The 57671-nt window shown below is 40.1% G+C and carries 42 protein-coding genes and 1 pseudogene (1 of these 43 running past the window's edge); 23 read left to right on the top strand and 20 right to left on the bottom strand.

Annotation, left to right across the window (positions count from 1 at the left end; genetic code table 11):
* Nucleotides 1-1496, bottom strand: the 5' portion of a protein-coding gene (locus tag HWQ58_RS21345) for a calcium-binding protein (protein ID WP_292866888.1). The gene continues 319 nt to the left of window position 1, outside the view; 1496 of the gene's 1815 nt are visible here — the first part of the coding sequence; its start codon is at nt 1494-1496; its stop codon lies off the left edge, out of view.
* Between the two features lie 776 nt (nt 1497-2272).
* Here HWQ58_RS21345 and HWQ58_RS21340 point away from each other — a divergent pair.
* From HWQ58_RS21340 to HWQ58_RS21325, 4 genes are all read left to right on the top strand, one after another.
* Nucleotides 2273-2641 (top strand): TrkA C-terminal domain-containing protein, encoded by a 369-nt coding sequence (locus HWQ58_RS21340; RefSeq protein WP_292866886.1) that lies wholly within the window; start codon nt 2273-2275, stop codon nt 2639-2641.
* 317 nt (nt 2642-2958) lie between these two features.
* A complete protein-coding gene (locus tag HWQ58_RS21335; protein ID WP_292866884.1) occupies nt 2959-3354 on the top strand; it encodes a hypothetical protein in 396 nt (131 codons plus the stop codon).
* Between the two features lie 38 nt (nt 3355-3392).
* A complete protein-coding gene (locus tag HWQ58_RS21330) occupies nt 3393-4349 on the top strand; it encodes a hypothetical protein (RefSeq protein WP_292866882.1) in 957 nt (318 codons plus the stop codon).
* 31 nt (nt 4350-4380) lie between these two features.
* Nucleotides 4381-4836, top strand: coding sequence for a hypothetical protein (locus HWQ58_RS21325; protein WP_292866880.1), 456 nt, complete (start codon nt 4381-4383; stop codon nt 4834-4836).
* A 44-nt stretch (nt 4837-4880) separates the two neighbouring features.
* Here the strand turns inward: HWQ58_RS21325 and HWQ58_RS21320 are convergent.
* The 3 genes and pseudogenes from HWQ58_RS21320 to HWQ58_RS21310 all read right to left on the bottom strand — a co-directional run.
* Nucleotides 4881-5043 (bottom strand): annotated as a pseudogene (locus HWQ58_RS21320) (IS4 family transposase); the annotation flags it as partial.
* A gap of 27 nt (nt 5044-5070) precedes the next feature.
* Nucleotides 5071-5442 carry a helix-turn-helix domain-containing protein gene (locus tag HWQ58_RS21315; RefSeq protein WP_292866878.1) on the bottom strand — a complete coding sequence of 124 codons (372 nt, stop codon included), beginning with the start codon at nt 5440-5442 and terminating at the stop codon, nt 5071-5073.
* Nucleotides 5394-5864, bottom strand: a complete 471-nt coding sequence (locus tag HWQ58_RS21310; protein ID WP_292866876.1) for an ATP-binding protein — start codon at nt 5862-5864, stop codon at nt 5394-5396. Before HWQ58_RS21310 ends, HWQ58_RS21315 begins: the two co-directional genes overlap by 49 nt.
* A 127-nt stretch (nt 5865-5991) precedes the next feature.
* On the opposite strand from HWQ58_RS21310, the gene HWQ58_RS21305 reads away from it, so the two are divergent.
* From HWQ58_RS21305 to HWQ58_RS21290, 4 genes are all read left to right on the top strand, one after another.
* The gene (locus HWQ58_RS21305) at nt 5992-6519 is read left to right on the top strand and encodes an isochorismatase family cysteine hydrolase (RefSeq protein WP_292866874.1); all 528 of its coding nucleotides are present in this window, start codon (nt 5992-5994) and stop codon (nt 6517-6519) included.
* 395 nt (nt 6520-6914) lie between these two features.
* Nucleotides 6915-10253 (top strand): PAS domain S-box protein, encoded by a 3339-nt coding sequence (locus HWQ58_RS21300; protein WP_292866872.1) that lies wholly within the window; start codon nt 6915-6917, stop codon nt 10251-10253.
* 215 nt (nt 10254-10468) lie between these two features.
* Nucleotides 10469-10654 (top strand): hypothetical protein, encoded by a 186-nt coding sequence (locus HWQ58_RS21295; RefSeq protein ID WP_292866870.1) that lies wholly within the window; start codon nt 10469-10471, stop codon nt 10652-10654.
* A gap of 370 nt (nt 10655-11024) precedes the next feature.
* Nucleotides 11025-12116 carry a hybrid sensor histidine kinase/response regulator gene (locus tag HWQ58_RS21290; RefSeq protein WP_292866868.1) on the top strand — a complete coding sequence of 364 codons (1092 nt, stop codon included), beginning with the start codon at nt 11025-11027 and terminating at the stop codon, nt 12114-12116.
* A 124-nt stretch (nt 12117-12240) separates the two neighbouring features.
* Here HWQ58_RS21290 and HWQ58_RS21285 read toward each other — a convergent pair whose 3' ends face one another.
* The 4 genes from HWQ58_RS21285 to HWQ58_RS21270 form a co-directional block, all read right to left on the bottom strand.
* Nucleotides 12241-13545 carry a dihydroorotase gene (locus HWQ58_RS21285; RefSeq protein WP_292866866.1) on the bottom strand — a complete coding sequence of 435 codons (1305 nt, stop codon included), beginning with the start codon at nt 13543-13545 and terminating at the stop codon, nt 12241-12243.
* A gap of 273 nt (nt 13546-13818) precedes the next feature.
* On the bottom strand, nt 13819-15171 hold the full coding sequence (locus HWQ58_RS21280) for a histidine phosphatase family protein (RefSeq protein WP_292866864.1): 1353 nt from the start codon (nt 15169-15171) through the stop codon (nt 13819-13821).
* A 412-nt stretch (nt 15172-15583) separates the two neighbouring features.
* Complete coding sequence (locus tag HWQ58_RS21275) at nt 15584-15937, bottom strand: hypothetical protein (protein WP_292866863.1); 354 nt, start codon at nt 15935-15937, stop codon at nt 15584-15586.
* A gap of 143 nt (nt 15938-16080) precedes the next feature.
* Nucleotides 16081-16242, bottom strand: coding sequence for a hypothetical protein (locus HWQ58_RS21270; protein ID WP_292866862.1), 162 nt, complete (start codon nt 16240-16242; stop codon nt 16081-16083).
* Nucleotides 16243-16549: 307 nt separating this feature from the next.
* Here HWQ58_RS21270 and HWQ58_RS21265 point away from each other — a divergent pair, with 307 nt between their 5' ends.
* The 8 genes from HWQ58_RS21265 to HWQ58_RS21230 all read left to right on the top strand — a co-directional run bounded on the left by HWQ58_RS21265 (nt 16550) and on the right by HWQ58_RS21230 (nt 27117).
* On the top strand, nt 16550-16945 hold the full coding sequence (locus HWQ58_RS21265; protein WP_292866861.1) for a hypothetical protein: 396 nt from the start codon (nt 16550-16552) through the stop codon (nt 16943-16945).
* A 675-nt stretch (nt 16946-17620) separates the two neighbouring features.
* The gene (locus tag HWQ58_RS21260) at nt 17621-17962 is read left to right on the top strand and encodes an NINE protein (protein ID WP_292866859.1); all 342 of its coding nucleotides are present in this window, start codon (nt 17621-17623) and stop codon (nt 17960-17962) included.
* Between the two features lie 24 nt (nt 17963-17986).
* A complete protein-coding gene (locus HWQ58_RS21255; RefSeq protein WP_292866857.1) occupies nt 17987-18688 on the top strand; it encodes a helix-hairpin-helix domain-containing protein in 702 nt (233 codons plus the stop codon).
* A gap of 89 nt (nt 18689-18777) precedes the next feature.
* The gene (locus tag HWQ58_RS21250) at nt 18778-20034 is read left to right on the top strand and encodes a hypothetical protein (RefSeq protein WP_292866855.1); all 1257 of its coding nucleotides are present in this window, start codon (nt 18778-18780) and stop codon (nt 20032-20034) included.
* Nucleotides 20035-20260: 226 nt separating this feature from the next.
* Nucleotides 20261-24058, top strand: coding sequence for an FG-GAP-like repeat-containing protein (locus tag HWQ58_RS21245; protein WP_292866853.1), 3798 nt, complete (start codon nt 20261-20263; stop codon nt 24056-24058).
* Nucleotides 24059-24582: 524 nt separating this feature from the next.
* A complete protein-coding gene (locus HWQ58_RS21240; protein ID WP_366838363.1) occupies nt 24583-25791 on the top strand; it encodes an acyl-CoA dehydrogenase family protein in 1209 nt (402 codons plus the stop codon).
* Nucleotides 25781-26530 (top strand): PIG-L family deacetylase, encoded by a 750-nt coding sequence (locus HWQ58_RS21235; protein WP_292866852.1) that lies wholly within the window; start codon nt 25781-25783, stop codon nt 26528-26530. The genes HWQ58_RS21240 and HWQ58_RS21235 overlap by 11 nt, the downstream gene beginning before the upstream one ends.
* Nucleotides 26527-27117, top strand: a complete 591-nt coding sequence (locus HWQ58_RS21230) for an SAM-dependent methyltransferase (RefSeq protein WP_292866850.1) — start codon at nt 26527-26529, stop codon at nt 27115-27117. Before HWQ58_RS21235 ends, HWQ58_RS21230 begins: the two co-directional genes overlap by 4 nt.
* 236 nt (nt 27118-27353) lie before the next feature.
* On the opposite strand, the gene HWQ58_RS21225 is transcribed toward HWQ58_RS21230, so the two are convergent.
* Together HWQ58_RS21225 and HWQ58_RS21220 are read right to left on the bottom strand one after the other, a co-directional pair.
* Complete coding sequence (locus HWQ58_RS21225; RefSeq protein ID WP_292866848.1) at nt 27354-28562, bottom strand: glycosyltransferase family A protein; 1209 nt, start codon at nt 28560-28562, stop codon at nt 27354-27356.
* Nucleotides 28563-28945: 383 nt separating this feature from the next.
* Nucleotides 28946-31612 (bottom strand): sensor histidine kinase, encoded by a 2667-nt coding sequence (locus tag HWQ58_RS21220; RefSeq protein ID WP_292866846.1) that lies wholly within the window; start codon nt 31610-31612, stop codon nt 28946-28948.
* Between the two features lie 516 nt (nt 31613-32128).
* Between HWQ58_RS21220 and HWQ58_RS21215 the strand changes: the two genes are divergently transcribed.
* Entirely contained in the window at nt 32129-34378 is a 2250-nt protein-coding gene (locus HWQ58_RS21215; RefSeq protein WP_292866832.1) for a glycoside hydrolase family 65 protein, read from the top strand.
* A 270-nt stretch (nt 34379-34648) separates the two neighbouring features.
* Here the strand turns inward: HWQ58_RS21215 and HWQ58_RS21210 are convergent, their stop codons facing one another.
* Together HWQ58_RS21210 and HWQ58_RS21205 are read right to left on the bottom strand one after the other, a co-directional pair.
* Nucleotides 34649-37366: a COR domain-containing protein gene (locus tag HWQ58_RS21210; protein ID WP_292866830.1), complete on the bottom strand. Its 2718-nt coding sequence runs from the start codon at nt 37364-37366 to the stop codon at nt 34649-34651.
* A 139-nt stretch (nt 37367-37505) separates the two neighbouring features.
* The gene (locus HWQ58_RS21205) at nt 37506-37706 is read right to left on the bottom strand and encodes a hypothetical protein (protein ID WP_292866828.1); all 201 of its coding nucleotides are present in this window, start codon (nt 37704-37706) and stop codon (nt 37506-37508) included.
* Nucleotides 37707-37945: 239 nt separating this feature from the next.
* Between HWQ58_RS21205 and HWQ58_RS21200 the strand changes: the two genes are divergently transcribed.
* Together HWQ58_RS21200 and HWQ58_RS21195 are read left to right on the top strand one after the other, a co-directional pair.
* A complete protein-coding gene (locus HWQ58_RS21200; RefSeq protein ID WP_292866826.1) occupies nt 37946-39532 on the top strand; it encodes an FAD-dependent monooxygenase in 1587 nt (528 codons plus the stop codon).
* 473 nt (nt 39533-40005) lie between these two features.
* The gene (locus tag HWQ58_RS21195) at nt 40006-42816 is read left to right on the top strand and encodes an ATP-binding protein (RefSeq protein WP_292866824.1); all 2811 of its coding nucleotides are present in this window, start codon (nt 40006-40008) and stop codon (nt 42814-42816) included.
* A 267-nt stretch (nt 42817-43083) separates the two neighbouring features.
* Here HWQ58_RS21195 and HWQ58_RS21190 read toward each other — a convergent pair whose 3' ends face one another.
* Nucleotides 43084-43473 (bottom strand): hypothetical protein, encoded by a 390-nt coding sequence (locus tag HWQ58_RS21190; protein WP_292866822.1) that lies wholly within the window; start codon nt 43471-43473, stop codon nt 43084-43086.
* Nucleotides 43474-43852: 379 nt separating this feature from the next.
* Between HWQ58_RS21190 and HWQ58_RS21185 the strand changes: the two genes are divergently transcribed.
* From HWQ58_RS21185 to HWQ58_RS21175, 3 genes are all read left to right on the top strand, one after another.
* On the top strand, nt 43853-45943 hold the full coding sequence (locus HWQ58_RS21185; RefSeq protein ID WP_292866820.1) for a hydantoinase/oxoprolinase family protein: 2091 nt from the start codon (nt 43853-43855) through the stop codon (nt 45941-45943).
* Nucleotides 45944-45953: 10 nt separating this feature from the next.
* Nucleotides 45954-46781, top strand: coding sequence for a GNAT family N-acetyltransferase (locus HWQ58_RS21180; protein ID WP_292866818.1), 828 nt, complete (start codon nt 45954-45956; stop codon nt 46779-46781).
* An 81-nt stretch (nt 46782-46862) separates the two neighbouring features.
* Nucleotides 46863-48446 (top strand): hydantoinase B/oxoprolinase family protein, encoded by a 1584-nt coding sequence (locus HWQ58_RS21175; protein WP_292866816.1) that lies wholly within the window; start codon nt 46863-46865, stop codon nt 48444-48446.
* A 109-nt stretch (nt 48447-48555) separates the two neighbouring features.
* On the opposite strand, the gene HWQ58_RS21170 is transcribed toward HWQ58_RS21175, so the two are convergent.
* Both HWQ58_RS21170 and HWQ58_RS21165 read right to left on the bottom strand, forming a co-directional pair.
* Nucleotides 48556-49371 (bottom strand): alpha/beta hydrolase, encoded by an 816-nt coding sequence (locus HWQ58_RS21170; RefSeq protein ID WP_292866814.1) that lies wholly within the window; start codon nt 49369-49371, stop codon nt 48556-48558.
* Nucleotides 49372-49425: 54 nt separating this feature from the next.
* Nucleotides 49426-49818: a carboxymuconolactone decarboxylase family protein gene (locus HWQ58_RS21165; RefSeq protein WP_292866812.1), complete on the bottom strand. Its 393-nt coding sequence runs from the start codon at nt 49816-49818 to the stop codon at nt 49426-49428.
* Between the two features lie 222 nt (nt 49819-50040).
* Here HWQ58_RS21165 and HWQ58_RS21160 point away from each other — a divergent pair, with 222 nt between their 5' ends.
* Nucleotides 50041-50457, top strand: coding sequence for a (2Fe-2S) ferredoxin domain-containing protein (locus HWQ58_RS21160; protein ID WP_292866810.1), 417 nt, complete (start codon nt 50041-50043; stop codon nt 50455-50457).
* Nucleotides 50458-50956: 499 nt separating this feature from the next.
* On the opposite strand, the gene HWQ58_RS21155 is transcribed toward HWQ58_RS21160, so the two are convergent.
* The 5 genes from HWQ58_RS21155 to HWQ58_RS21135 form a co-directional block, all read right to left on the bottom strand.
* A complete protein-coding gene (locus HWQ58_RS21155; protein WP_292866808.1) occupies nt 50957-52102 on the bottom strand; it encodes an ISH3 family transposase in 1146 nt (381 codons plus the stop codon).
* Between the two features lie 89 nt (nt 52103-52191).
* Complete coding sequence (locus tag HWQ58_RS21150) at nt 52192-52878, bottom strand: nuclear transport factor 2 family protein (protein WP_292866806.1); 687 nt, start codon at nt 52876-52878, stop codon at nt 52192-52194.
* Nucleotides 52879-53334: 456 nt separating this feature from the next.
* Nucleotides 53335-53856 carry a calcium-binding protein gene (locus HWQ58_RS21145; RefSeq protein ID WP_292866804.1) on the bottom strand — a complete coding sequence of 174 codons (522 nt, stop codon included), beginning with the start codon at nt 53854-53856 and terminating at the stop codon, nt 53335-53337.
* Nucleotides 53857-54620: 764 nt separating this feature from the next.
* Nucleotides 54621-56351, bottom strand: coding sequence for an ATP-binding protein (locus HWQ58_RS21140; protein ID WP_292866802.1), 1731 nt, complete (start codon nt 56349-56351; stop codon nt 54621-54623).
* Between the two features lie 12 nt (nt 56352-56363).
* Nucleotides 56364-57623 carry a hypothetical protein gene (locus HWQ58_RS21135; RefSeq protein WP_292866800.1) on the bottom strand — a complete coding sequence of 420 codons (1260 nt, stop codon included), beginning with the start codon at nt 57621-57623 and terminating at the stop codon, nt 56364-56366.
* Nucleotides 57624-57671: the final 48 nt, after the last annotated feature.

Here is a 57671-nt window from a genome sequence, read left to right as displayed (position 1 = left end):
CCTCCGTGCAGCCTATCATCGCCTTTTCCTCCAATCAGGAGATCGTTGCCATCGTTCCCATTGAGATAATCCTCGCCATTACTGCCCACAATAGTGTCAGCGTTGGCTGTACCGTTTATCTTTAATTGTTCAATATTCTTGTAGCTAACTCGATATGTCCCACCCGTGATTAAGCCTTGGTTGGTGGTTGCATTGAAAGTCGAGGTGATTCCCTCGATATTATAATTACCGAAATTGACAGATAAAGAATCGTCATCCGCACCTCCATCTACTGTTTGAGTCACTAAGGAAGAGGAGGCAGTAGAGAGGGCAGAAAAATTGAAGGAGTCATTGTCATCCCCTCCATTGAGGGTATTGTTGCCAGTGGTTTGGTCAAAACTAAATAAATCGTCCTCAGAGCCGCCGTCTACAAAATTATTCCCAGAAGAATAATCAAGGCGGAAATTATCGCGCCCAGTTCCTCCCCTGAAGATGTTGTTACCAGTGCTGTACTCAGCATTAAATGAATCGTTCTCAGAGCCACCGTCTAAGAGGTTTTTCCCGGAAGAATAGTTAATATTTAAATTATCATTCCCAGTTCCTCCCTTGAGGATATTGTTACCAGTGGTATTTTGAGCATCAAGTTGATCATCTCCAGTGCCACCGTCTAAGAGGTTTTTCCCAGAAGATCCAAAAACTTGTAAACGAGCATCGTCACTTTTTCGGCTAGCAGAAACATCTAACCGATCGCTCCCACTTCCTCCCTTGAGAATATTGTCGCCAATAGTACTTTGAGCAAAAAGTAGATCGTTTCCGATGCCGCCGTCTAAAAAGTTTTTCCCGGTAGATTGAGAAACATCTAACTCATCGTTCCCACTCCCTCCCAGAAGGGTATTATTCCCGGTGCTACCAATAGCATAGAGTTTATCGTTTTCAAAGCCACCGTCTAAGAGGTTTTTTCCAGAACCCTCAATTTGGAGGTAATCGTTACCCATATCGCCATATAGGCTGTTATTTCCGTCCCCGTCGGCGAGGGTGTCATTATCCTCACCACCATACAATTTGTCATTTCCAACTTCCCCAATGAGAATATCGTCTCCTTTAAGACCGTAGAGGGTATCATTACCATCTCCCCCAAGGAGAGTATTGTTGGCGATATTGCCTTTAATCAGATTATTTAGTCCATTCCCATAGCCAAAAATAGGTGTCGTCCCAGTTAGGATCAGGTTTTCGATATAGCTACCCAAGGTGTAACTAACAGAAGACTTAACTGTATCAATACCACCCGCATCGCCACCGGAGCCGTTATCTTCACTCACAACATTGTCAATGCTATCAACGATGTAAGTATCGTTACCCGCTCCACCTTTCAATGTATCGTTACCAATGCCACCATCTAGTGTGTCGTTACCTGCTCCACCACTGAGAAAGTCATCACCCTCGTAGCCATAAATGATATCACCGCTTGTACCGCCGTTGAGGACATCATTAGCGTTAGTACCCTTGAAAATTGCCATAAGTTCTACCTACCTAAATTAATTGTTTTGGAAAATTGAGATATTAACCCGTCAGTATTGCTGCTTTCAGGCACAAAAAATTAGCCGAGATTTTCAAATTTAAGTATAATTTATTACGTATTTTAAAATCTGTATTTTCAATATAATCAAGCCTTTAAAGGCTTTACAAGCAGTAATTCGGAATCTGCTTACAGACAAACTGAGTTAATTTAATTACTATAATCTTTATGAACTTAAGTGTCACTACTTGAACTATATTTTTTTTAACTTTGCCTTACTTGTATATTTATGTATTTTTAGATATTAGTACTGAGTGCTATTGAGTTAGATACGATATTGTTTTTACTGAGATAAGCGATCGCTATCCTCAAGGCAATGCTTGGTATAACTACACCTATGGACGGCTGATATCCTTGCTATACAAGCTTTTAACACCAGGTATATGTATGGAGCGATCGCCTTTTTGAAACCTGAGTCATACTTGTTGTAAAGCATCAGATCAAAAGTCACTGATATGATAAATTACAAATCATCTAAGTCAGTGGGTGTCAGGCGCAGACTAAAATTTTATCGTTAGCAGTTAAAGCTTTTGATCGAATGATTAATTAGGGCTATATATCAAAAATATATCTCTAAATATATGCCGTTTTAACTAGTCAATAAATATATCTTTTCTTGATCTCTATATAATTCATATATTTTCAAAATATATCCGAGAAAAATCAAATTTCTCTAAAGTATTGGACAATGTTATTAGAGTTAAATAAAAATATTTTGTGTTAAAAAGTAAAAAAGCTTTAGAACCAAGCCTATTTGGTGTTGTCATCGAAGATAATAGCGTTTACTGCGGCATTCATTTAACTGATACACAGTTACCGAATCAATGCGTTTCTCTCGGAATTTTAAGAGAAACTCAAGTCATTTCTGCAACAGATAATCCTAGTATTTTCGCCGGAGATTACATTTTAGCAATAGCAACCCATCCCATCATGATTCCCGCTCTCAAAGTTACTCTTAAAAAAATCCATTCTGTTTATTATTCCCTCAACAGTTGCTTATTGGAAGCTCGACCAACAGACACTCAATCTGTTAATTCAAATGACTCAGAACTATCAAGTACTTTCAATTACACAACATATTCTTAGAAAGATGAACATTGACTAAAGAAAGGCAGAGGGAAGTTCGAGCTTCTGACAAGAGAAAGAAAATATGCCTCCTGCCCCTGCCCCCTCACAGGTGTAGGTATTTAAAAAATGTGGCTGAAATAGGGTTTTTACGTTGGTTGAGAACTCAAATTTTAATTTCTGATTTCCCACCCAAGAACGAAATTTCGTTATTTGAACCACGTTTAGAACTCTGTTTGAGAGTGCCCACTCATGCCCAAATAAAAAACCTACACCTGTCAGCCCCCTGCCCCCTTAACTGTATTTAATCTGAGTTCGACTAACTAAAGGTTTTTAATATGCATACATCGGAGCTTTTCCGACTTTATGTATCCGCCCAAAAAAGTGTTCATCAGTCTACCCTGATTGAAGCTAACCTGTCTAAGGCAACACATATTGACACAAAACCACATAACGGAGACATCCCCTTCGTAGCAGTGTTTTTGGCTCACATTTCCTTCATGATTGTTTGGGCAATTGTCGTTTTTCTCGTTTCATCTGTCTGCAAGGCACTAGAAGATCCCCCAGAAAATGCGGCACAAGATAAAGACGAAATAGTAAGCATCAAACATTTAAAGCAACATAACTGTGAAAAATGCCAATTTTTCAACAATAACTATTTTTTAAAGTGTGCAGTACATCCTACCACTGCTCTAACGAAAGAAGCGCTCAATTGCTCTGACTACAGCGTTTAAAGGTTGGAAACTTAATTTGAAAAACCCAAACAAATTTTATGAAACAAAAAGAAACAGTATTTGTTATTCCGACTCATCGACTGAGAGATGTAGCACAAACTATCGAAAAGTATGATGAGAATTTCTGGGTAAATGGTCATGCTTTAAAAATTATCGTTTTTGACGATTCTAGTATTGCCAACCACGAGAAATATTATCCACTTTTAGAGCAGACTAAGACAGTCAATGACGTGTTTTATGTCGGCCCCCAGCAGAAAGAGCAATTTATTACATTTTTAAACGAAAGACTGCGCGATCGCAAGCTAGAATTACTAGTCAAAAACTTATTCCGACCTAGCTATGGAGGAAATCGCAACTTCACGCTGATGTATACCCTTGGACATTTAATGGTTAGTGCAGATGACGATATGCGCCCAGATGCATTAATTGAAACTAGCCCAGAATCTTTATCTGGTGATGAAATATGTCGAGGAAAATTAATCAAGTCCAACCAAAAAGGCGGCTACGTCCATAAATCTTTTGACTTACTCACGGCTTTTGGTGATGTTTTAGGTCAAAAAGCCAGCCATGTACCAGAAAACTTTGAGGCTGGAGAATTGGTTCTTGATACAGCAATGGATTTAGAAACCAATACAACTAAAGGTTACTTTCGAGAAAACAGCCTTTTATTACAACAGGGGAGAGTCTTGAATAATGCGATCGTTAAGATTGCCCAAACTTTTCGCACGGGAACTAATGATATAGATACACTTGATTTTATTCACATGTATCTCAATGATGAGAACCAAATTAGTCCAAATGACCTAAATGATTTTTATATTCTTACTAATTTTCGACCCGTTATTACTAACAAAAACTGGAGAATGGATTGTGGAGTTGCTGGATATGATAATCAGCTAGGTTTACCACCCTTTTTTCCCACTCGGCTCAGATTTGAGGATTATATCTACAGGATTTGGATACAGCAAGAAGGGATTGCAGCTGCACACAGTTGATGCTGTTCAAAACCATATTAGAAATAACTATATGCGTAATCCTCTAGCTAGCGAACTATTTAATGAAGAAATATGTAGCTTGCTGAAAAAGAAAATTAAAAACAGTGTTTATCATCTCGATGATTTGGGAATCAAGTTTGATTACTCTGGCGAAGTCACTTTACAAGATTCTGAGGAAATCCTGGAAAAAATCTCTGCTATCCACAGGCAGGTAGTCAAAGCTTCAATTTCTACCCAGAATGAAGAACGCAAGCAGTCACTTCAATTATTTGCTGAGAATTTATCGAGAGTCTTTTATGGATTTGAACCAGACTTTTTTCAGCAAAATGTTTCCAGAATTATCGATGATGTTATTAGCCAATTTCACGGTTCTCTAGAAATATGGCCAAGTCTAGTAGAAATATGTTACTTTTACAAAGATAAAAATAATTTACCACAAATTAGGGTTAAAAACAAGAAAGTAAAGTCTAGAAATGGGACAAAATAGAGCGAAATTCTTGTATAAATGTGCTGACGAGGCGACAAAAAAGGCTAGGATGCAGATAAAATAAGCTCCATAGCCCTGAGACCCCGTTGATAATACTTGCGTTTATTGCGACTTAATTTCATTAAATCCATGACTAAATCTTGACATACATGGTTCTACAAAATTCACCCAAGTTTGACCATATAAGCCAATATAAAAACTGCTATGTACTTGTGGAATTTTTTTTTAAATGTCTCAATTGCTTTTGGGTGTTGGTTTACACTGCATGGTCGAGGTACTTTCAATTTGCAGGCGAGTTTGTAGCGCACGCCTGTAATGCACCATTCGGTAACTAACATCTACACCATGATTGTTACTAAGCCAACTCACAATCTCCCCGTAACTACCAAAACCTTCAGACGAGTTTAATTTTGCTTTGAGCAATTCAAGTACTTCTCCTTTTATTGTTGGATCTTGTCCAGGTGGTTTCTTGATTTCGAGTAACCCAGCCATTCCCTGCTTGCGATACTTCTGGAACCACCGCGTTATCGTTGACGGATCGCCTGCTAATATGCGCGCTAGTTCACTGTGCGATCGCACTTGTCCTGTTTTGAACCACCACAGCATTTGCAGCCAATATTATGACTTGCACTCTGAGCCTGTTTCAGTGTTTTTTCTAGATATTCTGCACTTTCGGTGATTTCTATTTCTAGCTGACGTGCGATTTTGCTGCTGTCCGACTTACCTTGACTCTCTATTATATGCAAGCTCAATGTAAATTGATATAACTCCAGACTTACTCCCAAACCAAAATCAGCCACTTGCACTTTGACACTACCTGCTGCTAAATACTCTCCCCGTAAGGTGACTTGAGACTTGGACGGGGAGAACTTAATGGCATTGGAGAGCAAGTTATCCAACACTCGACGAAAGATAACTGCATCTACTGCAACAATGCCACCAGGTACGGGTAGTTCACGTATCAGGATCAAGTTCTTTTGAGTTGCGATCGCCTCAATATCTGCCAATGCTGACATCCCCAACATCATAAGGATTTGGCGCTTTTGTTCGTTCCATGAGCCATTGTGCTACATCGCCTACAACTCTAGCAGATGGAGTTTATAATATTATTTTGTTAAACGTCGTAACTCTTAATCTAAATAAATTCTGGCACAAATGAGCGAAATACTTCTTGTAGTAGATATGCAAAACGGTTTTATCTCTGAGAAATGCAGACATATTATTCCTACTGTCATTAAACTAATTGAGCAATTTTTAGCGGCTGGAAAACTCGTTAAATTCACAAGATTTATCAATACTGCTGACAGTAATTATGTCAATTTAATTCATTGGTCAAGATTGATGCAAGAATCAGAAACGAGCATTATTGATGAACTTCAGCCATATATAAATAATAATATTTTTGATAAACCTTATTACTCTGCATTTACGGAAAATTTTTCAATTTTTATTTTACTTAATCAAATCAGCAAAATATATTTTTGTGGTGTTGCAACTGATAGCTGCATTTTGAAAACAGCAATTGACTCTTTTGAGCGTGGTATTGAACCAGTGATTATCGAGGATGCTTGCTCTAGTCACGGTGGTCAGCAAGCACATGATGCAGGTATTTTTTTGCTGAAGCGTAATATAGGGAAAAACCAAATTAAGATGACTGATGAGGTTCTTGAGGAGATGTCATAAGCCTTGCATCATCGTTAATATCCTGAACCTGGTGCGCTCGCAACGGTTGATATTATGAATATAATCCGATGTTTTAAAGCTTAGTCATTTGCTCAAATCTGAATTTTTACTTAGTTCCAATTGCTTGGATTACGGTTAACCTGAATCTACCTTGAAAACCGTAGCTTGTTGAAATCAGGGAAAAACTCAGAACTCAAGCCATGAGATAATAATATACTTTACTTAAAAACTCCATATTTAAAAATGTATGGGGTTTATTACAAATAATATAAAATTTAAATAAAAAATTAGAAGAAAATAATTATAGAAAATACTGATGTTTTTTGATTCATTATAAGCAAAAATATTACTTGCATATTTTTTAGAGATAATTTTATTCCAGGCATCTATAGATAATGTTCATTAACTCTCTCATTTCTGAGAATTTACAACAGACTATCATTCGTCATCTGCTTGTTGTTAGCTCTGAGATTATGCTTCCAGATGTGATTGCACTAATCAATGAATCATCAGGTAATCATCATAGCTTGCCAATCAAAGATAGCAATTGTTTGACTAACTCAGGTAAAGATATAGCTAGCAACACATCTCAAACCACCAGCTGTGTTTTAGTTATAGAAAATTCACAGTTGGTGGGGATAATTACGCAAAGAGATTTAATTAAGCTGACAGCACAAGGTAACAATATAGAGGGCACCAGTGTTGCCCAAGTGATGACCAGAGAGTTAATAACATTGAAATTAAAGGATTTTAAAGATGTTTTTACGGCGTTACATTTGCTGAGGCAAAATCGGATTTGCCATCTGCCTATTGTTGGGGATCAAGGAGAATTAATTGGATTAGTTACTCCTACCAGTCTGCTGGCAGTTTCTATTCTACAAGCCGAACTTTACAATCATACACGAGTTAAACTTGTAGAACGCCAGAAAATCGAGGCAGAACTGCGATTGGAGCGTAATTTTGTGTCTGCTGTTTTGAATCTAGCAGATGCTTTAGTTATTGTATTAGATTTTCAGGGAAAAATCGTTCGCTTTAACCATACTTGCGAACAAGCTACGGGTTACACATTTGATGAAGTTAAAGGAAGATTTATTTGGGATGTGCTGCTATTACCTGAAACAACAAAACGTATCAAAGATATTTTTCAAAATTTAGCCGATAGAGAATTACCTCAACGTTACGAAACTTCTTTAGTTACTAAAGATAGCGATCGCCGCTTAATTTCTTGGTCAAACAAAGTCTTACTTAACCCTGATAATCAAGTTGATTATATCGTCTGTACAGGCATTGACATTACTGAAAGCCGAAAAGCACAAGAGGAACTCCAACAGACTCGCAACTTTTTACAGTCGATGATTAATAATCTGCCTGTAGCCGTCTTTGTTAAAGATGCCAAACCAGAAAGTTTTGGGACAGTCAAGCTCTGGAATCATACCTGCGAAAATATTTTTGGTATTACAGCAGAGCAGGCTATTGGCAAAACAGATTACGAATTCTTCCCGAAAGAACAAGCAGACTTTTTCTGCCAAAAAGACCTAGAAAGTTTTGCTAGCGGTTTAACTCAAGATATTTCTGAAGAACCTATTGACAGCCCTAGTTTTGGCAGAAGAATTTTACACACGACTAAAATTCCTTTGTATGACAAAGACCGACAACCCGAATACCTGTTGTGTATTTCCGAGGATATTACAGAATACAAACGAGCAGAAAAAAATTTGCAACAAGCAAAAGAGCAATTACAAACGGTTTTAGATGCAGTACCTGGGTTTGTTTCTTGGGTAAATTCTGATGGATATTATTTAGGGGTTAATCACCATTTAGCTGAAAGTTTTAACTTGACTACCGATGCTTTTGTTGGTCAAGAATTGGGCTTTATGGAAAATAGCCCGCAATTTACAGAATTTATGCGTGAATTTTTAGCTAGGCAAGATGTAGCAGATTCTAAGGTTATTGATACCCAAATTAATGGTAAAATATGCAATTATTTGCTTGTAGCTCAAAAATATCAACAAAACACAGCCGCCGTTGCAATCGGAATCGATATTACAAAACGCAAACAAGCTGAAATAGCCTTACAAAGTTTGATAGAAAGTACAGCTTCTACGACTGGACGTGACTTTTTCCCAGCATTAGTTGAACATATTTCTTCTACTTTAGATGTTCGTAACACCTTAGTAAGTGAGTTAATTGATGGGCAAGCTCACACTTTAGGATTTTGGTCTGATGGGCAGTTACAACCGAATATTTGCTATGACCCAAAATCAACTCTATGTGAAATTTTGCTTAAGCAAGGATTTTACCACTGTAGTTCGAGAATTCAGCAGTTCTTTCCTAATGCTAAAAGATTAGCTGCTATGGAAGCTGAAAGTTCTATGGGAGTTATTTTAAGTGACGATTTTGGTCAACCAATTGGCTCACTATGCATAGTAGATGACAAACCCATACCCGATCAACATAAATTTGAAGGAATTCTCAAAGTATTTGCAGCCAGAGCATCTGCTGAACTGCAAAGGCAACGAGCACAAGAAGCTCTACAAAAACTCAATCAAGATTTAGAAGTCAGGGTTAAGCAACGCACTTTAGACTTACAACAAAGTGAGGCAGAACTTAGAGCTATTTTTAATCAAGCAGCTGTGGGAATTAAACTAGAAACTTTAGATGGTCATTTTCTTAAAGCTAATCAAAAGTTGTGTGAAATTTTAGGCTATAGCCAAGAAGAAATCCTAAAGAAAAACTTTAGAGAGATCACACATCCAGAGGATATACAAATCCATCTAAATCATCTGCAAAAATTAATAGCAGGAAAGGTAGAAACATTCTCTATTGAGAAGCGCTATTTACATAAAAATGCTGATGTAATTTGGATAAATCTAACGGTTTCGCTAATTCAAGATCCAATTGGTAAACCCATTTATGCAATCGGTGTAGTTAAAGATATACGCGAGCGCAAACAAGCTGAAGAAAATATTTGTAAAGCTTTAGTAAAAGAAAAAGAACTCAGTGAGTTGAAATCTCGTTTCATTTCTATGACCTCCCACGAGTTCCGAACTCCTTTAGCTGTGATTGCTTCCTCTGCTGGAATCTTAAAAAGTTTTAGCCATAAACTAGATGAACAACAAAAACATAAACATCTCCAGTGCATTCAGACTTATGTTCAACACACTACTCAACTATTAGATGATATTTTGCTAATTAATAAGGCTGAAGCTGGAAAATTGGCATTTGAACCAACTTATATTAATTTAATTAATTTCTGTCGTTCTTTGGTAGAGGAAATTCAACTCAGTTCTCCCAAACATACCCTAGCCTTTTCTCCCCAGTACTTGGGTAATTCATCAACAGATGATCGCTTTATGGCTTGTATAGACAAGAAGCTTTTGCGACAAATACTGAGCAATTTGCTTTCAAACGCTGTTAAATACTCACCAGATGGTAGCAATATTCAAATTGATTTATTAGTTCAAGATGAAAGCGCAGTTTTTATGATTCAAGATGAGGGTATTGGTATTTCACCACAGGATCAACAGAACTTATTTGAACCATTCTACCGAGCTAGTAATGTTGGTAATACGCCAGGAACTGGATTAGGTTTGGCAATAGTTAACAATTGTATAGACCTTCATAGAGGAAGAATTACCTTCGCTAGCCAGGTCAGAGTCGGTACAACATTTCGGGTAGAACTGCCACTAATTATAAGTGATTTCCTCAATGAAAAATATCTAATGTGTTATTAGTAAATAATTTTAGGGAACAATAAATTGCGGGATATTGTTTGGAATCTAATGTAAATTCCCAAGTTTTTAAGCTGAATAATCAGTTCTAGCAGATGTATTTACTGCGTCTATAGATATCACAAAAACTGCAAGATAGCCAATACCTAGCATAAATATGCAACAAGGTTTTACAAAAACTTTTACAAGACTTAGGCAATCCGCTTTCAAATATCAATATGGCAATCTATATGCTGAAAAAAGCTCAATCAGATGTTGAGTGCGATCGCTACTTGAGTATCCGACAACAAGAGTATGCTAGAAAAATCATGTTTTTGAATGAAATGAAGAACTTACAAACACTACTAACCCCAGAAAATGCCAAAGTTTTGCAAAATTTTAATTTGCTTAACCATAGCAAATAGTATAGTTTTACAACAAACATATTTAAATATTTCAGCGTTTATACTTAGGGCATGAATAGGATTATACGGTATTATTGACAATTAATTTTTATTGTTTAGCAAGATAAGCTTTATATGGATATAGCGTTTCCTAAGCAACTGAAGTATATCCAAATCTTGTTTACCAAGGTTAGTACCTTTGAAAACGTATCTCACTAGTACCGCAAGGCGGAAGTCAAAAGTCAAAAGTCACGCATAATTGTATTCCAAGCTCTTGCGCCATTTGAAATAGTATGTTTATTTACGCCATGCTGTACTAGATGAAAATTGCTATAGCATATCATGCTAAATCAATAAAATAAAACTGATATTTTATCTTTACTAATCATAGATGAACACAATTTTAATTATAGAAGACGAACCCCAAGTAAGAGGAAACATTCAAGAAATTTTACAACTTTCTGATTTTGAAACTTTGATAGCTGCAAATGGTAAGATTGGATTAGAAATTGCTCAATCAAAATTACCAGATTTAATTATCTGTGACATTATGATGCCTGAATTAGACGGCTATAGCGTGCTGTCTGCTTTACGCCAAAATGAAGCAACTATCAATATTCCTTTAATATTTGTTACTGCAAAATCAGAGCGTTCAGATTTTCGTCAGGGAATGGATTTTGGGGCTGATGATTATTTGACTAAACCATTTACTCCTGAAGAACTACTCAATGCGATCGCTTCTCGTCTTCATAAACACGCTTTGGTTGAGCGCCAAGCTCAAGCCAAACTAGACGAACTCAGAATGAATATTGCTCACTCATTACCTCACGAACTGAATACACCTCTAAATGGTATTCTTGGTATGTCACAGTTGTTAATAGAAAGTTGTGGCATCATGCCTGACTCTGAAGAAGTCGAAATTGCCGAATTAATTTACAGATCCGCCAATCGCTTGAATGCACTCGTTCAAAGGTTTTTATTATATAGTAATCTGGAATTAATAACTAAAAGTCCCGAAAAAAGTCGTCAAATAAAAGAAAAAAAAGATAGATGTTTTACTGAAAAAATTATTAGTGAAGTCGCTTTCAAAAAAGCTACAGAAAACTGTAGAGAAAAAGATTTAAAGCTAGATATCCAAGAATCTCCAGTACAATTACCACAAGAAAATTTGAGTATTCTTATTGAAGAATTACTGGAGAATTCTTTTAAATTTTCTTTACCGAACAGCGAAATTAAAGTTATGAGTAAGAGAGAAGGTAATAAATTTAATTTATATGTAATTGATAATGGCAAAGGGATGGTAATTGAAGAGATTAATAAAATTGGAGCTTTTGTACAATTTAATCGAAAGTTATGGGAACAACAAGGCTCTGGCTTAGGACTGGCTATTGTTCAGCATATAGTTAAATTATATGGTGGTGAATTGACAATTGCTAGCATTCCTGAAAAAGGAACTACTGTAAGTGTTAGTTTGCCTTGCTAGGGGATGCTTACAAATATAACTACAGTAAAATAGAAATTTACAAAATAGTAATTCAGAGAGTAAGGGGAATCTATCTTAATCTTTTAGGGGATTAGTTATATTCCGTAGTTTTAAGTATGCTTTTTCAACACCAAGTTTGTACAACATGACCCTTTAACTGCTGTCCTAACCAAGGTGTATTTTGTGAAAGTGTATAAAGACTTTTACGTTCGACTTTCCAGGTTTGCTGGGGGTCGAATAAAGTAAGTTCCGCTGGTTGATGAGGTACGATCGCACTTACTTTTTGCCCCAAACACTCTGCTGGATTGGTACTCAATGCCCGCCATAATTCTAAAGCTGTAAATTCCTCAGTTTCAACAAGATATTGCCACAGCAAAGGTAATGCTAGCTCTAAACCAATTGCCCCAGCAGGTGCTTCGGCAAAGGCTTGGACTTTTTCTTCGTAGCTGTAGGGTGTGTGATCGATAGCGATCGCATCGATTACACCCGCACGTACCCCTGCACGCAACGCCGCCATATCACTGGGATTACCTAAAGGCGGATCTAAATGCAAGCTGGTGTGATAACTCTTAACTGCTTTGGTATCAAGTAAAAGGTGCATCCAGGTGGTGCTGGCGGTGATGGGTAAACCAGCCGCTTTCGCTGAAGCGATTAATTCCACGCTGCGATTTGTAGAGACACGCATGATATGGACTGGTGTGCCGATGGCTGCAACCAATTCAAGCATTGCTGCGATCGCAGTAGTTTCAGCGCTGGCGGGTATTGGGGGTAAACCAAAACGGAGAGCATTTGTCCCTTCTCTCATGACACCATTGGCTGTTAACTGGCGATCGCTAGGCCAAAATGCTACTGGTTTACCCAATGGCTGGAGATACTCTAACACTCTCTGCACCAGTGCCAAATTTTCTAAGGGCTTACCATCAGTAAAACCAACAACTCCAGCAGACGCTAAATCTGCCAATTCCGTCATCTGCTTCCCAGCAATATCTACGGTGATAGCACCCCAAAGATGAAGCAGGGGAGCAGGGGAGCAGGGGAGCAGGAAAGACAAACTCTTCTCTGCTCCTTTGCTTTTGTGCCCTTTTGGCCTTTTCTGCTGCAACTGTGCCACAAGCGCAGGGTTATCAATAGCTGGGGATGTATCAGGTAAAATGCTAACTCTAGTAAAGCCGCCAGCAGCAGCAGCTTGCAAGAAAGACAAAAGGGTTTCCCGTTCTTCAAAGCCAGGTTCACCAGAGTGGCTGTACAAATCCACTAATCCAGGGCCGAGAACTAATCCCTGACAATCTTTGATTTGAGTATCGGAACTGATATCAGAAATGTGCGAAGCCACTTCTCGGATATAACCATCAGCAATCAGTACATCAAAGAGTTTGTCGATTTCAGAAACAGGATCAATCACTCGTACTTTTTGCAGCAGTTCAGTCATAAAAGTTTTTAGTTATGAGTTAGGAGTTAGGAGTTAGGAGTTTAAGTAGGTAGGCATAATTAAACATAAAGTAAAATCCTAGTTCGTAGCGAGCGATTCATCGCTCAAAGCAAGGATTATTAAGACTAAAGTCCTTACTAAAAACTTTAATTTATTTACGTCTAGCTACTTATGAGTTATTTGTTCTTCAGTCATCGCTTCTAACTTTATTCCTCACTCAGCACTCCTCACTCCTCACTCCTAACTCCTCACTCCTCACTCAGCACTCAGCACTCACAACGCTCCCGCTGCTGTTTTATCTAGTACGCCTCCACCAAAGTGATAGGTGATGTTCATCGCTTGCAGTACTGGTAAACCATCGATTCCAGCAGGGTAGTCGATAACACTGACTGCACCATTACCCTGGCGAAAACTCCAGAAGTTTTCCAGCGATAAACCCAGAATGTGACAAAGCAAGGTTTTGTTAGTAGCGTCATGAGCTACTACTAATACAGTTTTGAATTGATTATTTGATGCGGCTTGCAGAATTGATTGCCAAGCTGCAACGCTGCGCTCCCACACCTGTTGCAAATTCTCCCCTTCAGGCATTTGCACTTGCGTTGGTATCAGCCGCCATCGCTGCAATTCTCCCGGAAACTCTTGCTCTATCTCTGTTTCTAATTTTCCTTCCCAGAGACCATGACTGATTTCTCTTAAACCATCTTGCAATTCTAAATTTACATTCGGATGTTGTTTTAAGATAATTTCTGCTGTTTCTTTAGGGCGCAGCATTGTACTACTTACAGCAAAGTCAATTGCTACTTCTTGGAGAAATTTGCTTGCTTTTTGTGACTGTTGTCTACCGTTCTCGTTGAGAGGGACATCAATTTGTCCTTGAAACCTGGTTTGGCGATTCCAGTCGGTTTCACCGTGACGCACTAGTAACAATCGTACTCCTTGATGATCCGGTCGCAATGAAGGTAGAGTCTCTCCAGTGTGTTGCGTCTGATTTAAGGATTCTAGCTGGACTGGTTCGCCCAATCCTCCAGCAAAATTTAATACGGTGATGCCACAGTTAGATTGCTGTATTGAGTGGTAACGACTGGGAGGGATTCCTAACGCTGTGCTAATCAAGGCGCGATTAATTCCGTTATGTCCCACAATGAGAATAGTTTCGCCTTGATGTTGGGACAAAATTTCTTGCCAAAACTGCCGTGCTTGTTCGTATAAAGCAAGAACGGGAAAATGTTCTCTTGTCCCCTGTGCATCATTAAGCAGCATCCGCAGTTCGTCGGGGTGTTGATGCCAAGTGCGGTAATCTTCAGCAAATTTTTGCTTGACTTCAGCAGTCAGCAGTCCTTCCCATAAAGGTAGGTCGATTTCTAGCAGCAAATCAGAAACTTGGAGTACAGCAGATTGTTTAGCCTGAGTAGCTAACTCACTATGGATAATATCTGCTGTGTGTTTCGCTCGTTGCAAGGGACTGCTGTAAATTGCATTAAATAAGATATTGCTGAGGGCTTTGCCTACTTTAATGGCATCTTTACGACCTTTTTCGGTTAATGTTGACGCATCAGTGCGTCCTTGGATACGCCGCTCGGTGTTATAACCGCTTTGACCGTGGCGCACAATGATGACACGAGTCATCTCAAAGCCCTCCTCTTATCTTGACGATTAATTTTACTGCAAAACGATTGCATAATTATCGACTCAGGAAGGCGGATTGAGTCAGGTGTAAAACTTTATTCTGGTAGAGGAGGCAGTACGATCGGCTAAAACTGCCGTTGTCTGAACGATGTTTTCTAATAAAACTGTTTTGATTTAAGTAAAAATAGGAAGAGTGAAAATGATGTAGGCGCAATTTCAAAATTGTGCTTAGTATAATGTCTAACCTAGTAATGAAAAGTTCGTAGTAAGCACTTTAGTGCTTAAAAAATTAAGGACTTTAGTCCTTACTACGAACTTGTTGACCTTACTAATTTAAACTTAACAGACTATTAGCAAGGATTTTAGGCAACGCATAATTAATTAAAATTACAGCGTCAGCCTTTATAGCTGATTATTCTCTCCTTATATCTAACTGTACTTGCAGTCCATCATTGTCATTGCCTGACTGAGCCGGTGTTAAGAAAACCGAAGTGTCGGGCTGTGATAATGATTCGCTAAAGCGGATTTGGGCTGGAGCTTTATTGTCTCTTCTATTATTATTGGAAATACTTGCTGGATTCGTTTGCTCAAAAAAACTTCTAAAGTCATCTTGGGCTGTTTTCCGATCGATTCCAACTAGAGAATCACCAGTTAATCTGTATTGTCTGGGATTTGAGTTTGATGCTGGTGATTGAGCGTAGACTTGACTTCCTAAGCTTGCAAAGGTTGCTGTAATCCCCAAGAAAGCAATAATTTTGGCGTTCATTTGTTTTATCCAAATTATTTTTAATATTGCTTGTCTCTTATTCTCTGGGAAAAATACTTTGATTAACTCTATCGTTAGGTTTAACTATAATAATTTTATTGCGTATATACTTAGCGTGTCAATAATTTTTGCTGTTTTAGGCATTACCAAGCTATAACGAATAGCATCTCTTTGGAAGTTGGATTATCTGGTTCAGTTTCTTTGCGATCGCAGTTAAGTTCGTTGAGATATGCCAGCATTAAATTAAGGATATTTAACCCGGATTTCTCACAAGACTTTAAAAAATAGGGGTCAAAAACTGCCAAAATGTATATTGCAAAAGGATTCTAGCATGACCACCACTACAATTTTCGTTACATTATTACAAATTTGTTACTAAAATAACGAGTTTAGTTACCATCACGACGATTTTTGTTATAAACATCATAATTTTCGTTACAATGTTACGAATTTAGTTAGTATCACTACGATTTTCGTTACAAACAGCATAATTTTAGTTGATATTACTGAGTATATTGTTAGAATAAACACTAAAATTCGTGGGTTTTACCCAACCAAAATTAGGCTTTAGTAAGGCAAGCTAGCTCTAGAACACCATAAAAAAACATAATTATGCCTCGTCAAAAGCGTACATATCGCGTTCTAGAAAAAGCTGAATTGAGAATCGCTGGACTCAAAGCAATCGATCCCAGCATGGATTTTGGGGATGCTCGCAACTTGCAAAATGTCGCACAAGTAATTCAGCAGTACCGTAGTAAAATAGATGCTTATAATACCACTCTGGCTGTAATTGACTCTTACAAAAGTGAGATGAAAGAGTTGGAAAAAACTTTGAGCGATCTGAGTGAAAAAATGCTCCTGGGAGTTGCCTTTAAGTACGGTAAAGACAGCCATGAATATCAGATGGCGGGTGGTGTTCGCAAAAGCGATCGCATCCGTAAAAGCAGAGCAACACGCTTGAAAGCGACTTTAGAGGAAGCAACTACTAAGGATGCTATAACTGCATAAAAGCGCCTCAGACTTAAGTCTGCACTATTGAAACAAAGCCTGTTTTTAGCAGGTTTTTAGGCACGAACAGGAGTTATGCCAAGTAGAACAATAGCTGCTAATCGCTGTTGTGCTTGAATTTTACATTGTTCTGTTGTCTAAAACAGTAAAGAAGGCAAAACTTAAGTAATTTTTTATGCTGTGCATTTTACTTTAGTCATCAGAAACTTTATGTAACTCTATTGATGTAACTATAAGTAAAGTCGGTAAAATTCGTGAGGTTTAACAGATATAAATTAACTAAGATTAGCTTTAAATGACAGTCAATATCTGTTAAACCAAACAATTTTGTAATAATCAATCGATTGTTTATCAGCAATTATTGCTCAACATAACTTTATCTACTGATGAGCAACTTGAATAACCAAAGAATAAAAATTAAAATTCATCAATTACGTTTAGTTCCATATCTAGCAATTGGTTCTCTGATTTTTTATTTCAATTCCAATCTAGATTTAAACTACATAGTTAAAGGATATTTAGTCTTAATGCAATCTCAACTATGTATAATCGTTATTTATTTTTTGACAGCAAGGTTTGCTAATAAACCACATAAATAATCAAAAAATGTCAAAAAAATTGTTTTTATTATATGCCAATAAATATTTATTAAAGTTAATTAAGTAAGGAAATACCATGAAGACTAAATCTACAGCAATTCTGCTTTGCTTTTTTGGCGGAGGGCTGGGAATTCATAAATTTTATTTAGGAGAAAATGTAGCAGGTATTTTGTACTTATTGTTTTGCTGGACTTGTATTCCAGCTTTAATAGCCTTTGTTGAGTTCTTCGGGCTAATTATAATGTCAGACCGCGATTTCAATATAAAGTATAATCAAGGTCTAGCAAGCGCAAGTGGGCCAGTATCTGCTAAAGATGCAACCAGTGCCTTAGCTGATTTAAAAAATCTTTTTGATTCTGGGATAATTACCGCAGAAGAGTATGAAGAAAAGCGGCAAAAACTTCTGAAATCTTTGTAAATAAAAATCATCAGTCGATTTACTGTGTCACAATCTAAATCTTGGTTCCAACAAACTCCTGCTTGGGTGTGGTTATCATTAATTCCGACATTTGGGGGATTTGCTATTGCCTATGCAGGTTATAAATCCAAGACTAATACTTGGATTGTACTAGGGATTAGCACCTCTGCTTTAGCTTTAGCTTTATCGGCAAATAGTTTAGCAGTTGCAATCTGGATAGCTCAAATTGGTGTTGCTTTCTACCTAAAAAAATCTTATTTAGTTAAAATTTATCCAAAAAACTTACCAATTCCTGAAGAACAAGAGCTAGCAAAGTTAGTTGCCAGTACTCGTGATAAGGTAGATATTAATGAATGCTCTAAAAATGAACTAGTTAACTATTTAGGGCTACCTATAGTTTATGCAAATAACATCGAATCATTGATGAATGAGGGATATGTTTTCACTCATGTAGAAGAGTTAATCGAAATAGCCGGAATTCCCGAAAAGCAGGTAACTCGAATTACACCACTGATTACTTTTAGCTACAACTACAAAAAAGAAGCTGATTTTTCTTGGAAACGATTAAACACATATTCAACTCAAGAATTGATTACCTGTGGAATAGATGGAGCGATCGCAGAACAAATTGTAGCAGAAAGAAAACAACGAGGTGAGTATAAATCCTTGATTGATGTGAAGCAGCGCACTGGATTACCATTTACTACTTATCGTCACATAGCTTAGTAGAGTCCGTCATAAAAAAGGGTCGAAAATAGGAGAAGATAATTCTTTGTAGGAAAACACAGAGAATAAATCTGTTAGAGATAATTAATATGAGTAGATTGCAGAAATTTGGCTATTGGACTTATGTCTTCTTAACTATTGCTATAAGTTTACTTGTACTCCGAGTTAATTTTTGCCTGTTAACAGTGTCAGCCAAAGATTATGCACCTGGACAACTTAGTCCTGATGCACTAATGCAATTAAAGAACATCAAACGACGGTTAAATGTAGGTGAAGGAAAAACGATGCAGGCGTTTTTCCCAGAAGGATGGTTTTTTAGCCATATAGTCTATGGTTACAGTTGGGTGAATGTTGCTTTGTCTTCAAAGTCCGAACCTCTTCGCCAACAAGCAATTAAAGAGGTGCGTTGGGTTTTATCTCAAGTAGATACACCCGAAGGACGCGCACCTTTTACAGCAGATACCCAAGTTGCCAATGGTGTATTTTATTTAGGTTGGAGTAATCGGTTGTTGGGTGGACTATTAAAAATTCAGTCACCAAAAGAGCGATCGCTCCAAGATATTACTCGATTTCGCGCCCAATCTCAAGAGTTAGCCCAGGCGTTTACAAAAAGTCCCACTGTAACCATTGATGCTTATCCCGGACAAGCTTGGCCTTGTGATCAAACCGTAGCTTTAGCATCTTTAGCTTTGCACGATGAATTGTTTGATAGTAATTATCAACCAGTAATTCAGCGTTGGGTTAGCTATACTCGCCAGCATCTTGATCCACAAACAAATTTAATTCCTCACAAAATTGACGCTGTAACTGGTGAAATTGAGATTGGCGCACGAGGTACCAGTCAAGTCTATCTTTTGCCGTTTCTACTAGAATTAGATTCCAAGTTTGCAAAACAGCAGTATGCTCAGTTTCGCAAACAGTTTGTTTCCTCAGTCTTAGGCTTTTTCCCCGTGAGAGAGTATCCCGTCAGTGCTGATGGCTACGCAGATGTTGACTCTGGGCCAATTATCTTTGGCATTGGCCCAACCAGTACAATTGTTAGCATTGCTCCAGCACATGCTTATCAAGATACTCAGTTGTTTGAAAGTACGCTCGCTATCACTGAAATTTTGGGATTACCGCTAGTATGGGGTGAAGAAAAGTCCTATGCTTTGGGATTATTCATAGTAATTGATGATTTTTTGGTTTGGGGCAAAACTTTAGTACCCTGGACGCAGGTTAATAATTCCGTCTACACCGAACAAAAACTTGTAAACAACATTCAGTTTTTGATTTTAGGTTTTGGAGTTGTGTTGCTTGTGCTTTGGAGTCCAATTGCCAAACAGTTTTTAAACAAACGTGCTTGAAATTGTTGACTAAATATAACCTGATAACTGCGGCTTGATTTTTGTCCCTTTTTAATGACGAGCTGTACTTAGTTCGTAGCTAAAATAGATAGACTAGCTGATATCGAAAAACCGCTATTATTTAACTGGTTTTGCAATTATAGGCAGCGAGACGGTAAGTGTGGGGATCTCAATTGAACTACACCACTTATTAGTTTCTCAGTCACAACAAAAACAAGATAAAATTATGGCTAATTCATCATTTAATCTCTCTGACCTCAATGCTAGCAATGGCTTCATTATTAACGGTATTGCTGCTTATGACGAGTTAGGTGCTTCCGTCAGCTATGCGGGGGACATTAACAACGATGGCATCGACGACCTGATTATTGGGGCACCAAATGTCTACTCCAACGGCATAATTTTTGCTGGGCAAAGCTGTGTGCTGTTTGGAGGGACGAATGTAGCCAATAGCGGCACTTTTGACCCCTCCTCTCTGAATGGTACTAATGGTTTTGCAATTAACGGTATTGGTGAGGCTGAACGTTCAGGCAGTTCTGTCAGCAATGCGGGGGATATTAATAACGATGGCATCGACGACCTGATTATTGGGGCACCGACTGCCTTCATGAATGACAACAATAATTATTTTACTGGGCAAAGCTATGTGGTGTTTGGAGGGACAAATGTGGGTAGTAGCGGCACTCTCAACCTCTCTTCTCTGAATGGCACTAATGGCTTTTTAATTACCAACTTTGGCGTCGGGAGCGATGCAGGGGACATTAACGGTGATGGCATTGCCGACCTGATTCTTGGAGCGTATGACACGAATCAAAGTTATGTACTTTTTGGGCGAAAAAATTTAGGCAGTAGCGGCACTCTCAACCTCTCGTCCCCTAATAGCAATAGCACTGATGGCTTTTTAATTAACGCCTCATTCAGCAAGAAAGTCGGGGATATTAACAACGATGGCATTGACGACCTGATTTTTGCAAAATTTATTCCCTACCCCAACACAGGACAAGGTGCGGTGCAAGCTTATGTAGTATTTGGAGGGAGAAATGTCGGAAGTAGTGTTAACTTTAACCTCTCGTCCTTGAATGGCACTAATGGGTTCACTATTAATGGCATTAATGCTGCTGCTGAAGGAGGCTTTTCAGTCAGCAGTGCAGGAGACATTAACGGTGATGGCATTGACGACCTGATTCTTGGGGCACCAGGTGTCACCCTCAATGGTGATGCTGGCGATCCTTTCGACTGGAGTACTTGGGTTGGGCAAAGCTATGTGGTGTTTGGAGGGACAAACGTCGGGAATAGTGGTAACTTTAACGTCTCGTCCCTTAATGGCAGCAATGGTTTTACTATTAAAGGCATTACTGGGGGTGGACGCTCTGGCCTCTCGGTTAGCAATGTGGGAGACCTCAACAATGATGGCTTTGACGACCTGATTATTGGCGCACCGAATTCTTCTCCTAACCGCATAACTGATTCTGGGCGAAGCTATGTAGTGTTTGGGGGAACAAATGTAGGCAGTGGCGGCATTCTCAATCTTTCTGACCTGAATGGCACTAACGGCTTCGCTATTAACGGTATTGCTGCTGGTGACGAAATAGGCTGGTCGGTCAGCGATGCGGGAGACATCAACAACGATGGCATTGACGACGCGATTATTGGCGCATATTTTGCCTCCCCTAACGGTAACATTCGAGCTGGGCAAAGCTATGTCTTATTTGGGGGAACAAATGTAGGCAATAGCGTCACAGGTATGCTTAATTTTACGGGAACTCCTGGTGCAGATACTCTTGTAGGCACTGTTAGCAATAACATCATCGATGGATTAGCTGGTAGCGATACCTTGACGGGCAACGGCGGTCAAGATCAGTTTATCTTTTACTCTGAAGATGGCAATGACATCATCACTGATTTTGGTGGTGTAGGCACTGGGTCAAATCCATCGCCAGAAGTGATTGCCAATGTTGATACACTAAAATTTACAGGTAATGGCTTGACTGCCCGAAACTTGCAACTGACTCCTCAAGGCAACAACTTAGAAATCACCTTTGAAAATCTGGCTAACCCCAAAGTTACTCTGCAAAACTTCAAATTAGAAAATCTGGATAATCTGCCAGCAACTTCTTCACGACCTGGACTTGGCAATATCCTATTTGATGGGCAAACCAGCATCGCCGACAGCTTTGATGTAATTGATTCTAATTCCACTCAAACTAGCATTTTCAACAAAAATACTGTCACTTTCCTCAATGACTTAAATAATAACATTGCGGGTTTTAACAACTCCAATGATGTGATTAATGGTCAAGGTGGGAATGATCGCATCGACGCCTTGAGTGGCAACGACTTGCTCCGCGGTGGTACTGGTGATGATTCTCTGATTGGTGGTGCTGGTGATGATTCTCTGATTGGTGGTACTGGCAATGATTCTCTGATTGGTGGTACTGGCAATGATTCTCTGATTGGTGATACTGGCAATGATTCTCTGATTGGTGGTACTGGCAATGATTCTCTGATTGGTGGTACTGGTGATGATTCTTTGATTGGTGATACTGGCAATGATTCTCTGATTGGTGGTACTGGTAATGATTCTCTGATTGGTGGTACTGGTAATGATAGGTTGATTGTTGATAATTCACCAGGCAATAATCTGCTCTGTGGTGGCAATGACAATGATTCTTTGGTTCTTTCTTCTGCCGATGGCAATAATACCCTTAACGGTGGCGCTGGTGACGATTTGTTCGATGATAATTCTTCACTAGGCGATAATCTGCTCTCTGGTGGCGATGGCAATGATTCTTTCACCGTCTCTATCAACTTCGACGCTCGCTCATATGGCAATAACACCCTTAACGGTGGCGCTGGTGACGATAATTTCAATGCTCAGTTTTTATTAGGGAATAATTTATTTTATGGGGGCGATGGTGATGACTCGTTCTTGTTCAGTGCCCGATATACTTCCTCCTTAGTGACTACAACTGTAGATGGAGGGACAGGTGACGATACATTGCGGTTTATCTATGATGACACCAGTCTTACTGAGGGAATCACTTCAGCTTTTAATGCTACTACTAACATTAGCTCGATTACAGTAAACACAAATCGGCTTAACTACAAGAATATTGAACGATTAGACATCATAGGTACACGTTACAACGATAACATTGTAGGCAGCAATGGCAACGATACACTCGTTGGCAATGATGGCAATGACACCCTCAATGGTGGTACTGGTGATGATAATTTGAGTGCTAACAGTTCAAAGGGTAATGACCTGGTGGATGGTGGTGATGGCAATGATTCTCTTAGTGCCTTTGGCTACTACGACGACTACCGCGGCCAGTTCAGTCTTTCTGCTATCTCTGGGAATAACACCCTCAATGGTGGGGCTGGTGATGATAACTTAGTTACTAACTATTCATCAGGTAATAACCTACTCTCTGGGGGCAATGGGAATGATTCTCTTAATGCCTCCGGGTCAGCCTCCTTATACTCTTTCTACGGAGTTTATACTGTCTCTGGCAATAATACGCTCAACGGTGGTGCTGGTGATGATCAGTTAATTGTTGATTATTCATCAGGTGCTAATCTTCTCTTGGGGGGGGATGGGAATGATTCTCTTAGTGCCTCTAACGCCTCTGGTAATAATACCCTTTATGGTGGTAATGGCAATGATATCCTCACAGGTGGCAATGGCAATGATAGCTTAACTGGAGGATTTGGTACTGATACCTTTGTTTTCAATAGTTACAATGAAGGTGTAGATAGACTTTATGACTTCAACGCCAGCAATGAATTGATTCAGATATCAGCTACTGGTTTTGGTGGCGGGTTATCAAAAGGTTCACTTTTTGCAAATCAGTTTACCCTGGGAACATCTGCAACGACAAGCAATCAACGATTTATTTATGACAATATTACAGGTGGACTCTACTTTGACCAAGATGGTAGTGCGGCTGGGTTTACTCAGGTAAAATTTGCACAATTATCTACTGGATTGTCACTAACCGAAAATAATTTTGTGGTTGTTTAATCGGAATTAGCACTCTGGCATCATCAAGCGCTACGGTTTGCGAGTTGGTATTTAAAGCATTTCGTATTCCATGACATCGCTTTGAGTCTTGGAAACTAAACCAAACGAGAAATGCTGATTTTGTCATTGGTTCTTAACCTTGGTTGTGATCAAGAGTAATTTAGATGCGTTTGCCCTGGGGAGCTAACCTATATTTGATACTTCTCAGACATTTTCTAAGCTGCGTTAATATCAGTCTCTTACTTTGGTAGAATTGCGAGTAGCGGGTAAAGATGACTAATGTTGATAAGTTTATTACCTTGTCTTGTATTCGGTTGATAAATATACCCACGTTCAACTAGCGTCCTAGCGTCAGGACGCGGTTGAGGGTAGTTGTATCAGTTGTGAATAAGTGAAAAGCTCGTTATTTAAATTTTTCTCCTTTTTATTGAGTATATAATCACACAAAAGATAGAGGTATTAACTGACTTAATTTCATTATTATCAAGAATGCATAAAAAAAAGATTATACAAAGGAGTCGGTTATTAGCATCCAACTACCACAGAATGTCGTCATTCCAAAATGGCATGATTCCAACATTACTCTGGATCTCAAACATGCCACAGAAATTGCTGATTATTCTGCCAAGAATGCCAGTGTAATAGATTACAATGGTGCTTTTCCCAAGCAGGAGTTTGAGTTAATTGCTAAGGCTGGGTTGTTGGCTGCACCATTGGCGAAAGAATTAGGCGGATGGGGTGCAGGAATAGATGCTAATGTTACCTACGAGCTTCTAATACTATTAAAGCAGATAGGGCATGGCAATCTAGCAATTGGCCGAATTTATGAAGGACATATCAACGCCCTGCAACTGATTCAGACCTTTGGTACTGGAGAACAAATCACAAAATATGCTCGTGACGCCCGCGAGGATCATAAAATATTTGGCGTTTGGAATGCCGAAGCCTCAGATGGTGTGAAGGTAATTCCTTGTGAAAATGGGCGTTATCGGTTGGAAGGTTCTAAAACCTTTTGTACTGGCGCAGGCTATGTGGAACGTCCTTTTGTGAATGGAGTATTGCCAGACGGCGGTTGGCAAATATGCATTGTGCCAATGGACGAAGTGACAACAGTTAGCGATCCAGCTTGGTGGCAACCTTCTGGGATGCGAGCTACTGCTAGTTATAAAGTGGATTTTAGCGGTGTAGAGTTGGATCAAAGCGCTTTAATTGGACAGCCAGGAGATTACTATCGACAGCCTTGGTTATCGGTTGGGGTGATTCGGTTTGCTGCTGTGCAATTAGGTGGGGCAGAAGCACTGTTTAACCTGACTCGCCAGTATCTCCAGGACTTGGAATATACGAACGATCCATATCAAAAAGAACGGCTGGGCAGAATGGCGATCGCTATTGAAAGTGGTAATCTCTGGCTGCGGGGGGCTGCGAATAAGGTGGCAGCGTATGCACCTATATTTGGTGGCTATCCCACAGCTCCCCACCCGCAAGCAAACCAACTGGTTGCCTATGCAAACATGGTGAGGACAGCAATTGAACAAATTTGCATTGATGTAATGCAGTTGTGCGAACGTTCTGTTGGGACTCGTGGCTTAATGCCACCAAATCCGATGGAACGCATCATCCGAGATTTGACTTTGTATCTGCGTCAACCTGCTTTTGATGCATCCTTGGCAAATGTAGGGCAGTATGTCTTGGGTGAAAGTAATCCTGCTAATTTGCTTTGGAATGATGAATAAATCTAGCTTGATTGGACTACCACTAAACAATCCTAGTATTTTGCCTTGGCGTTCAGTTAAAGAGATCGCTTGTAGTTCCGCACTAATTGTTGCACCCCATCCTGATGATGAGACGTTAGGTTGTGGAGGTGCGATCGCGCTGCTACGCTCTTTAAATTGTCATGTACAAGTATTGGTTATCAGTGATGGTACACTTTCACACCCTCGTTCCCAGAAATATCCCGCAGATAAACTCCGGGAATTGCGGGAAGCGGAAACGCTATCAGCAATGAAATTGTTAGGTGTAGAGGGAAATGCTGTCAGCTTCTGGAGAATACAAGATGGGTCAATTACAACACAGTATCAAAGTGCAGTAGCTAGTTGTCGTGCATATATCACAGAAGTCGCCCCAAAAATTATCTTTTTACCGTGGCGATATGACCCTCACGCAGACCATCAAGCAACGTGGAAGTTAATTAAAGCAGCGCTGGATAATTTGCGCTTATCCCCCCGATTGATTGAATATCCTATTTGGGATTGGGACTGGGAGCAACGGGGGAGTTTGCCAGCATCTCTTGAGGTGACAACCTGGCGATTGGATATTAGCACGGTAGTTGAGTTGAAACAACAAGCGATCGCTGCTTATCGTTCCCAAATTACAGACTTAATTGACGATGACCCAGAAGGCTTTCGCCTAACTCCGGAAATGTTAGCGAACTTCACTCGTCCTTGGGAAGTTTATATAGAGGAAAACCTATGAACCCGTCACAATCCGGCTCCTTACCACCCAGCTACTTCGATAAACTCTACAGCGAAAACCCCGACCCGTGGAAGTTTGAGACGAGTGAATACGAAGCTAACAAATATGCTGCCACAATCGCAGCTTTACCCAAGGAGCGCTATCAGTCTGCCTTTGAAATCGGCGGTTCTATTGGTGTTTTAACTGAGAAACTGCAACAGCGTTGTGAGTCACTCCTCTCGATTGATGTATCAAAATTAGCTCAAAATAGAGCAAAAGAGCGCTGTCAACATCTCTCCAATGTCAAGTTCCAGATTATGCGTGTCCCAGAGCAATATCCTGATGAAATCTTTGATTTGACCTTGATTTCGGAAGTTGGCTATTACTGGAGTTGGGAAGACCTGAAAAAAGCACAGCAGTGCATCCTGGAACACTTGGAACCTGGAGGACATCTACTTTTAGTTCATTGGACACTCTATGCTCGTGATTATCCGTTGAGTGGAGATGAAGTTCATGACTCGTTTTTAGAGTTAACCCCGAATAAACTGCGGCATTTAAAAGGTCAACGCGAGGAAGAATATCGACTTGATTTATTCGAGCGAGTCTGAGAAATAAGACAAGCCTTATTTTTTGCTGTTTAGTTTTACCTTTTGGAAGAAACGGCTTTGGATCTCCCTAAGTGTTACTGTAGGCGAACTCCAAAAAATAAATTATCGAATTTATCGAATCAAAAGGACTTTTCCTCCCCCTGCTCTCTGCTGCCTATTCCCCTGCCTAAGAAGCAATGGGATATTTTTTATTTGAAAGCGTTGCCCTACTTTCGGGTAACGCTTCCCCTTAGCAATTACTGACGCAAACTCTCAAGACGCAAGCGCAAATCCCCAATTGCTTGTTTAATATCCACGTATTTCCAGCGCGAAGCCCAAGTTTGTTCTTCTTGCTGGCGTTCTTCGACTAGTTCAAACAACTGACCAAAGGAATAAGGTTGCGTTAATTTCTGGACAAGCCATTGGGCTGAAACTCCCAGCATCTCTGCCAAGGACGCGACACTGGGATAACATGGCTGATAGCCATTGAGAGCGCACCACCACATCAGTCGTAATTGGCGACGTGCAACAAAACGAGTTTCGATAGCCGCTGCTGGCTCGACTACAAATGCTTGCTGTTGCCGTCCCATTTCTATCCATTCATTCAGTTGATTTGCTAAACCGACATTAGTACGTCCGATTTGTCTTGCCGAAGTTACTACCCGCACTAGCAAACTGTGGCGGAAACGGGCATTTATCCGTACCAAGGCACGGTAAAAAGCCACATCTTCAGGAGTCCGCACTGGCGGTAAGCCTCCTGCCAGTGCATACATTTCTGCTGTTACTGCTAAACTTGCTCCATAGTGTTGATAGTGGCGGGGAAAGCTGTCATAGGGGTCGGGATCGAGATAATTTTCTAATTCGGTAATTAAATAGCGGTAGCCCACTTCACGCAGAAAGCAAGCTCTGGCGTAAGGGTCTAAAGCCGCACGACTAGCACCCTCAGTGATAATTCGCCCACCGACAGCATCAGCACCACAGTTAATTTCGTACAGGTTGGCAGCAATCCAAGTTGGGCTTACTTGCGAGTCTCCATCAGTTGAAGCAATTACCCCCCTTGTACGTCCTAAACTAGACAAACGGCGGTATGCTTCATCCATCAAAATCTGGCGCACTCGACCAATATAGGCTTGTGCAGGTGGCAGAGTTTTTTCAACTACATGCAGTGCTATATCTGGATGTTGCTTTGCAAAACTCCGGGCTATAGCTGCTGAATCATCGCTACAATTATTTGCCAACAAAATTATTTCGTAGCGTTTGGGATCTAAAAGCTGTCCTTCTAGATCAACTTGATGTATCAAGGCAGTAAGGGTTGCTACCAATGTCTCAGCTTCATTGCAAACTGGAACAATTACACAAACTTCACAATGCGGTGAAGGCGGTACTTGGACTAAAGTTTGAGAAGAGTCTTTATCAAGTTGTACAGATGGAAAGTCAGCAACGAGGAGTGAGCGCTTACTTTCCATAAAAACCATTTTTCCATCTCCAGGAACAGCGACACAGGATATTCATCTACAATCGGAAATTATTAGTATTTGTAATACTATTTTGAATGTTCTTTGATTTACTTGAAATCTACCTACAGTAAGTAGACGAAAACTTTTGGAGTTTGACGAAATTATAAAGGTTTGGGCCAATGCTTTTGGGCTGACAAAAGCGTTCGTATGCGATCGCAGAATAGTCCATTTACAACAGAGTTACTCGAAAAGTAGATTCTAAGTACATTTGAATTAATATTAATTCTCAAGTACCTGCAAAAATTAAATTACTCAATTCCTCCATCCAAGACGACTATTCAGATATTTTCTTGACATGCTCAAGAACAGCTTAACAACAGCTCACTTTGCGATTAATTATTTTTTATTGGGAAGTCCCTAACCCCCCATTCTCCAACCTTTTTCCAAGGAAGTTTGACTGTAAATCGACTACCTTTACCTAACTGACTTTCGGCATGGACAGTTCCACCATGCAACTCGACAATTTTTTGCACCATTACTAATCCTAAACCAGTGCCTGGAGAACGAGAGTTAGAAGCAGTTTCAACCTGTACAAAAGGTTGAAATAATTTGAAAAGGTCATCAGAAAGCATTCCAATACCCGTATCTACCACGCTGATAAAGATATATTCATTGGTGGAACTTGGCTGAACTTCAATCCAGACTTCGCCTCCTTCTTTAGTAAACTTGATCGCGTTAGTCAATAAGTTGATAAATACTTGGCGGATGCGGGGTTCATCAACTTGGATGGGTTCGAGTTCTTCAGGTATTTGTGCCCTCAGCCGGATATTTTTCTGGAACGCCAGATGTTTGACAAAACTTAAGCTGGAATCACATAATCCCTGAATCGAAGTAGCAGCTAGTTGCAGTTCTATCCTGCTGGATTCGGTGTCGGTAAAGTCAAGGATTTGGTTAATTAATTTTAGTAAGTTTTTACCGCTAGATTCGAGCATATTTAGAGACTGGCGCTGTTCTTCACTCACAGAGCCGTATACTTGCTCTTTGAGTGCCTCTGTGATTTCCAGAATTGAGTTTAAAGGAGTCCTCAGATCGTGGTTGATGTTTCCTAAAAAGGTGCTTTTAGCACGATTTGCCACTTCGGCAGCTTCTTTAGACTCATGCAGAGCGGATTCTGCACGTTTGCGATCGCATACTTCTAAAGTTAGGGCAACAATTTCCGCGATTGAGCTAATGAAGTTTTGCTCGCTCAGTTCCCATTTCTGGGGAATATCAACCTGTTCAGACAATACTGTTCCCACCATTTGGCCTCCAACCCAAAGACTGGTATCAAGTAGAGATACAATATTATTTGCTTCGAGCATATCCGATAATTCTTGTACTCGTGGATCGGTGCGAGTGTCAGAAACGGCAATGGTACGAGAAACCACCAGAGCTTTAAAGTAGACTAAATAATCTGCAAGATTGCGTTCTAAACCTGCCGAATGTCTCTGATTGCTGCGTTCATAGAGACTTATGCATTGTAGCTTAGTGCGATCGCTATTGAATAACCACACACTCACTCGGTCTACTTCTAAAACATTGGCTGCTTTTTCTGTAATAACTTTGAATGCTGTTTCTAAATTTCCTTCAAAAACTGCTTTGTGATTTGCCAGTTCTGCTAGTACTCGATTATACTGGCCCAGTTTTCGCTCACAGTTGATGCGTTCTTGAATCTCCTGCTGTAATTCTTGAGTTCGCTGCTTAACTTGCAGTTCTAAATCTTCATTTTTGGTAATCAGTGCAGTAAAGGTTTTGCGTAACTGCTGTGCTATTTCATTGAAAGATCCACCCAGCATCTCTAATTCTTTAATGCCCTGTACTTTCACCACTGAGTCTTCGCTATTAGTAAAATCAGTTAAATCTTTCGTTGCCGTACTGAAGTGCAAAATAGGCACAGTAATCCACCGGGCGGTAACAATCCCCAATACAGTAGCTAGTCCTAATGCTCCCAAACAGAGAAAAATTGTAGTTTGAATGTTGCGATTGATTTGTCCCATAAAGTCTGCTTCTGGGACAGCCACTATTATCAACCAATTGACATTTGGTTCGCCCTCTAACGGTCTAACTTCTAAAAATTGCCGTTTGCCGTCCAGAGAAAAATCTAGTTGCTGTAAACTTTGAATTAGGTCAAAGTTACTAAATTTAGTTTTTAAGTATTTAGCGGTTGCTTGAGTCAAAGAATCGCCGCTTTGGGAAGCTGCTAACCTAATGGGTTTACCATTTTGTAAGCGGAATGGTTCTTCGCTTGTAGAACTTGCAACTAATAGCCCCGATCGCTCGATAATAAAAATTTGCCCAGACTTGCCAACTTTGATATTTTGCAGCAAATCTCCAATTTGTGATAGGTGAGTGAGAGTGCTGTTGACTCCGAGTAATTCGCCTTGGGAGTTATAAATGGGTTGAGATGCACTAATTAGGAGTGTTGGTTCAGTGCGGGGTGTAAAAATCTGACTAAAGCTGAATTTTTTGGCGGTAACTGCTGTTTGATAATCAGGACGCGATCGCGCATCATAGTTTTTGATTACCTCTGGTAATTGAGTACGTTGACCTTGAGAGTCAATTATATAGGTGTAGAGGTCGTACCCAGTTGACTTTCCGGCTTTTCTGAGTAAAAATTGGTGATCGTTGAACTTCTCCACCGCTAAATATTCTTGCTCATTGCTTGCAGTTATTGCCAACGCATCTGGAAAAATCTTTAACTGCTCTATTAAGTATGACTCCCAGGTTGCCAGATTCTCTATCTTCAGCAACCCCATGTTAATGAGATTTTGATTACTGCGTAGTACCTGACGCGGGGTTGCCAAATAAGTTTGTAAATTCTGCTCGACTCGATTGGCAACTTCATGACGTAATTCGTTAGCTACCTGATTAACTGCTTTTTGCCCGTTTCCGATTGATAAGTATGCAGTCAATCCCACAGCTAGGAAGATTTGCAGCAGAAACAACGCTACCAAGATGCGACTTAGAGGTATGCCTTGAAACAGGGAAAAAACACTACTTTGCCCGGTATTTTTATTCATCTGCCCACTCCCCCTTCCTGTTCTGTAGTATTGAGTACAACACCTCTTTGCTGTCCTGTGGGCTTATGCATAGTTTGTACTCGGTCGGGTCAAGTGCCAATATATCACTTCTGGTAAAAGAACAAAACGTTACTTAACTGCACCTGTAGATTTTACCAGTCAAAAATCGTCCATCACAAAGACAAAGATGCGATAAATCGCCGTCTCTACAAAGGGCTGATTATTGTAGAGACGGCGATTCATCGCGTCTTCCCTTAATTGTAAATATGAAAGAAATTGATGAAAAGCCGAATCAATTCGTAGCTAATTAAGATTTATGAGTTATAACTGGCATTTTTGAATAAATCTAACTGTAGACAGATGAAATATGAAACGTTACTCTTATCAGAAGCGTATTTTTTAGCGTTCAGACTATTTTTTAATCTACGCGCTAAAGAAAAGGAGTTAATCACTTAAAGATTGCTCCTAATTTTACTGCATCCTACCCACAGCCATCCCCAAGAGGTTTTATCACTCATGCTCAACGTATCCACTCACAATTCTCAACAAAATCAGCAATTAATTGACAATACTGACTGGAACGTTATTGAAACGGAGTTTAACCCGACGCAGTTGCATCACAAAGAAACCGTCTTCACTCTTGGTAATGGCTTGTTAGGAGTGCGGGGTACATTTGAGGAAGGGTATTCCCAAGATTTTCCAGCCACACTCATCCACGGTGTTTATGATGATGTGACAATTGCTCATACCGAATTGGTAAACTGTCCCAACTGGCTGCCATTGGTGGTAAAAGTTGCAGGCGTTCGCTTTACTATGGACAGTGGTGAGATTCTCAACTACGAACGTCGGCTCGATCTACGCTTAGGCTTAGTTAGCCGTGATGTGCGGTGGCGTAGTCCTAATGGTCATACCCTAGATTTTCACTTCGAGCGTTTCACCAGTTTAGCAGACCAACACGTTTTGGCGATTCGCGCTCAAATTACATCGGTAGACTTTGAGGGTGAAATTACCGTTGAAGCCGGATTTGACAGCGAACCAGATACCCAAGGCGTCAAACATTGGCGAACCTTAAACCAAGGTGGCATAGATCGGATTATCTGGTTAAACAGTACAACTCTCCACTCAGATATTCAACTTGGGATGGCAGCTAAGTTAGTGGTAGATGGTGACGAGACTACACTTGTGAGCGTCGAAAATACTTCTAGTTCTCCCATTTTGACAACCACCTTAGAGTTATATCCCAGAAAAACGGTAACTGTAGAAAAGATTGTCACCCTGTTTACTTCACGAGAGACAGAAATTCCCATTGCCGCCGCCTTACAAAGACTCGCTGATGAACCCAGATATACTACTCTGTTGGCAGCTCACATTACTGCATGGGAGCAAGTGTGGCAAGACAGTGACATTATAATAGAAGGCGATCGCTTGGCTCAATTGAGCGTCCGTTACAATCTCTTCCAATTACTAGCGGTGACACCGCGTCACGACAATCGGGTGAGCATTCCTCCCAAAACCCTTTCCGGTTTTGCCTATAGCGGACATATCTTTTGGGATACAGAAATATTCATCCTGCCTTTCCTCACCTTAACTCAACCAGCCCTAGCGCGTAACTTGCTCACCTACCGCTACCACACCCTACCAGGAGCGAGACGCAAAGCTCAAGAAGCAGGTTATCAAGGAGCCATGTTTGCTTGGGAAAGTGCCACTACTGGCGATGAAGTCACTCCGCGCTGGGTTCCGGCTCCCAACGGTGAATTAATCCGTATCTGGTGCGGTGACATTGAAGTGCATATCACTGCTGATATCGCTTATGCAATTTTGCACTACTGGCAGACTACCAATGATGATGACTGGATGCGCGATTATGGCGCGGAAATTATCCTTGATACGGCTGTTTTCTGGGAAAGTCGGGTGCAGTGGAACCAAGAGCGCCACAGCTATGACATCCTAGATGTAATTGGCCCGGATGAAAATCACGATCGCGTCGATAATAATGCCTTCACCAATCTCATGGTACAGTGGCATTTGCAGTCAGCTTTGCGACTGTGGGATTGGCTCAAAAGAGCTTATCCAGAAACATCAGCCCAACTGGAGCAAAAACTCAACTTAACTACAGAGCGTCTGCACCATTGGGCAGAAATCCAAGAGCGTCTATTTGTCAATGAAGATGCTCAAACGGGTTTAATTGAGCAATTTGAAGGCTTTTTCCAGCTAGAACACGTTAACCTCGCTGATTACGAACCGCGTAGCAAATCTCTGCAAGGTTTGTTGGGAATTGAAGCTACAAACCAAAAGCAGATTCTCAAGCAGCCGGATGTATTGATGCTTCTGTACTTAATGCGCGATCGCTACGACTATAACACCCTCGCCACCAACTGGAACTATTACAACCAACGCACCGACCACAGTTATGGTTCTTCATTAGGCCCAGCCATTCATGCCATTTTAGCTTGTGACCTCAATCAACCAACCGAAGCTTATACACACTTTCTGCGATCGGCCTTGGTAGACTTAGAGGATGTGAGGCGTAACGCCGCCGAAGGAATTCACGCTGCCAGTGCTGGAGGAGTATGGCAAGCAGTAGTTTTCGGGTTCGCCGGCATTCGGATGACTCAATTTGGCCCCATTGCCTGTCCCAATCTACCACCTAACTGGACGCGTTTGAAGTTTCGTCTGCAATGGCGTAACGAGTGGTATGACTTCGACTTACAAGCCGAAACAGAAGTTAAAATTCCCACCTTGGCAGAATACACGCTCGGAAATTAGTCAGGTTATCTTCGACTTGGATGATGTTTTAACCGATAGCTAAGAGTTTACCTGCGATCGCTTCTACAAAAGAAACCTCTCCCTGGTTTTATTACGCAAAACCTTCCCTCTCCGAGTCGGAGAGGGACAGACTTGAACTAAAGTTCAAGGCAGGGAGAGGTTCTTCTAGCGAGGAACTGCTGCTTTAATCTTCTTACAGATATCCACCCAAGCTTTATTCTCTTGTGCTGAGTTCAGACTGTCTAAAGGTTGATTCGGAGGGTGCGCTGACTAATACTTTTCAATTTCTGTTTCCTCGTAGCTGCTAAAACTCAACGGTATCCAAATAATCGTAAGTCCTTCGGCTTCAGCCGCATCCAACAATGGCGGTAACTCATTCTCGGCAATAAAGTCTGATGCCAAAAAGTCGGGGCTAACCAACAATACTGCCACTTTTGCTGCTGCTAGAGCATTTTCAATTTCTTTGCGCCACTCAGCACCGGGTTGAATTTTGGTATCGTCCCACACGATTATATTTTGGTTACGAATCATTGGCTTGAGGTGTTTCTGGAGTTTGGTAAGCCACTGCTGATCTTGATGACTATAGCTAATGAAAACTTGATTTCTTGTTATGGGTTCAGACATAGGTATTTGCAGAGTTGATAACGTCGGTAAAACATCGTCAATTAATCTGCGGACATCTACCATATCACCGCTATCTTGGCACTGGATTTGGTCGCGATTATTTTCTCGGAATTTGTACAACACGTCTCGGCGGTAAAAATGAGGCGTTTGACCATCCTTACAGCTTTCACAGTTGCAGGGAACAAGTGTTTGATATTGCAGACGTTCGTAAGAATTATGGATTTTTTCTAGTTCATTGGTAATAATTGCTAGCAGTTCTTTCTTGCGGTTTCCTACGACACGGACTTTTATTTCTCGTTGATTGTAGTGTTCAATTACTTCAGCACGGCTTTTGTATTTTGCAAGAACAACACCTGTTTTCCAAACTAGGGTTTGTTGTTCAATATCAGAGTGCATTTCGACTATAAAGCGGGTGAGAATACCTTTCGGCATGAAGTCATATTTATAACGCAGGATTAGGTTATTGGATTCATCCCAATTGAAATCAGGTTGGTTAACAGAGAGTAATTGAGGTGCGATATAAGTGCCGGGACTACTAGGAATTTCATAGCATAGTTTAAATTTCATCATTAGCCGCAATAGTTCTGGTTGCATATCGGCATATTTGTTTTCATGCCAAATGCTTGCTAAATCATTGCGATCAAATTGACCTAGTTTGTTAATGACTTGAGGATTATCTAAGACTTTGTAAACGGCATCTGTACCCCAAGTGGGCTTGAGAATCACGGTTTTTCTTAGCAAATCATCATCTTGAAAGTGAAGGCATACACCCAAATCATGTAGATAGCCACTGAGTTGGAGTTTATCCACCTGTTTAGTAAAACCATGTTGATCGCAGATGTTTAGATATTCTTCCAAGCTAATATATTCGCGAGAGTTACCTTCTAAAGCTTCTCGCACTTTCACCCAGGTTTTAGGAAGTTCTATTCCTACATGAGGTAAGTTAGTAATATAATGCTTAATTTTCTTTAAGATTTCTGGCAGACCGCGATCAGTGGCTAAGTTTGTAGTAAGTGTTTCCTGAAAATTAGTGAATTCATGCCGTAACCCCCGCTCGTTTATTTCTCGTTTGCGCTCCTGCTTTTCATTTTTGATAATTAACAAAGGACTATTACCACTCAGTAATTCAACTACATTTAACCAGTAGTAAAAATCTGTATCTTCTTTGCGAGTATTAGCAACCAAGGCATAAAGAGAGCGTTTTGTAAGGAAAAATTGGTGGGTAGCATGGTAAATTTCTTGACCACCAAAGTCCCAAATATTGACCTGAAATTCTCTGTTCTTGTCAAGCAAGAACTTCCATTGAATAACATCAATGCCTTCGGTGGTATTTTCATCTTGTTGTAACGTATATTTATTGTCTTGAATTTTTTTGGCTAGCGTAGTTTTACCTGCACCACCTTCTCCTACAATGAGTAATTTGGCTTCGTAGAGGCGATCGGTTTCTTGTTCTAGTTGTTGTCTGCAAAAGTCAAGAATTGCTTTAAACCCTTTCGTGATAATTTCTGGTGGAGGTGATTCTAAAGGATTACTGTCGAGGTTGACCGATCGCAGGTTGGTGAGTTGGCCAATTTCCGCTGGCAGACTGCTCAGTTGATTCCTGCCCAGGTCGAGTGATCGCAGGTTGGTGAGTTGGCCAATTTCCGCTGGCAGACTGCTCAGTTGATTCCTGCCCAGGTCGAGTGATCGCAGGTTGGTGAGTTGGCCAATTTCCGCTGGCAGACTGCTCAGTTGATTCCTGCCCAGGTCGAGCGATCGCAGGTTGGTGAGTTGGCCAATTTCCACTGGCAGACTGCTCAGTTGATTGTCGTTGAGGTGGAGCGATGGCAGGTTGGTGAGTTGGCTAATTTCCGCTGGCAGACTGCTCAGTTGATTGTTGTAGAGGTAGAGGGATTGCAGGTTGGTGAGTTGGCCAAATTCCGGTGGCAGACTGTTCAGTTGATTGTTGTAGAGGTTGAGGGTTTGCAGGTTGGTGAGTTGGCCAATTTCCGGTGGCAGACTGCTCAGTTGATTTCTGCTGAGGTAGAGGGATTGCAGGTTGGTGAGTTGGCCAAATTCCGGTGGCAGACTGCTCAGTTGATTACTGTTGAGGTTGAGGGTTTGCAGGTTGGTGAGTTGGCCAATTTCCGGTGGCAGACTGCTCAGTTGATTACTGTTGAGGTTGAGGGTTTGCAGGTTGGTGAGTTGGCCAATTTCCGGTGGCAGACTGCTCAGTTGATTTCTGCTGAGGTTGAGGGTTTGCAGGTTGGTGAGTTGGCCAATTTCCTGTGGTAGGCTTGTTAAGCCTTGGTAACAAAAATCTAATTTTGTCAGCTTGTCTCTGGCAGCTTGTTCAATAATTTGCAGCAGTTCTTCGTTAGTCATTTCGGATTTTACAGAGGCGATGCCTGACGACGAGTTGCTGCTTGGACGCGCAGCAGAGAAATCGAGCTAATTAATAATCTAGCCTGTATCAAGGATTAGATTGTGGCGATCGCAGGTTCCTACGCCTCTAGACTCGACCTCAAAACCTCACCATTCCACCTTTGAACACCAACTGTCGAGCAAAAAGGGCGATCGCTCCACCTTTGAACACCAACTGTCGAGCAAAAAGGGCGATCGTTCCACCTCTGAACACCAACTGTCGAGTAAAAACAGCGATCGTTCCACCTGTGAACACCAACTGTCGAGCAAAAAGGGCGATCGCTCCACCTCTGAACACCAACTGTAATAATTTATAAACTTTTCTGTTTCTTCTCTTGGCGCTCTTGGCGGCTTCTCTGCGAGACGCTACGCGAAGGCGGTTCGATAATTTTCATAATTTGCTTCAGATAATAGGTGCGATCGCGGTAAAATATTTAACTTGTTACATTTGATTTGAATATTGTTGTGTGTTCCTATGTAACTTGATGGCTATAGCTTTCCATATTGCCCAGCTTTGAACCCAGATTCCTATGTATAAATATGCTAAAAACTAAATCAAGTTCTCATACAGATACAAACACATCAACCAAAGCTGATACCTTAGCTGCATCTGTTGTCTCCTCTGCTCCTGGGCAAATTTACGATGTTGTAGTGGTTGGCGCTGGCCCAATTGGGTTAGCAACTGCTATTGGCTTACGTAAACGTGGTATTGAAAATGTCCTTGTCGTCGATCAAACTCGCGCCTTTCGTGAAGTTGGACAAATGTTGGATATTGTCTCCAATGGATTACAAGCTCTCAAACATTTAGATCCTAACGCTTACGAAGAAGTCAAAAAAACTGGGCTTGGTTTATTGAATCCCAAGCAGTCTAATGTTCAGAAAACTGTTGAAACTACTCAAGAGCAACAACCGACAAAGACTTCACCCCAATGGGCTTACAAAGATTTACAAGGGCAGATAATTCGGTCAACCTCGCTTAGTTTCGATGACTGGTTTAAAGATTATGGCGAGGGTCGAGTGTCAATTTCTTGGTACAATTTGCAGACAACCCTCAGACAGCTACTTCCCCAAGACCGAGTTAAAGCTAATCACCGTTGTATTAATGTTGTGAATGAGCCAGAAAAAGGTTGTGTCCGGATAGATTGTGTAGGTGACACAGGAATAGAAGCCAACCCCTATGCGTTTTGGACAGATGGCCAAAAACATAATGAGACGCATCCCCAAAACTCAGATGTTGCCCCCCAACAATTAGTAACAAAATCGATTAGAGCTAAACTAATTGTTGCAGCAGACGGGATTAATTCTACAGTTCGGAGGCTGCTTTACACAGATACTCAATACCATGATTTTGCCCAACCTGAATACTCTGGCTTTGCAGCTATATTTTGTCGGGAAATAGCTGAGGTAGCAAAGGAACTATGGACGAAACTAGAAGAATTCTTTCAAGACTCAACAGTTGTAACAATCACTAATGATGAAATATCTGGAAATTCTGTTCGTATAAATAACATTAGGATAATTTTATTTCATAGACCAACTGGTGAACTAGGGTACATAATACATCTTGCTTTGCCTTTAGACTCGTTGCAAGGAAAGTCTGAAAGTTCTTTAATTGACTTAGCTCTCCAGGAGTTGGAGAAGGCAGGCTTTCCTGATGCACTTAAGCAATTAGTACGTATATCTCCTCCTGTCAAGATACAGCAGCGTCCATACTATATTCACCATGCTACCATTTCGGATTCTCTACAAGTTTCTAACCCAACAGACCTCAATCCTGAAGCTGATCCTGCCAAAATTCCACCAGCCTGGAGTGTAGGGCGAATCGTATTAGTTGGCGATGCCGCACATGGAATGCCTCCCTTCATGAGTCAAGGAGCTAATCAAGGATTTGAAGATGCACTAGTAGTTACAACACTCATCGCTAAAATTGCTGAGGAGAATAACTGGGATGATCTGCAAGCTATAGCCAAAGCCTTCGAGAAATATGAGTGTCTTCGTCGCCCATTGATAGCATACGTCCAACAGGCAACATTAAAACGCTCACCCTACTCGTCAGACAAAGAGTGGCAAGAATACGGCCAACAGGTGTATTGCCGCAATTTCGAGCAAATAATAGAGGCGCTGTAGTTTACCGGCTTTAATCCTCATAGTTGCGGCTTTAATCTTCATCATTCAAGTTCTGAAAAAGCTCACTATTTCACCTCTGAACACTAATTGTCGAGTCAAAAGGGCGTAGGCGTAGCCCGTCGTAGACATCGCACCTTTAAACTAAATTATGGTGTTAGAGGATGTTTTAAAAGTCCTATTGTCGGTATCAAAACGTTCTAGATTCTCCTAAATCCACGCCACTTGCTCATGGGGTCTCCCCAAGTGGAACGACTGGCGTGGGTTAGGGGGGATCAATAAGTGCCTAAAATCACAGCCAAACACTTTTAAAACATCCTCTTAATAAATGCTTGTGTTGTGAAGGTAATTTTCTCTGGTGATATACTCAACATCTAAGTATGATTCCGGACAGAAAGTTTTTGTTCACAACATTTACGAGATGGGAACTCTAGGTAATAAGCTTAATTACAGTATCCCACCTAACACTGCCAATCATGTCCCATCCTGCTCACTCCACATTGGGCCAATCTTCTTACCCTCGCTTGACTAGAAGCCTAAGTGCTGTTGAAAGTTGGGGCTTTGGTTTGACAGCTCATATTTCTTGGACAGCACTGGTTCCAGCGATTCATGCTGCTCTCGGTTCCCAAGCTATTTTTGTCTGGATACCTGCGGTAATTTTCGGAATGCTGCTCAACTATCAGGTAAAACGCTTGGGTATGCATTTCATCAATGTAGCTGGAGGAACACCTAACTATGCTACCAAGCTACTGCAAAACTACCCAGGACTAGCTCGTTATGCAGCAATTGGATACCTCCTCAATTGGGTTTCTTACTTGTCAGTGAATACAATCGTACTCAGAGATTTAATTAAAGTAAATTTGCAGGCGCTGGGTATTACCTGTCCAGACATATTTCTGGATATTAGCTTTACACTGTTACCTTTTATCGTGGCGTTTAGTGGGACTCGCGCCCTGAGTATTTTACATTTGTTTTTTGTAATTCCAGCCTTTGGACTGCTAATGACCTTCTGCGTTCAAGGTCTTGGCTGGTTAGCGTTTTCTCCGGTGAGTCCTGGGTTTTTTCCTAGCAGTTGGTCATCTTTGAGCTTTGTAGATTGGGCAAAGTGGTTCTTTTTCGTTACTTATGCAACCTATAGCTGTGAAACGGCTTCTTCCTTTGTCGCCGATAGCCGCAACCCCACTCAAACGCTACGGTTTCTAGATGTTGCAGCCTGGATGATGCCACCCATCTTTTTGGGAGGTTCTTGGGTAGTGATGCGGTTAGCAACAAATCCCAACCTTAAAGACAATGCTTTTCTGAATCTTGCGGCAGCTTCCCTGCCCTTTTGGGGAAGATTCACTGGTGTAAGTGTTTCTTTTTTGCTAGTAGCTGCTTGTCTACTAGGTTCGGCAACGGTGGTTTCTAATTGCCCGCGAATTTTGTATCAACTGGCCTTAGATAACCACATTTCACCAGTATTTTCTGTGCTCTCCCGTCGGGGTGTGTTTGTCCCAGCATTGACATTAACACTGGTGTTGTGCTTAATCTATCTGATTTGGGGAGATGTAGCGCGAATCGTCGCTGTTGGTAACATCGGTTGGTTTGTCTCCTTTATGTTACTGCATCTGGGGCTTTGGCTTCGGCGCGATCGCCCGGAAGTTTTGTTTCCTCGCATATCTCTGGCCATTCTGCTGTTAGAAGTTGTGGTGCTGTTGGTGGGCGGATTTGCCTGGGGTTGGCTCAACTTGCTGATTGGGCTATTATTTCCCATTGGTGTTATAGGAATAGATGCAGTAATTCGCCGTATGCATTTCCCTGCTTTCCATCCTGATTGGTGGATGCGGCGATATCGCACGCGCCCTGTAGTAATTATCAAAGATTCAGTAATTCTTCAGGTGAGCATCCTAATTTTTTTACTGTGCAGCGCCGTGGGAGTTGGTTGGTTATTTGGCGTCAAACTTAATAAAGTGGCAACTGCGGGCGGTGAGAATATATTTGTGGTGCTACTGATGAGCGTGGCATTTGTGGGAGTAGCGATCGCTTGTTGGACAAGTTTACCGCAAGTGGTAGCGATCGCAGAAGCGCGAGAAGCCGCCGAACACCTATTTACTGTCGCCCAGGATGGTATTTTAGTCGTAGACGATCAAGGCATTATCCAGCAAGCTAACCCAGCCACCGAATCGTTTTTTGGTGTCAACCCCTCTGAGTTGCGGGGAAATCACCTCAACAAATGGCTACCCGCATTAGTCTACTATCCAGAGCAGTGGACAAAGCGTAGCGAACAAATTCTCATCGGTAATGGGAAAAACAGAACTCTGGAAGTTTCCATCTCTGACCGACCCCATCTGGATTTTCAGGAATATGTCGTTATTCTCCATGACATTACCCAGCGCAAACAAGCAGAGCAGATATTGCGATACTCAGAAGCACAATTGCGCCAAGAGGCAAAGCAACTAGTATCTCAACTGGTGCATAGTGAAAAAATGTCGAGTTTGGGGCAGTTAGTAGCAGGTGTAGCGCATGAAATTAACAACCCAGTCAACTTTATTTCTGGCAATATCAATTATGCCAATCAATATATCCAAGATTTATTGAGACTGCTGCAATTATACCAGCAAAACTATCCTAATCCAGCAAAGGAAATTCAACAAGAAACAGAAGCGATCGACTTAGATTTTCTGATCGCAGACTTGCCCAATTTGCTAACTTCGATGACAGTTGGTGCGGAACGAATCACAGAAATTGTCTTATCTCTGCGAAACTTTTCTCGGTTAGATGACGCAGAAATGAAAGCTGTGAATATCCATGAGGGTATAGATAATACGTTGATGATTCTGGAACATCGCCTTAAACCTAAATCTAACAATCTAGCAATTGAGGTGATTAAAGAGTACGGTGACTTGCCATTAGTAGAATGTTATGCTGGACAACTAAATCAGGTATTTATGAATCTTCTGGCAAATGCGATCGATGCTTTAGAAGAGGCAGTGGAAAATGGTGAATGGGAAGTAAGGGAAGAAGCGCTCTCTATTCCCCAGATACGCATTCAGACTCAACTCACGAGTGAAAATCAGATAGTTATTTGTATTGGCGACAATGGTATAGGCATTCCAGAAAAAGTACAAAAACAATTATTTGAACCATTTTTTACGACTAAACCAGTTAATAAAGGTACTGGGTTAGGTTTATCTATTAGTCATCAGATTATCACCCAAAAACATCAGGGAAAATTAGAATGTATTTCTGCTCCTGGGCAGGGAACAGAATTTGTAATTGTAATTCCGCTAAATCAGCAAGCTATCTAATTGTCACAGACTGCAAACAGCAAGGTTTTGTGCCCTAATAAGATTTAACATAAATTATCCATTTTAATAAAAATGGCGATTGCATCAATCCGTTAGCAGAAATAGTAACTATAAAATGGAATTCACAACAGCATAGATGGCAGTGGACAATTTAATATTCGCTAAACTTTAGTAACAAAGGATAAATTAAAAAAGGGTGGACAGCTTCCACCCTGATAACTTTTATAATTTTGTCAAAAATTTCTATGATTCAGATTAGAATAAAGTCTACCACAATTTTAACTGCTTACCAACCCAGTTGCCAGCTTGATACACTCCATAAGCAGTAGCTCCTGCTCCACCAATTAGAATTACACCCATTACAACCGGCCCACCCACTGCTGAAGTTACAACAGCAGTTGCAGCAGCTCCAGCTACGTTAGTTCCCATTGCTCCAGCAATTGCTGTTGTAGCGCCACCAAGCCCCATTGATGAAACTGCGGAAGCTATACCTGCGTAACCAGCAAGAGAACCAGCACCTGCTGCTGCGGCAGAACCAACAGAAATTCCTACAGTAGCAGCAGTCTGGATGCCAGCCTGAGCAGCTTTTTCTGCCGATTTATCCTGTCCATTTAAACCATCAGTAAACCCATCAAATGCGTCTTTATAAGGAGCCATAAGTCACACTTCTATTATTTACAAGTACTTAGCTCAAATCCTGAGCGTATTTTGTACCAAGTTAAAATATGTATATCTGAAATGTCATCAGAAATTTCCGAATAAGTATTCGCATTAATAAGCTGTATGAACTGTAAAAGTTTTAACATTAATTTTGCTACTTTTTTCAATTTAACGTAAAGTTTGTAGTTTGTATCGATTGAGTGGAACGAAGTAGAACCCAACAAAGCCTACTGCCTTTTACCTACTTTCTTCCTTAATGAATAGCCTTAAATACTATTAAATAATGCATATTTATCGGAAAGTTTTTAACAATTTAAGTAGAAAATCCCTAAGTCAAACTGTTACTTTATCTATATACTATCGAGGAAACAGAGTAATGTTGAAGGTTTTTGCTGACCGTGGTGGTACATTCACAGATATTGTTGCTGTTACTGATAATCAACCAATTATCGATAGACTTTCAAAACATCCCGAACGTTTTTTAATTGTGACTCTGCCTAATCAGCAATGGATTATAGTCTACAAACTCCTTTCAGAAAATCCCGAACAATATCAAGATGCAGCCATCCAAGGTATTCGAGATATCATGGGTATTGCTAGCAACGAACCTATTCCTACTGAAGCGATAGAAGTGGTAAAAATGGGGACAACAGTAGCAACAAATGCGCTGTTAGAAAGAAAGGGAGACAGGGTTGTTCTTCTGATCACCAAAGGGTTTAAAGATGCACTGCGAATTAGCTACCAAAACCGTCCTAATATCTTTGCACGCCAGATAATTTTACCAACAATGCTTTATGAACAGGTGATTGAAATAGATGAACGCTATGATGCTAACGGAAATGAATTAATATCTATAAATATTGAACAAGTTAAAAGTGATTTACAAGCAGTTTACCATACAGGAGTTCGGAGTTGTGCTATTGTTTTTATGCACAGCGATCGCTATCCCAATCACGAACAACAAATAGCCAAACTTGCCCAAGAAATCGGCTTTACTCAAATATCCGTATCCCATCAAGTTAGTCCCTTAATGAAGTTGGTTAGCCGAGGAGATACAACAGTAGTCGATGCTTATTTAACTCCTATTCTGCGTCGCTACATCAACCAAGTAGTAAGTCAGTTACCCAACGTCAAATTAATGTTTATGAAATCTGATGGCGGTTTAGTCGCAGCCGAACAATTTCAAGGAAAAGATAGTATTTTAAGTGGCCCGGCTGGTGGTATTGTTGGCGCAGTTCAAACTAGTAAAAGGGCAGGTTTCGAGTTAGTTATTACTTTTGACATGGGAGGGACAAGTACAGATGTTGCCCACTTTAAAGGAGAGTATGAACGACAACTAGATTCGGAAATTGCTGGGGCGCGGATGCGAGTTCCTGTATTAGCAATTAATACCATTGCTGCTGGTGGTGGTTCAGTTCTCTTTTTTGATGGTTCTAGTTATCGTGTTGGCCCTAAATCTGCTGGATCAAATCCTGGGCCTGCTTGTTATCGGCGTGGCGGTTCATTAGCGGTTACTGATGCCAATGTAATGTTAGGTAAAATTCACCCACAATATTTTCCCTCGGTTTTTGGCATTGATGGTAATTTACCTTTAGATAAAGATATTGTTATTCAAAAATTTACCCAATTAACTCAAAACATTCAAGCTGCTACGTTAAATCATTCTACTCCTGAAGAAGTAGCTGCCGGATTTATGGCGATCGCAGTGGAAAATATGGCGAATGCAATTAAAAAAATTAGTCTACAACGCGGTTATGATGTTACCCAATATGTACTTTGTTGTTTTGGTGGTGCAGGTGGGCAAGTTGCTTGTTTAATTGCCGATACCTTGGGAATGAAAAAAATATTTCTACATCCTTATGCTGGAGTTTTATCTGCTTATGGGATGGGATTAGCTGATGTCCGGGCGATTAGAGAAGGAGGAGTTGAGCAACCTTTAACTCAAGCATTAATCTTTCAACTACAGCAGTTAATGGACTATTTAGAAACTCAAGCTAGAAGTGAAATAAATGAAGCACATAGTCAATTAGAAGTAATCCAAAAAGCTAACTTAAAATATCAGGGTACTAACTCTACCTTGACAGTTAATTTTGCCGATGATGTGTTAGTAATGCAACAAAAATTTGAGACTGAACATCAATCTCGTTATGGTTTTATTCAATTAGAGAAAAGCTTAATAGTTGAATCCGCTTCCGTGGAAGTAATTCAGAAAATGGATACTCCCGAAGAACCTTTAATTATTCGTACTCGCCCTTTAAATGAAGTCCCCGTGTCTGTTGAGACAGTAAGGATGTTTACTGCTGATAGATGGCACGACACTCCTGTTTATCGACAGGAAGATTTACAACCAGAAGATAGTATTAATGGCCCTGCGATCGTTGTGGAAAAAATTAGCACAATTGTAGTAGAACCTAATTGGCAAGCGAGATTAACTGAACAAAACCATCTAATTTTAGAACGTCTATAAATTAGCTATTGTGCTGGAAAATACTCACCCTCACTACACTAACCTCAACACGGCTTTACAATTAAAAGGCTATCCATTCATGGACTCTCGCATTCAATCATATTTGCGCTTCGCGGCAAGCCAGCAACGTGATACGGAGCAAATAGGGCCTTTCTTGGCTAGCTTTAATCGCCATAGCGCCAATCCTTTTCTTAACTATGCCATCCCCAATGATGCAGCCACACCCTCACTCACCGACGTCAAGGCACTAATCGCTGCCTATGAAAGTCGCAAACGAAAACCGCGTTTGGAGTACGTTGCTTCCCTTGCGCCTGCTGTCGAGGAGGCACTAGTAGCTGCTGGTTTCACCGTTGAGGGACGCTTGCCACTTATGATTTGCACTCCTGGTTCAGAGCAATTGCTTCCTGCTCCCCCGGATATTGAATTAATCGTGCCAGTTTCAGACGCCCAGATACTTGCTACAGTTACGGTGCAAAACGAGGCTTACGGAGAGTCTGCACCAAGCCCCGAAGATGGTGAACGTCTTGGCAATAGTCTAGCAGCAGGCGGAATCGCTATACTTGCTCGTGTTGCCGCAACAGGCGAACCTGTGGGGGCTGGAGTGTGTTCCGTGCCGGGAAATCAGATGACAGAAATCGCTGGTATCGGTGTACGTGTTGCTTTTCGCCGACGCGGCATAGCAGGAGCCTTAACAACCCGATTGGTGCGAGAAGCTTTCGAGGCAGGTGTTACGGTGGCGTTTCTCATGGCGGCACATCAAGAAGAAGTGCGAATTTACACCCGCGCCGGATTCTCTACAATAGGCGAAATTTTGCACATTTCACTTCCGCCGAAGTAGACAGTGATAGCTAGTAGTAAATACTGAAGTGTTTTAAAAAGCGCTTAAGCGATTACTACACAATTTTTTAAGGAATTAAAAATGTACACAACACCTCAACCCGATCCTGTCCGCTTAGAAATATTCAAAAATCTATATCAATTTATCGCCGAACAAATGGGAATTGTGTTACAAAACACGGCGACATCAGTGAATATCAAAGAGAGACTGGATTTCTCCTGTGCTATTTTTGACTCATCGGGATTATTAGTAGCAAATGCTCCCCATATTCCTGTACATTTAGGCTCAATGAGTGAAAGTGTCCGCAGTTTAATTAATGATAAAGGCGACACTTTCAAACTGGGAAATGTCTATGTATCTAATAATCCCTATAACGGTGGAACACATCTCCCTGATGTTACTGCAATTACCCCTGTTTTTTTGGAAAGTAGTGAAAATAATCCATGCCCCATGCCCAATGACCAATGCCCAATGCCTCTATTTTTTGTTGCTTCTCGCGGACACCAAGCAGATATTGGTGGAATTACTCCCGGTTCTATGCCTCCCCACAGTACCACAGTAGAAGAAGAAGGAATTATTTTTGATAATTTTATCTTGGTTGAAGAGGGCAATTTTCGAGAACTCGCAGTCAGACAGCACCTTTCAACTCATACTTATCCTGCTCGCAAGCCTGACCAAAATATTGCTGATTTTAAAGCACAAATTGCCGCTAATGAACGGGGAGTACAAGAACTTCGTAAAATGGTTTTCCAATACAAGTTTGATACTGTTCAAGCTTATATGAAATTTGTGCAAGCTAATGCTGAGGAGTCTGTTAGACGTGCGATCGCAGTTCTCAAGGATGGCTCATTTACTTATAAAATGGATAATAATGCACAAATTCAAGTTAAAGTAACAATTCACGCAGAAAACCGTAGTGCTACCATTGATTTTACTGGGACTTCTCTACAACTAAATACTAATTTCAATGCTCCCAAAGCTGTAACTCAAGCCGCAGTCTTATATGTCTTCCGTACTTTAGTTGATGATAATATTCCTCTGAATGCCGGGTGTCTTAATCCTCTAGAAATTATTATCCCGGTTGGCTGTATGCTCAACCCAACCTATCCAGCCGCAGTAGTCGCGGGTAATGTAGAAACTTCTCAAACTATTGTTGACGCTTTATATGGTGCTTTGGGTGTTATGGCTGCTTCTCAAGGAACGATGAATAATTTTACTTTTGGTAATGAGCAATATCAATATTATGAAACTATTTGCGGCGGTTCTGGTGCAGGAATTAATTTTGCTGGCACTGATGGTGTTCATTCTCACATGACTAACTCTCGCTTGACCGATCCAGAAGTTTTAGAAACCCGTTATCCTGTACTTTTAGAAAGCTTTAGTTTTCATCCCGATAGCGGTGGCAAAGGAAAATATTCGGGTGGTAATGGAGTTGTCCGCCGCATTCGATTTCTAAAACCGATGACAGCTAATATTCTCTCTGGTCATCGGCTTGTTCCTCCCTTTGGATTAAATGGTGGGGAAGCAGGAAAAGTAGGACGCAACTGGATACAACGACAGAATGGAATTGAAGAAAATTTAGGCAGCACAGCGACACTAGAGATGAAAACTGGAGATGTTTTTGTGATAGAAACTCCTGGCGGCGGTGGATTTGGCAAATTATAGCAAGGGACTGGGGACTAGGGACTGGGGACTGGGTGAAAAGCCTTTTTGTATCTAAGTTTTATCATCTGTTAATGTCCTAACCACCAAGGCTTTTGCTATATCTTAATAATCAAAAATTGGTATAAGCTGGCTTCAACTTCCCCAGAAAATTGAGCATAGCTGAAACCACAGCATCTGGCGACTCAATCAAGAAGCCGTGACCACCACGGTCGATGACTACAAGTTCAGCATTGGGAATACCTTGAGCAAGTTGCTGGGAAAACTTTAACGGGGTGAGAATATCTTGTTTACCAACCAGAACTAAGGTAGGACAATGAATTTGTTGGAGGCGGTCTATTGTGTCACTGCTAAGGATGGCTTGGCTGTGATGATAAAGTGAATGAGTTGCAGGTGGGAAAGGATATCTGATAGCAAATTCAATCAGACCTTCGATCATGTCAGGAATTGAGTAGAAAGCATCTGTAAATATCCAGGGCAATACGACTTTTTCATAAAGTTTTAGGTCTACATTACTAGAAAGTTCGCCCCAAGTCTCGATGATGCTATTGAATAATGCATCACCTTTTGCCAAAGATGAAAGTAGCATCAGACTTTTTACCTTTTCAGGGTATGCTAACACTAGTTCTTGGGCTATCTGACTACCCATTGAATGGCCTGCTAGATGCACCTGATTAATTCCAATGCGATCGAGCAATCCTGCAACGTCACTAGCCATCTGTTTCAGACTATAGGGGTTTTCGGGAGCAGAACTTCTTCCCATACCTCGGTTATCCAAGCGAATGACTTGATACTGCGAAACCAGTGATGGCATAATCAACGACCAATAGGCATGATCGCAAAGATAGCCAGCTATTAATAGCAAAGGCTCACCCGTTCCCTTAATGTCGTAGAACAAATCAATTCCGTTAATCTGAACCTTGGGCATAGTAAATAATTCTGCTAAACCTTATTTTTAAGTAGGATAGATTAAGCTATACTGCTACGTCTTGAATTTCTCGTCCACCGGAATTTGATAGCCGTTGGCGAGGCGATTGGTCATATTGGCTGTGGCTGCGATCGCCATTAGTTCCCCGAACATAGTATCATTCATACCCTTGGCACGCGCCGACGCTGTGTGTGAGGCGATGCAGTACTCACAGCCATTCGTCGCACTCACGGCAATATAAATCAGTTCGCGCATCAGTGGATCGATCTCACCAGGGCTGGTCATCACTTCCTTTACAGCTTGCCACGTTCGTTTCAGGGTGGGGGGATGATTGGCTATGGCTTTCCAAAAGTTATTGATGTAGTCATTCTGACGTGTAACGCGGATGTCATCATACACTGCACGTACTTCGTCGCTGGCTTCTTCGTATTCGATCGGCTTAGTCATATTTTAATTCCATGTAGTTTCCCCAGCGAGTGGGAACCTCTAAATTGTAATACTGAGTTGCAATTAAAGATAGTAATATCATCTTCCCTTGGCATCTATTGGTGAAAATTCTACATCGTCTACAAACGACTTGGCATAGGCTGGCATTTGTTGGGCGTTCTAGTAGAACAGACTAAACAAGAAATTTACACTATCCTGTCAGAGAAATAGGTGGGGTTGTCCATGAAAAAACTGATCCAGCGTATTAAGAGATTGCTCAAACGTATCCTCAAGAGGTCTGCATCCAATTCTCAGCAACCATCACCCCTAATAAATTCTCGATTAGAAACTTCTATTCCAACCGTTTCTCCCCGATGGGAATCTGGTTTGGTGCTTGTGTGTTCGCAATGTACAAACGAGCGCTCAGGCTCAACAGCTTCCGAAGACTTAGAAAATTGGTTGAAATCTCGTTTAAAGTTTGAGGGATTATGGGGTGAATTTCGGGTCGTTAGCACTAGTTGTTTAGGCGTTTGTCCACGGATGGGTATTACTGTTGTGGTTGTTAGTAATGGAAGTTACGGAAATAGTCCATGCTTAATTGTAAATCCTCACAGCGATCGCGAATTTCTCTATTCATACATCAAAAAGAATAAAGGCTGACTACAAAGGTTTGCTAAAGTTTAAAATTATTCAATTCAGAACTGTATGTTATCTTGCACTATATTTGGCTCAAGTGGCAAATAAAAAAGGGAGTGAATATTTTAATTCACACCCCTTTTTTCAGGTCATCAGAGAGATAAAGAATACTTATCCAACCCGTATTAATATCATTCAAATCTAAAGAATTATTCTTTTAAACGAGGTATATTTGGTCTGATAAAGGTAGCTGAGGAATTCAGTAAATCGCAAAGTTTTTTCCAAGAGAGCGATCGCCAATATTTTGTAACTTGAGATACATTTTCTGCGGAAATATCTTAAGCCGTAGGCCGGGATGGATTACTTTTACTTATAGTTAAGCAACTTTTAAGTAGGTGGGCGGAGGAAAACTGAACTACGTAAACTTATGTCAAGTAACAGAAACGTTTTTAATACAAGCTTTTAAGCAATTTACATTTCTTAATATAGTTGTATTTTTTAGCGCCCACCTACTTAATGACTGCTAACCCGATGGAATATAAATACCTTTAACAGTTCCATATTTACGCTCAACAACTTGACGTAGAAAAGCTAACATTTGTTTAAGACAGAAAAGGTTACGATAAATTAATCGCCTACCTTTTCGCTTTTGACTAATCTTAAACCAAAGAAGATAAACCCAAATATTGACTAACACAAAAGAAATGCCAACGAATAATAATCTCAATACGGGCTTCTTATTATTTGTTCTGATTCGACATAGATTTTTTAATCTATAACTGCTTTCAATCCCAAATCTTTTTCGATAATCTTGATGAATATAAGATAGGTTTATTTTCGACTTATAAACAACATAAGCAAAGTATTCGATACCATGTTGTTTTCTGGCTCCTTTTTTGTATTTGCAGATAACCCATAAGTTAAAGGTAACATTATTATCTTTCTGCTCACCCATTGTGTAAGTAGTTTTATAACTACTTCTACCTTTAAGAAATTGATTTACACCACCCTTTTTTCCTCTTCTAATCGCTGGCATTATAAAGGGAATATCCAAAGCTTGCAACCACCTGATTACAGCGACACTAAAAAAACCTCTATCCAAATACAGTGTTTTTACATTTAGTTTAATAGTCTCAAGTTCAGCTAATAAATAGGTGAGAATGGCAACATTGGTATCTAACCAACGTACTCCTCTAATCGCCAGTGTAATCCGTTTTCCCTTGGTCAATATATATAAAGTTGCATAGGCATAAAAAGAACAAGTTCCTGACTTAGCCTGATTTCTATAAATATAAGGATCTTCATCACTATCAGGCTTTCCATAGTAAGGAATTAAATTTAAATCAATGGCAATTTTATGATGGGCATTTTTAATACGACGAGGAATTCTACTTTTGAGAGCTAGATTGATTTGATTTTCTAGCTGCTCAAAATTATTAATTTTATCTAAGTGATACCTGATATCGCTACCACATGGACTACTGTTTAAAACTTTTGTTGTATTCTCAATACTATCTCCACTACTTGCTGCTCTCACTAATATTTCAAATAAAGTTTTCTGATTGCAAACTCCTTGCGTTTCAATAGAAATATTTTCACTTAAACAATCCAGAACTTCGTCAAGGGTTTCTGAATCAGTTAGTGCAAGCTGTTTTGGTAAAGTCGTCAATGGTAATTATTCGGGTGGATGTACATTCTTGATAATTTCAGTTTTTGAACCTCTTTTATTGAATATAAGTTTTAGTTATAAAATCGGTATTATTTAGAACCAACCTCTACTGACTGTCTACTTGGCGATTGCCCTTTAGCAAAACTTTGCGATTTACTGGAATTAGTGCTTCGGGCATTAGTGCTTGAAGAAGCAGTAGTTGGGGAACTGAGATTCAAGAAATCAATGAGTTTGAGAGTACGATTACGAATTTTCCAGCGTCCATTTCTGTTAACGACTCGATCTTCATAAGTGCCATTAGCGACATCAATGCTGGTTTCCGAGCGTTTGTGAGTCGCATGGAGGTAAGAAGTCATCGTTGCTTGATTATTTTGAACTGAAATGTTTATTGTACCCATCAAGTGTTGAGTAGCTGTATAACCATTTCCTTGAAATACTGAATAGACAAAATCTGCCCAAGAATCTGTCCCATAACGTGTTTCACTCGCCCCATCAGGAAAAATAGCAGTAAGGACTGAATCTTGAGTAAAACAATCCCGATAAATATTCTTTCCTTCTTGGAGATTTCCTCTACCAATAGCGTCAGTTCCCAGAGCGTAACAGGATGTTAATTTTTGAATTTCTAGTTCCGCGTTAGGTTGAGCTGCGCTTGCTAGTTCAAACTTACCTCCAACAAACAGCACAAGAATGACTGCAAGCACAATCAAAATTATACGATTTAACAGGAACGAAATAGCTTTTGAAACTATTCCCCCATTTTCTCTTCTTCTTTCCACAAGATGACTTCCTTAATAGTTTACAATTTTCGCATCTTGTACTTTTCCACAAACTAAAGTTTTGGCTAATAATTTTTAGCTTGTGAAAACTGGCAATATGCTTGCAGATTTTGCTAGCAATTATGTTTTATATCCGCTAGAAAAGCTCTTTTCTAGTAAATGATAAAGCTAGTATGTACAAGATTTGATGTATACAATTAGTTATAACAGTTAATTAATAAGCTACAAGTGTTAAATGCAACTAAGTTTATGTTGATTTGACTAAGTAATAAAGTCACCACTTACATACAGAACTTACGCAACTGTCACCCTTGAGGAACAGTAAATTTATCGAAAATTCACTTTATCAAAATTGCCAATGCAGATATAAACCAATTTAACCAAGAATACTGCAAACAGTCCGCACCCATGCCGAAAGTTGGGGAACTAAACCTAACACATACTCTCTGTTAACACTCATTGCATTGATAAATCGAATGTGAGGTGCCCGAAGGAGGTGTAAACAAATTTATCCTTGCCACCGCCACCTGTGAAGATATCCTTGCCACCGCCATCTGTGAGGATATCATCGCCATTACCACCGTTGAGGGTATTATTACCAAAGGCGCCAGAGGCAAAAAGAGAATCATTGCCATCGCCCTCAGAAAGCAGGTTATCGGCTGGTGAATTGCTAACATCCAAGGTATCGTCACCTACACCACCGTTGAGGGTGTTTTTGTCATGTTGTCCCTGGAAGTAGTCCTCTGGTTCGGGAGGGGAGTTAGAGACAGAGAGAGAATCATTGCCATCGCCCCCATTCAGTAGCTTATCGCCTGATGAATCGCTAGCACTCAAGGTATCGTCACCAGCACCACCAATGAGAGTATCATTTCCTGCACCACTTCTCAAAAGGTCGTTACCTGTTTTACCATTAATCGTGTCCGCGCTGTCGCTGCCCATTAGAGTGTCATTACCGTTGGTTCCAATGATATTTGCCATAATTTTTTTTACCTACCTAAATCGATTTTTTCAATAACTTAACTTCAGTTTTCAAGTTGATATTTGTGCGGTTTTCAGGCACAAAGAAATTGCCTAAATTTGACTTTTTTGGCTGATTTGATACGTCATACTTGCTCAAAAGTAATATTTCTTGAAGGTTCACACTATTCCAAGACTTCTAAGCATCACTTAATTTAAGTTTCTCAAACTATCTAAGTCTTAAGCACTGTACAAATTAATTAAAGTGTGAATTAATGAAAATTAGTTATTTCAGGCTTTTTTCATGATCCTTATTCAGTAGAAATCACTCTTCACAGTATCTAAAATTTCGATTTAAATGCCTACAATTCATCCTTCACACTTGTTTTTTTGCCAGCGCTTAAATCCTACTAGAAGAGAAAATAGTCAACTATTGACTCTTGATTGGTAAAAAGATTTTGATGCCCTCCTAGTGGGCTGTTATCCGTGGGTGTCTAACTTGAAAATAGAATATCTCAAGATCCTCAAAATAACTACATAGTCAATATCTTACTTAGATGTCTATGCTTAAATACTCATATTTGCATAATCTTCACATTATTGGCTGAGAAATATATACACAAGTACTAAGCTTTGTATATTCTTCATATTCTTCTTGTGTTTAGGCAATCAGGACTTACGCAGCTAGCACAGTCAAGGAAAAAATATAGTACAAGAATACTGTAAAAGGTAAGTAAGCTTCTTTGAAAAGTCATGAATCTGCTGCTAAAACTATCAAAAATTCCTTATTCTGCCAAAATTGGAATAGAAATTATAAATTGTGTTCCTTGTCCCAAGACTGATTCACAAATTAAATTTCCACCATGATTTTCAACTATAATTTGCCGACTAATGGATAATCCTAATCCCGTACCTTTTCCTACACATTTGGTAGTAAACAAGTTTTCAAAAATGCATTCTTTAACTGTTTCAGGCATTCCTTTGGCATTATCTTGAATGTTAATTACCACCTTGTCATTATCTACTTGTAAATAAGTCTCAATAGTAATAATATTAGGATACTTTTCTTGAATTTCTAAAAAATCACGACCGATATTTGCTTCTTCTAAAGCATCGATTGCATTTGCAAGAATATTCATAAATACTTGATTCAATTGTCCCAAATAGCATTTTACTGATGGGATATCTGCATAGTGCTTAATAATCTTAATTGCTGGACGATTATGATCGGCTTTCAGACGATGTTGTAAAATCATCAAAGTACTATCAATACCTTCATGGATATTAGCTAATACTTTCGAGGTAGTATCAGCACGAGAAAAAGTACGGAGGGAGGTACTAATATTACGAATACGCTGTGTCCCTACTGTCATACCATCAATCATTTTTGGTAAATCTTTTAGCAGGAAATCTATATCTATCTCTTCGGCTTTTTCTTTAATTTCAGCGCCAGGATTGGGAAATTTTTCTCGGTACAGTTGCAGATAGTCTATTAAATCTTTAACAATATCTTTTGCTTGGGCAATACTACCTGTAATAAAACTAATAGGGTTATTTATTTCGTGTGCTACACCTGCAACTAAATTACCCAGAGAAGACATTTTTTCACTTTGGATAAGTTGTAGTTGTGCCTCTTGTAAATCTTTTATAGATTGTTCTAATTCTTGAGATTTCTCTTGGAACCTTGTGTACAAACTGGCATTTTCTATGGCAATAGCCATTTGAGAAACTAAGACTTTTAATACTTCTACCCTTTCTAGAACAAAAGCTCCTGATGATAATTGGTTTTCTAAATAAATAATACCAGTAAGCTGTGATTGGTACATAATGGGCAAACAAAAGATTGATTTTGTTTGAGATTTTTGGATATAGATATCAAAATTAAAAGGCTCTGTAACTATTGCATCATTTAATACAATATATTGCTGGGTTCGGAGAACATAATTAATCACAGATAGCGGTAAATCTTGATAGGTTTCAACAGGAATAGAACGTAAAACCGTCACCACATCGTCAGCAGCATTTCCAGAAGCTTCAATATACAGGTGATTATCTTTAAGCAGGAGTAGTACTGCTTTTTGTGCGGCAGTATTTTCTAGTAAAATTTGGATCAGCTTACCCAATAAATTTTCTAAAACAATTTCATTAGTAATCGCTTGTGAAAACTTGATGAATGCATTAAAATCTAGAAAATCGCTCAAGCTGCTATTGGTAGTAGTGTTAGTGGTAATATGAGTTGTATCAATTTTTGAACTAGTGTTTTCTATGGTAGTAGTTTGTCCTACTAGAAAAACATACTTTGATTCTAAGTGTTTAACTTTAGCGATCGCACCCCAACGAATATAGGCATAATAGGCTTTAGTTATATAAGTTTGATGAATTAATTCTTTACCTAGAGACTGATAGAATTTTCCAGCTAACTCATAGGCTAAAGCTTCTTCTTGGAGAAAACCGTTTGCTTGAGATTTGGCAATAGAGTTTTCATAATAGTCCATTGCTTCTAGCTTTTGACCCAAAACCTGATACCGTTATGCTTCCACGAGATAAAATCTATGTAAGTGATTGGTGGGAGCGTGAGTAGCCCAGAGTTCCATCTTCTGCTGATTAGCTTGGACTTTTTCTAGAATAGCTTGCTTCTCAGACTCTTTAGCAGTATGATATATTGCTAAGTGGGCCAGAGAATCGTAAAAATAAAACAGTGGAACAACAAACAAGCCTGTAACACCACCTAAAGATTTTTCTGCGATCGCAGCATTTTCTACAGCTTTAAAATACTCTCCAAATATGTAAGAGAGCATTAGCTTATTAGCAAATAAGTGGTTAATTGTGTAAAGGTCATTTACTTGCTGATGAATTGGCAGCATACTTTGCTCATCGTAGGCTTCTCCAATTAAACAGTCCACATTTTCAAAACTTCCTTTCAAGTTCAGAACTGTTTGCAAATACACTGAGTTCCAAGTGAAAGCTACTTGTTGGTTAATTTTTTTCAGCGAATCACAATAAGCTATCAGTTCTTTTTCTAGAACCCAAAGTTCTTTACCCAGCCAAAATGAATGATAGGGATAAATGTAACCACAATAACCAGCATATTCTAAATCTCCAGTTTCCAGACCACTAGAATATCCTGACATTGATGATGTTAATGTCTCTCTAACATGCTCTTTCCAATGCATAACATGGGCACTAACAACTGTCAGAATTTTAGCCTTGAGTTCTTTAGCATTAAATTGTGACACCAAACGTGAAGCTAATTTCCCAAATTCATAGCCAGAATCAATTTCTCCTTGAATTCCACAAAGAAGTAATCCATAAAGACTATAACCATAGGCAGATACAGCTGTATTTCCATACCTTAAGGACAAATTGACCATTTTACAAACAATAATTGGCATCATTGCCGGAGCAGTTTGAAAAGCCGCAGGGAGAACGCCCATTAAAATTATCATAGCTGCAATCTTGTTAGGATCGGTCATTAATGGTAAGTTAATTAAATCTGCAATGGCTTTTCCCTTCAAAGAAGTAGCAATTTCATCCATCCCCTGCTGAATATCAGTTGATGTCGGTTCGTCTGGAAAACTTATTCCTAACAATTGCAGAATTGATACTGCTATTTTGATGGCTTCCAGTTGCTTGCTTTGAATTATAGAAGCGATAATTTGTACTTCATAGACTTTCACTTTATCTAAAAGAATTTTGGCTTCTTGCTGCACCACCTCAGCCCATTTTTGCATCTGCTCAAAATCACCGCCCAGATAGGCTGCCTCTGCGGCTCCTTCATATAATACCAATTCTCTAAAAGCTGGCTACAGATAAAGCTACCAAAATATATTGCCTTC

The organism is Nostoc sp. LPT, assembly GCF_017115165.1.
Lineage (GTDB): Bacteria > Cyanobacteriota > Cyanobacteriia > Cyanobacteriales > Nostocaceae > Nostoc.
The sequence above is the reverse complement of the archived record's forward strand: the minus strand, read 5'-3'. Positions and strand labels throughout refer to the sequence as shown.

Bases quoted from the DNA above. Each gene is read 5' to 3' on its own strand.
- HWQ58_RS21170 (WP_292866814.1), bottom strand. From the start codon at position 49,371: ATGCCCAAGGTTCAGATTAACGGAATTGATTTGTTCTACGACATTAAG.
- HWQ58_RS21165 (WP_292866812.1), bottom strand. From the start codon at position 49,818: ATGACTAAGCCGATCGAATACGAAGAAGCCAGCGACGAAGTACGTGCA.
- HWQ58_RS21235 (WP_292866852.1), top strand. From the start codon at position 25,781: ATGATGAATAAATCTAGCTTGATTGGACTACCACTAAACAATCCTAGT.
- HWQ58_RS21175 (WP_292866816.1), top strand. From the start codon at position 46,863: ATGTACACAACACCTCAACCCGATCCTGTCCGCTTAGAAATATTCAAA.
- HWQ58_RS21215 (WP_292866832.1), top strand. From the start codon at position 32,129: ATGCTCAACGTATCCACTCACAATTCTCAACAAAATCAGCAATTAATT.
- HWQ58_RS21195 (WP_292866824.1), top strand. From the start codon at position 40,006: ATGTCCCATCCTGCTCACTCCACATTGGGCCAATCTTCTTACCCTCGC.
- HWQ58_RS21245 (WP_292866853.1), top strand. From the start codon at position 20,261: ATGGCTAATTCATCATTTAATCTCTCTGACCTCAATGCTAGCAATGGC.
- HWQ58_RS21200 (WP_292866826.1), top strand. From the start codon at position 37,946: ATGCTAAAAACTAAATCAAGTTCTCATACAGATACAAACACATCAACC.
- HWQ58_RS21185 (WP_292866820.1), top strand. From the start codon at position 43,853: ATGTTGAAGGTTTTTGCTGACCGTGGTGGTACATTCACAGATATTGTT.
- HWQ58_RS21285 (WP_292866866.1), bottom strand. From the start codon at position 13,545: ATGACTGAACTGCTGCAAAAAGTACGAGTGATTGATCCTGTTTCTGAA.
- HWQ58_RS21210 (WP_292866830.1), bottom strand. From the start codon at position 37,366: ATGACTAACGAAGAACTGCTGCAAATTATTGAACAAGCTGCCAGAGAC.
- HWQ58_RS21160 (WP_292866810.1), top strand. From the start codon at position 50,041: ATGAAAAAACTGATCCAGCGTATTAAGAGATTGCTCAAACGTATCCTC.
- HWQ58_RS21225 (WP_292866848.1), bottom strand. From the start codon at position 28,562: ATGGAAAGTAAGCGCTCACTCCTCGTTGCTGACTTTCCATCTGTACAA.
- HWQ58_RS21265 (WP_292866861.1), top strand. From the start codon at position 16,550: ATGCCTCGTCAAAAGCGTACATATCGCGTTCTAGAAAAAGCTGAATTG.
- HWQ58_RS21230 (WP_292866850.1), top strand. From the start codon at position 26,527: ATGAACCCGTCACAATCCGGCTCCTTACCACCCAGCTACTTCGATAAA.
- HWQ58_RS21280 (WP_292866864.1), bottom strand. From the start codon at position 15,171: ATGACTCGTGTCATCATTGTGCGCCACGGTCAAAGCGGTTATAACACC.
- HWQ58_RS21295 (WP_292866870.1), top strand. From the start codon at position 10,469: ATGGCAATCTATATGCTGAAAAAAGCTCAATCAGATGTTGAGTGCGAT.
- HWQ58_RS21275 (WP_292866863.1), bottom strand. From the start codon at position 15,937: ATGAACGCCAAAATTATTGCTTTCTTGGGGATTACAGCAACCTTTGCA.
- HWQ58_RS21220 (WP_292866846.1), bottom strand. From the start codon at position 31,612: ATGAATAAAAATACCGGGCAAAGTAGTGTTTTTTCCCTGTTTCAAGGC.
- HWQ58_RS21330 (WP_292866882.1), top strand. From the start codon at position 3,393: ATGAAACAAAAAGAAACAGTATTTGTTATTCCGACTCATCGACTGAGA.
- HWQ58_RS21250 (WP_292866855.1), top strand. From the start codon at position 18,778: ATGAGTAGATTGCAGAAATTTGGCTATTGGACTTATGTCTTCTTAACT.
- HWQ58_RS21300 (WP_292866872.1), top strand. From the start codon at position 6,915: ATGTTCATTAACTCTCTCATTTCTGAGAATTTACAACAGACTATCATT.
- HWQ58_RS21190 (WP_292866822.1), bottom strand. From the start codon at position 43,473: ATGGCTCCTTATAAAGACGCATTTGATGGGTTTACTGATGGTTTAAAT.
- HWQ58_RS21305 (WP_292866874.1), top strand. From the start codon at position 5,992: ATGAGCGAAATACTTCTTGTAGTAGATATGCAAAACGGTTTTATCTCT.
- HWQ58_RS21145 (WP_292866804.1), bottom strand. From the start codon at position 53,856: ATGGCAAATATCATTGGAACCAACGGTAATGACACTCTAATGGGCAGC.
- HWQ58_RS21315 (WP_292866878.1), bottom strand. From the start codon at position 5,442: ATGCTGTGGTGGTTCAAAACAGGACAAGTGCGATCGCACAGTGAACTA.
- HWQ58_RS21290 (WP_292866868.1), top strand. From the start codon at position 11,025: ATGAACACAATTTTAATTATAGAAGACGAACCCCAAGTAAGAGGAAAC.
- HWQ58_RS21310 (WP_292866876.1), bottom strand. From the start codon at position 5,864: ATGATGTTGGGGATGTCAGCATTGGCAGATATTGAGGCGATCGCAACT.
- HWQ58_RS21325 (WP_292866880.1), top strand. From the start codon at position 4,381: ATGCGTAATCCTCTAGCTAGCGAACTATTTAATGAAGAAATATGTAGC.
- HWQ58_RS21335 (WP_292866884.1), top strand. From the start codon at position 2,959: ATGCATACATCGGAGCTTTTCCGACTTTATGTATCCGCCCAAAAAAGT.
- HWQ58_RS21260 (WP_292866859.1), top strand. From the start codon at position 17,621: ATGAAGACTAAATCTACAGCAATTCTGCTTTGCTTTTTTGGCGGAGGG.